Source organism: Erwinia sp. V90_4, from assembly GCF_029967685.1.
In the GTDB taxonomy this organism is placed as follows: Bacteria; Pseudomonadota; Gammaproteobacteria; order Enterobacterales; family Enterobacteriaceae; genus Erwinia; species Erwinia aphidicola.
The window spans coordinates 1-57,671 of the sequence record NZ_JASCAQ010000038.1 but is presented as its reverse complement, the minus strand read 5'-3'; the positions used below and the strand labels follow the sequence as shown (position 1 = coordinate 57,671).

Annotated in this window: 47 protein-coding genes (1 of these 47 running past the window's edge); 32 read left to right on the top strand and 15 right to left on the bottom strand. The window is 59.3% G+C overall.

The features are described 5' to 3' along the window. The 20 genes from QLG07_RS06155 to QLG07_RS06060 all read left to right on the top strand — a co-directional run. Positions 1-343, top strand: the 3' portion of a protein-coding gene (locus QLG07_RS06155; protein WP_099754210.1) for an Hcp family type VI secretion system effector. The gene continues 149 nt to the left of window position 1, outside the view; the window shows 343 of its 492 coding nt (coding positions 150-492); the start codon falls outside the window, past its left edge; the stop codon is at positions 341-343. Positions 344-530: 187 nt separating this feature from the next. Further along, entirely contained in the window at positions 531-3,185 is a 2,655-nt protein-coding gene (tssH, locus tag QLG07_RS06150) for a type VI secretion system ATPase TssH (protein ID WP_282468773.1), read from the top strand. Then, positions 3,182-5,560 (top strand): type VI secretion system Vgr family protein, encoded by a 2,379-nt coding sequence (vgrG, locus tag QLG07_RS06145; protein WP_282468772.1) that lies wholly within the window; start codon positions 3,182-3,184, stop codon positions 5,558-5,560. The genes tssH and vgrG overlap by 4 nt, the downstream gene beginning before the upstream one ends. A gap of 15 nt (positions 5,561-5,575) precedes the next feature. Then, complete coding sequence (locus QLG07_RS06140) at positions 5,576-5,842, top strand: PAAR domain-containing protein (protein ID WP_230048378.1); 267 nt, start codon at positions 5,576-5,578, stop codon at positions 5,840-5,842. A gap of 18 nt (positions 5,843-5,860) precedes the next feature. Beyond that, the gene (locus QLG07_RS06135) at positions 5,861-8,623 is read left to right on the top strand and encodes a T6SS effector BTH_I2691 family protein (RefSeq protein WP_282468771.1); all 2,763 of its coding nucleotides are present in this window, start codon (positions 5,861-5,863) and stop codon (positions 8,621-8,623) included. Next, complete coding sequence (locus QLG07_RS06130) at positions 8,620-9,591, top strand: putative type VI secretion system effector (protein WP_282468770.1); 972 nt, start codon at positions 8,620-8,622, stop codon at positions 9,589-9,591. The genes QLG07_RS06135 and QLG07_RS06130 overlap by 4 nt, the downstream gene beginning before the upstream one ends. Positions 9,592-9,701: 110 nt before the next feature. Continuing rightward, positions 9,702-10,637: a putative type VI secretion system effector gene (locus tag QLG07_RS06125; RefSeq protein WP_282468769.1), complete on the top strand. Its 936-nt coding sequence runs from the start codon at positions 9,702-9,704 to the stop codon at positions 10,635-10,637. Between the two features lie 96 nt (positions 10,638-10,733). Continuing rightward, positions 10,734-11,882: a T6SS effector BTH_I2691 family protein gene (locus QLG07_RS06120; protein WP_282468768.1), complete on the top strand. Its 1,149-nt coding sequence runs from the start codon at positions 10,734-10,736 to the stop codon at positions 11,880-11,882. Beyond that, positions 11,879-12,832 carry a putative type VI secretion system effector gene (locus QLG07_RS06115; RefSeq protein WP_282468767.1) on the top strand — a complete coding sequence of 318 codons (954 nt, stop codon included), beginning with the start codon at positions 11,879-11,881 and terminating at the stop codon, positions 12,830-12,832. Before QLG07_RS06120 ends, QLG07_RS06115 begins: the two co-directional genes overlap by 4 nt. Positions 12,833-13,067: 235 nt before the next feature. After that, a complete protein-coding gene (locus QLG07_RS06110; RefSeq protein WP_230048384.1) occupies positions 13,068-13,331 on the top strand; it encodes a hypothetical protein in 264 nt (87 codons plus the stop codon). Then, the gene (locus tag QLG07_RS06105) at positions 13,328-14,308 is read left to right on the top strand and encodes a putative type VI secretion system effector (protein ID WP_282468766.1); all 981 of its coding nucleotides are present in this window, start codon (positions 13,328-13,330) and stop codon (positions 14,306-14,308) included. Before QLG07_RS06110 ends, QLG07_RS06105 begins: the two co-directional genes overlap by 4 nt. Positions 14,309-14,661: 353 nt before the next feature. Continuing rightward, the gene (locus QLG07_RS06100; protein ID WP_282468765.1) at positions 14,662-15,585 is read left to right on the top strand and encodes a DUF4123 domain-containing protein; all 924 of its coding nucleotides are present in this window, start codon (positions 14,662-14,664) and stop codon (positions 15,583-15,585) included. A 41-nt stretch (positions 15,586-15,626) separates the two neighbouring features. Beyond that, complete coding sequence (locus QLG07_RS06095) at positions 15,627-16,808, top strand: hypothetical protein (protein WP_282468764.1); 1,182 nt, start codon at positions 15,627-15,629, stop codon at positions 16,806-16,808. Next, positions 16,805-20,191, top strand: a complete 3,387-nt coding sequence (locus QLG07_RS06090; protein ID WP_282468763.1) for an ImcF-related family protein — start codon at positions 16,805-16,807, stop codon at positions 20,189-20,191. Before QLG07_RS06095 ends, QLG07_RS06090 begins: the two co-directional genes overlap by 4 nt. Continuing rightward, the gene (gene tssA, locus QLG07_RS06085) at positions 20,188-21,783 is read left to right on the top strand and encodes a type VI secretion system protein TssA (RefSeq protein WP_282468762.1); all 1,596 of its coding nucleotides are present in this window, start codon (positions 20,188-20,190) and stop codon (positions 21,781-21,783) included. The genes QLG07_RS06090 and tssA overlap by 4 nt, the downstream gene beginning before the upstream one ends. Positions 21,784-21,820: 37 nt before the next feature. Further along, on the top strand, positions 21,821-23,575 hold the full coding sequence (gene tssF, locus QLG07_RS06080; protein ID WP_282468761.1) for a type VI secretion system baseplate subunit TssF: 1,755 nt from the start codon (positions 21,821-21,823) through the stop codon (positions 23,573-23,575). Continuing rightward, positions 23,539-24,621: a type VI secretion system baseplate subunit TssG gene (tssG, locus tag QLG07_RS06075; protein ID WP_282468760.1), complete on the top strand. Its 1,083-nt coding sequence runs from the start codon at positions 23,539-23,541 to the stop codon at positions 24,619-24,621. The genes tssF and tssG overlap by 37 nt, the downstream gene beginning before the upstream one ends. Next, positions 24,599-25,144, top strand: a complete 546-nt coding sequence (tssJ, locus tag QLG07_RS06070) for a type VI secretion system lipoprotein TssJ (protein ID WP_282468759.1) — start codon at positions 24,599-24,601, stop codon at positions 25,142-25,144. Before tssG ends, tssJ begins: the two co-directional genes overlap by 23 nt. Then, positions 25,144-25,599: a type VI secretion system baseplate subunit TssE gene (gene tssE / locus QLG07_RS06065; protein ID WP_282468758.1), complete on the top strand. Its 456-nt coding sequence runs from the start codon at positions 25,144-25,146 to the stop codon at positions 25,597-25,599. Before tssJ ends, tssE begins: the two co-directional genes overlap by 1 nt. Positions 25,600-25,637: 38 nt before the next feature. Beyond that, complete coding sequence (locus QLG07_RS06060) at positions 25,638-26,978, top strand: VasL domain-containing protein (RefSeq protein ID WP_282468757.1); 1,341 nt, start codon at positions 25,638-25,640, stop codon at positions 26,976-26,978. A gap of 36 nt (positions 26,979-27,014) precedes the next feature. Here the strand turns inward: QLG07_RS06060 and nth are convergent, their stop codons facing one another. From nth to ydgT, 9 genes are all read right to left on the bottom strand, one after another. Then, complete coding sequence (nth, locus tag QLG07_RS06055; RefSeq protein ID WP_282468756.1) at positions 27,015-27,650, bottom strand: endonuclease III; 636 nt, start codon at positions 27,648-27,650, stop codon at positions 27,015-27,017. Then, complete coding sequence (locus QLG07_RS06050) at positions 27,647-28,345, bottom strand: electron transport complex subunit E (protein WP_282468755.1); 699 nt, start codon at positions 28,343-28,345, stop codon at positions 27,647-27,649. Before QLG07_RS06050 ends, nth begins: the two co-directional genes overlap by 4 nt. Continuing rightward, positions 28,338-28,970: an electron transport complex subunit RsxG gene (rsxG, locus tag QLG07_RS06045; protein WP_282468754.1), complete on the bottom strand. Its 633-nt coding sequence runs from the start codon at positions 28,968-28,970 to the stop codon at positions 28,338-28,340. The genes QLG07_RS06050 and rsxG overlap by 8 nt, the downstream gene beginning before the upstream one ends. Beyond that, positions 28,970-30,031: an electron transport complex subunit RsxD gene (gene rsxD / locus QLG07_RS06040; protein WP_282468753.1), complete on the bottom strand. Its 1,062-nt coding sequence runs from the start codon at positions 30,029-30,031 to the stop codon at positions 28,970-28,972. The genes rsxG and rsxD overlap by 1 nt, the downstream gene beginning before the upstream one ends. Beyond that, on the bottom strand, positions 30,032-32,242 hold the full coding sequence (gene rsxC / locus QLG07_RS06035) for an electron transport complex subunit RsxC (protein WP_282468752.1): 2,211 nt from the start codon (positions 32,240-32,242) through the stop codon (positions 30,032-30,034). Next, positions 32,235-32,810 (bottom strand): electron transport complex subunit RsxB, encoded by a 576-nt coding sequence (gene rsxB / locus QLG07_RS06030; RefSeq protein ID WP_048916110.1) that lies wholly within the window; start codon positions 32,808-32,810, stop codon positions 32,235-32,237. The genes rsxC and rsxB overlap by 8 nt, the downstream gene beginning before the upstream one ends. Further along, the gene (gene rsxA, locus QLG07_RS06025) at positions 32,810-33,391 is read right to left on the bottom strand and encodes an electron transport complex subunit RsxA (protein ID WP_048916109.1); all 582 of its coding nucleotides are present in this window, start codon (positions 33,389-33,391) and stop codon (positions 32,810-32,812) included. The genes rsxB and rsxA overlap by 1 nt, the downstream gene beginning before the upstream one ends. Before the next feature lie 126 nt (positions 33,392-33,517). Further along, the gene (locus tag QLG07_RS06020; RefSeq protein ID WP_048916108.1) at positions 33,518-33,958 is read right to left on the bottom strand and encodes a DUF2569 domain-containing protein; all 441 of its coding nucleotides are present in this window, start codon (positions 33,956-33,958) and stop codon (positions 33,518-33,520) included. A gap of 131 nt (positions 33,959-34,089) precedes the next feature. Next, positions 34,090-34,305 carry a transcription modulator YdgT gene (gene ydgT / locus QLG07_RS06015; protein ID WP_048916113.1) on the bottom strand — a complete coding sequence of 72 codons (216 nt, stop codon included), beginning with the start codon at positions 34,303-34,305 and terminating at the stop codon, positions 34,090-34,092. 592 nt (positions 34,306-34,897) lie between these two features. Here ydgT and ytfQ point away from each other — a divergent pair. From ytfQ to yjfF, 4 genes are read left to right on the top strand one after another with little or no spacing between them, the layout of a single operon-like run. Beyond that, the gene (gene ytfQ, locus QLG07_RS06010; protein ID WP_048916107.1) at positions 34,898-35,854 is read left to right on the top strand and encodes a galactofuranose ABC transporter, galactofuranose-binding protein YtfQ; all 957 of its coding nucleotides are present in this window, start codon (positions 34,898-34,900) and stop codon (positions 35,852-35,854) included. Positions 35,855-35,904: 50 nt separating this feature from the next. Further along, the gene (gene ytfR, locus QLG07_RS06005) at positions 35,905-37,428 is read left to right on the top strand and encodes a galactofuranose ABC transporter, ATP-binding protein YtfR (RefSeq protein ID WP_282468751.1); all 1,524 of its coding nucleotides are present in this window, start codon (positions 35,905-35,907) and stop codon (positions 37,426-37,428) included. Beyond that, positions 37,421-38,440 (top strand): galactofuranose ABC transporter, ATP-binding protein YtfT, encoded by a 1,020-nt coding sequence (gene ytfT / locus QLG07_RS06000; protein ID WP_099753664.1) that lies wholly within the window; start codon positions 37,421-37,423, stop codon positions 38,438-38,440. The genes ytfR and ytfT overlap by 8 nt, the downstream gene beginning before the upstream one ends. Further along, positions 38,433-39,419, top strand: a complete 987-nt coding sequence (yjfF, locus tag QLG07_RS05995; RefSeq protein WP_048916104.1) for a galactofuranose ABC transporter, permease protein YjfF — start codon at positions 38,433-38,435, stop codon at positions 39,417-39,419. The genes ytfT and yjfF overlap by 8 nt, the downstream gene beginning before the upstream one ends. Positions 39,420-39,610: 191 nt before the next feature. On the opposite strand, the gene araA is transcribed toward yjfF, so the two are convergent. Then, positions 39,611-41,116 carry an L-arabinose isomerase gene (gene araA, locus QLG07_RS05990; protein ID WP_282468750.1) on the bottom strand — a complete coding sequence of 502 codons (1,506 nt, stop codon included), beginning with the start codon at positions 41,114-41,116 and terminating at the stop codon, positions 39,611-39,613. A gap of 11 nt (positions 41,117-41,127) precedes the next feature. Next, positions 41,128-42,816, bottom strand: coding sequence for a ribulokinase (locus tag QLG07_RS05985; RefSeq protein ID WP_282468749.1), 1,689 nt, complete (start codon positions 42,814-42,816; stop codon positions 41,128-41,130). Between the two features lie 371 nt (positions 42,817-43,187). Here QLG07_RS05985 and QLG07_RS05980 point away from each other — a divergent pair, with 371 nt between their 5' ends. The 5 genes from QLG07_RS05980 (at position 43,188) to QLG07_RS05960 (ending at position 48,919) form a co-directional block, all read left to right on the top strand. Further along, complete coding sequence (locus tag QLG07_RS05980; RefSeq protein ID WP_048916101.1) at positions 43,188-44,171, top strand: arabinose ABC transporter substrate-binding protein; 984 nt, start codon at positions 43,188-43,190, stop codon at positions 44,169-44,171. 178 nt (positions 44,172-44,349) lie between these two features. Then, on the top strand, positions 44,350-45,873 hold the full coding sequence (araG, locus tag QLG07_RS05975) for an L-arabinose ABC transporter ATP-binding protein AraG (protein WP_048916100.1): 1,524 nt from the start codon (positions 44,350-44,352) through the stop codon (positions 45,871-45,873). Between the two features lie 16 nt (positions 45,874-45,889). Continuing rightward, complete coding sequence (gene araH, locus QLG07_RS05970) at positions 45,890-46,873, top strand: L-arabinose ABC transporter permease AraH (protein WP_282468748.1); 984 nt, start codon at positions 45,890-45,892, stop codon at positions 46,871-46,873. 11 nt (positions 46,874-46,884) lie between these two features. Next, positions 46,885-47,802 (top strand): arabinose operon transcriptional regulator AraC, encoded by a 918-nt coding sequence (gene araC / locus QLG07_RS05965; RefSeq protein ID WP_048916099.1) that lies wholly within the window; start codon positions 46,885-46,887, stop codon positions 47,800-47,802. A 76-nt stretch (positions 47,803-47,878) separates the two neighbouring features. Beyond that, a complete protein-coding gene (locus tag QLG07_RS05960; RefSeq protein ID WP_048916098.1) occupies positions 47,879-48,919 on the top strand; it encodes an oxidoreductase in 1,041 nt (346 codons plus the stop codon). 213 nt (positions 48,920-49,132) lie between these two features. On the opposite strand, the gene add is transcribed toward QLG07_RS05960, so the two are convergent. Next, positions 49,133-50,131, bottom strand: a complete 999-nt coding sequence (add, locus tag QLG07_RS05955) for an adenosine deaminase (RefSeq protein WP_282468747.1) — start codon at positions 50,129-50,131, stop codon at positions 49,133-49,135. 243 nt (positions 50,132-50,374) lie between these two features. Between add and QLG07_RS05950 the strand changes: the two genes are divergently transcribed. Both QLG07_RS05950 and QLG07_RS05945 read left to right on the top strand, forming a co-directional pair. After that, positions 50,375-51,265, top strand: a complete 891-nt coding sequence (locus QLG07_RS05950) for a hypothetical protein (RefSeq protein ID WP_282468746.1) — start codon at positions 50,375-50,377, stop codon at positions 51,263-51,265. A 270-nt stretch (positions 51,266-51,535) separates the two neighbouring features. Next, on the top strand, positions 51,536-51,841 hold the full coding sequence (locus tag QLG07_RS05945; RefSeq protein ID WP_282468745.1) for a hypothetical protein: 306 nt from the start codon (positions 51,536-51,538) through the stop codon (positions 51,839-51,841). Positions 51,842-51,892: 51 nt separating this feature from the next. Here QLG07_RS05945 and QLG07_RS05940 read toward each other — a convergent pair whose 3' ends face one another. Continuing rightward, positions 51,893-53,401, bottom strand: coding sequence for a YdgA family protein (locus QLG07_RS05940; RefSeq protein ID WP_048916092.1), 1,509 nt, complete (start codon positions 53,399-53,401; stop codon positions 51,893-51,895). A 139-nt stretch (positions 53,402-53,540) separates the two neighbouring features. Next, positions 53,541-54,725 carry a mannose-6-phosphate isomerase gene (manA, locus tag QLG07_RS05935; RefSeq protein ID WP_282468744.1) on the bottom strand — a complete coding sequence of 395 codons (1,185 nt, stop codon included), beginning with the start codon at positions 54,723-54,725 and terminating at the stop codon, positions 53,541-53,543. A gap of 197 nt (positions 54,726-54,922) precedes the next feature. On the opposite strand from manA, the gene fumC reads away from it, so the two are divergent. Continuing rightward, complete coding sequence (gene fumC, locus QLG07_RS05930) at positions 54,923-56,320, top strand: class II fumarate hydratase (RefSeq protein WP_048916090.1); 1,398 nt, start codon at positions 54,923-54,925, stop codon at positions 56,318-56,320. Between the two features lie 152 nt (positions 56,321-56,472). Here fumC and tus read toward each other — a convergent pair whose 3' ends face one another. Continuing rightward, positions 56,473-57,402 (bottom strand): DNA replication terminus site-binding protein, encoded by a 930-nt coding sequence (tus, locus tag QLG07_RS05925; RefSeq protein ID WP_282468743.1) that lies wholly within the window; start codon positions 57,400-57,402, stop codon positions 56,473-56,475. Positions 57,403-57,671 lie beyond the last annotated feature (269 nt).

Genomic DNA, 57,671 nt, shown 5'->3' with positions numbered 1-57,671 from the left:
GACCGGTACCCGCGTGCACACGCCGTTCATGTTCACCAAGGAGATCGACTCTTCCAGCCCGTATCTCTACAAGGCGGTGACCACCGGTCAGACCCTGAAATCTGCCGAGTTCAAGTGGTACAAAATCAACGACGCCGGTCAGGAAGTGGAGTACTTCAACACCAAACTTGAGAACGTCAAGCTGGTGAAGGTCGCGCCGAAAATGCACGACATCAAGGATCCGTCCAAAGAGAAGCACAACCATCTGGAAGAGATTGAGCTGCGCTACGAAAAAATCACCTGGACCTACAAAGACGGCAACATTATTCATTCCGATTCGTGGAATGAACGCACCACCGCTTGATGACTCACGGCAGGCGGTTCGCCGCCTGCCGTTTTGTTTGCTGAGCCGCTACCCGCGTGGCGGCTCAGCAAACAACCCGACAACCTGCTGCCTTTTGACCTGATGCGCTTCGGGTTCCTGACTGAAAGGAACAGCGACGGGCGGTAGCGTGTCCGAACCTGATTAACTACGGAAGAGAGAACCCGATATGGAAAACCAGTCAGCCGTCCTGCTACGTCGCTTAAACCCGTTCTGCGCCCGCGCGCTGGAGGCCGCCGCCTCGCTGTGCCAGACCCGCGCCCACAGTGAAATCCGCATTGAGCACTGGCTACTCAAGCTGCTGGAGCAGGGTGAGGGCGACATCACCGTACTGGCGCGCCGCTACGAGTGGGACATGGACGGCATCTGGCAGGAGTTACTGTGCTGGCTGGACAACGTGCCGCGCTCGGTGCGCACCCGCCCGCAGCTCGCCGACTCCCTGCTGGCGCTGATTAAGCAGGCCTGGCTGATTGCCTCGCTGGAGGATGACGACGCCCACATCCGCAGCCATCACCTGCTGGCGGCACTGACCGACAAGCCGTCGCTGGTCGGCTGCGAAGGGCTGTGGCCACTGCTGAGCCTGACGCGCCCCCAGCTGGAGCGCCTGCGCCCGCTGCTGGACGCGCAGTCCGACGAGCGCCCGGAAGTGCAGCAGCAGGAGAGCCTGAGCCAGGCTCCATCAACCCTGGGCGAGGTGGATGCGCAGGTCACCCCGGCCGACGGCAGCGCGCTGAGCGAGGCGCTGCAGGCCGCACTGGACAAATTCACCCTCGACGTCACCGCCAAAGCGCAGGCGGGAAGCATCGACCCGGTGTTTGGCCGCGACAGCGAAATCCGCCAGATGGTCGATATCCTCTCGCGCCGCCGCAAGAATAACCCGATTCTGGTCGGCGAGCCGGGCGTCGGCAAAACCGCGCTGGTCGAGGGGCTGGCGCTGCGCATTGCGCAGGGTAACGTGCCGGACAGCCTGAAAACCGTTTCGCTACGCACCCTCGACCTCGGTCTTTTGCAGGCCGGGGCGGGCGTGAAGGGCGAATTCGAGCAGCGCCTGAAAAACGTGATTGAGGCGGTGCAGCAGTCGCCGACCCCGGTGCTGCTGTTTATCGACGAGGCGCACACCATTATCGGCGCGGGCAACCAGGCGGGCGGGGCCGACGCCGCCAACCTGCTGAAACCGGCGCTGGCGCGCGGCGAACTGCGCACCATCGCCGCCACCACCTGGAGCGAGTACAAGCAGTACTTCGAGAAGGACGCCGCGCTGGAGCGCCGCTTCCAGATGGTGAAAGTTGACGAGCCGGACGATGAGACTGCCTGCCTGATGCTGCGCGGCCTGAAGTCGCGCTACGCGCAGCACCACGGCGTACACATCAGCGACGACGCCGTAAAAGCGGCGGTGACCCTGTCGCGCCGCTACCTGACGGGCCGCCAGCTGCCGGATAAGGCGGTCGACCTGCTGGACACCGCCGCCGCGCGCGTGCGCATGAGCCTCGACACCGTGCCGGAGGCCATCACCCTGCTGAACGCGCGCGTTACCTCGCTGACGCTGGAGGAGCAAGCCCTGCGCGATGACATGGCCGCGGGCAGCGATAAGCACGACGAGCGTCTCGCCGCCATCGCCGCCACCCGCAGCGGGCTGGAAGGCCAGCGCGCGCAGCAGGAAGCGCATTTTGCCGCGCAGCAGGAAGTGGCGCAGCAGCTGATAAGCAGCCGCCAGAACCAGCAGCCGCAGGCGCAGATTGCCGCTGTTCAGCAGCAGCTTGCGGCGCTGCAGCAGCAGGACGCGCTGATTCAGGTCGACGTCGATGCCCGCACCGTTGCCAACGTGATTGCCGACTGGACCGGGGTGCCGCTCTCCTCGCTGATGAAGGACGAGCAGAGCGAGCTGCTGAGCCTTGAGGAAGAAATCGGCAGGCGCGTGGTCGGCCAGGACGCCTCGCTCAGCGCCATCGCCCGGCGCCTGCGCGCCGCCAAAACCGGCCTGACCTCTGAGAACGGGCCGCAGGGGGTGTTCCTGCTGGTCGGCCCGAGCGGCACCGGCAAAACCGAGAGCGCGCTGGCGCTGGCGGACGTGCTGTACGGCGGCGAGAAGTCGCTGATCACCATCAACCTCTCCGAATACCAGGAGGCGCACACCGTCTCGCAGCTGAAGGGCTCGCCGCCGGGCTACGTCGGCTACGGCCAGGGCGGCATCCTCACCGAGGCGGTGCGCAAGCGCCCTTACAGCGTGGTGCTGCTCGATGAGGTCGAGAAGGCGCACCGCGACGTGCTGAACCTGTTCTACCAGGTGTTTGACCGCGGTTTTATGCGCGACGGCGAGGGGCGCGAAATCGATTTTCGCAACACCGTGATCCTGATGACCTCCAACCTCGGCAGCGACGCCATCATGCAGCTGCTGGAGCAGCAGCCGCAAGCCACGGAAGCGGACCTGCAGGAATTGCTGCGCCCGACGCTGCGCGACCACTTCCAGCCCGCGCTGCTGGCGCGCTTCCAGACGGTGATTTACCGCCCGCTGACCGAAGAAGCGATGCGCACCATCGTTGGCATGAAGCTCAACCAGGTGAGCCAGCGCCTGGCGCGCCACTACGGCCTGAAAACCACCGTGGGCGATGGCCTGTCAGCGGCGCTGACCGCCGCCTGCCTGCTGCCGGACACAGGGGCGCGCAACGTCGACAGCCTGCTGAACCAGCAGATCCTGCCGGTGCTGAGCCAGCAGCTGCTGCTGCAGATGGCGGCAAAACAGAAGCCGCAGCGGCTGACGCTCGACTGGCACGACGAGGAAGGCATCGTGCTGGAATTTGCTAACACAGAGGAAAGTGAATCATGAGCAAAAACCCGATCTCTTTTTTCAGCCATAGTCACCACCTGCTGGCGGTGCGTGACTGTCAGTCCCGGCCCGACGTGCTGGCGTTTAAGGGGGAGGAGCGCCTGAGCGAGCCGTTCCGCTGGCGCATTGAGTTCACCAGCGCCGACCATGCCATCACCCGCGAGGCGATGCTGATGAAAGCGGCCTCGCTGACCCTGCAGGCCCCGGTTGACCAGAGCTGGGGCATTAAGATCCAGCAGCCGGTGCGCGTGGTGCAGGGCGTGGTGACCGGCTTTGAGCGCCTCAGCACCAGCGCCGACCAGACCCACTACGCCGTCACCCTGCAGCCGCGCCTGGCGCTGCTGTCGCGCAGCCGTCAGAACGCCATCTATCAGGATATGTCGGTGCCGCAGATTGTGGAAAAAATCCTGCGCGAGCGCCACGGGATGCGCGGGCAGGACTTTGTTTTCACCCTCAACAACGCGTACCCGCGCCGCGAGCAGGTGATGCAGTACGGCGAGGACGACCTGGCGTTTATTACCCGCCTGCTGGGCGAGGTCGGCATCTGGTTCCGCTTCACCACCGACACCCGCCTGCATATCGACGTGGTGGAGTTTTACGACGGCAGGCAGGGCCATGTGCAGGGGCTGACGCTGCCCGCCGTGCCGCCTTCCGGCATGCACGACGCGGCCAGCGACTCGGTGTGGGACCTCGCCAGCCGCTTTGCGGTGGTGGAGAAAAGCGTCAGCGGGCGCGACTACAACTACCGCAACGCCCTAGAAGATATGAACGTGCAGGCCGACGTCACCGGCGGCGACGACACCACCTACGGTGAGTCCTATCGCTGGGCGGACAACTACCTGACGCCGGGCGACGGCTACAGCCATAACCCGGCCCCGGAGAGCGGCGCGTTCTATGCCCGCCTGCGCCACGAACGCTACCTGAACGGCCAGACGCGGGTGGCGGCAGTGACCAGCTGCCCGGCGCTGGCCCCCGGCAGTGAGCTGAAGGTCAGCGGCGGGGAGGATGTCAGTGAGGTATTCCAGAGCGGCGTGCTGGTCACCGCCATCGTCAGCACCGCGCGGCGCGACCGCAGCTTTGAAACCGCCTTTGACGGCATCCCGCTCAACAGCCGCTACGGCTTCCGCCCGGTGCCGCTGCCGCACCCGGTGATGGCGGGAACCCTGCCGGCGCGCGTCACCAGTACCACGGTGAACGACGCCTACGGCCATATTGACCGCGACGGGCGCTATCGCGTCAACATGCTGTTTGACCGCGCGGGCTGGGAAACCGGCTTTGAAAGCCTGTGGGTACGCCAGGCGCGCCCCTATGCGGGCGACACCTACGGCCTGCACCTGCCGCTGCTGGCAGGTACTGAGGTGGCGATAGCCTTTGAGCATGGCAACCCGGACCGCCCGTACATTGCCGGGGTGCTGCACGACTCGGCGCACGGCGACCACGTCACCATCCGCAACTACAAGCGCAACGTGCTGCGCACGCCGAAAAACAATAAGCTGCGCCTCGACGATACGGCGGGCCAGGAGCATATCAAGCTCAGCACCGAGTACGGCGGCAAAAGCCAGCTTAATCTCGGCCACCTGGTGGACAGCGAGAAGCAGAAGCGCGGCGAAGGGTTTGAGCTGCGCAGCGACAGCTGGGGCACCCTCCGTGCGGAGAAAGGGCTGTTTATCACCGCCGACGGCCAGCAGAAGGCACAGGGCCAGCAGCTGGAGATGCAGGCAGCACTGCAGGAACTTAACGCTGCCCGGCAAACCACAGCAGGGTTGCTGCATGCGGCCGAAGCAGCAAAAGCCGAACTGGCCGATTTGAAAACGCAAACCACGCTGATGAGCGATGCTTTGGATGCTCTCAAACAGCAGGCAATACTCATGTCTGCACCCGGAGGTATTGCTCAGGTCACGCCTGCAAGTTTACAGCTGTCGGCAGGAGAAAATTTGATTGCCACAGCGGGCAAAAATGCCGATCTCAGCGTGGTGAAGCGCTTTTCGTTAGCCGCTGGAGAGGTCCTGAGCTTTTTCGCACATAAACTCGGGATCAAAATCTTCGCTGCAGAGGGCAAAGTAGACATTCAGGCCCAGTCGGATGCACTTAACTTGTTCGCCAGGCAGCAGTTGACTGTTTCCAGCGCAGAAGACCGCGTTGTTATCACGGCGCAGAAGGAAATTTTCCTTAACTGCGGCGGCTCTTACCTGAAATTAAGCGAAAAAGGCATTGAAATGGGAACAGGAAAAAATGTCACCCTCAAGTGCATCGCCGTACAGCAACAGCCATCTGCACAGCTCAACGCTGAACTGAACCTGGCCAAAGGTTGCCGGCCGGGTATCCTGACCGCAGCGCAGAATCAGTCGGTCGGGCTTCTGCTTGGGCCGTCGTGATAAAGGAGAATCTGAGTGACTAAAAAACTGGCGATGTCTGGTGACAACACGACCTTTGGAAAGGTCATCACGGCAACTTCCAATTATTACAGCGCAGGAAAGCCGGTTGCACAAAACAATGACCTGGCAAGCTGCTCCGAATGTAAGGGGAATTTCCCACTACAGGGCACGGCAAAGGGTGTTATCAGCGAAGGTACTCTTCTTGTTCAGGATCAGGACCGGGTACTTTGTCAGTGCCCGGATCATCGGGTTCTGGCAGGTTCATCTTTTTATAACGGCTAACCGGAAAAGGAATTCATCATGAGCTGCAACAATCAGTGTACCTCAGAGGGGCTTGCCATCCTGCCCCTGCGCTACGCGGTTGTGCCGGGAAGCTTCCCGGCGGCGTTGCCCGCCGGGGCGGATGACGCAAAAGTGACCGGCGTGAAGCTGGCGAACGGTGAGAAATACGTGCTGCGCGTGCTGCGCCAGGGCTACCTCTATCTCTTTAACGAAAAAGGCGCAGAGGGTGGCGGCTGGCAGTGCTACAGCGTGGCGGAGGACGGCTCGCTGTGGCTACAGTTTTCCCCGGCGCACCCGGAGGCTATCCGTGAGCCGGACTGCCGTTCGGGCGTGCACAATCCACTTAACGTCACATTCATCTGCATCCCTTCGCCCGAAAAGAGCGGCGACCTGTGGTTTGCCTTCAGCCAGTATCCGTGGGAGGAGCAGACCCTGGCGCGCTACGCCGGTGACGCGGATGCGCGCGGGGAACGCATGCAGCGGATAAGCCCGGGCGCGTGGCTGAAGGGGCTGCGCTCCGGCCCGGGGCTTCCCGCGACCGAAGCGGCGCTGGCTTGCGTACCGGAGTACCCGCTGCCGGGCGTGACCGGGCTGCTGCCCGGCCCGGACGGGCAGATACCGGAGGTGAGCCGTGCGCCGGCGCTGAGTGCAGTGCCGGGCGCGGATGACGGCTGGCGGATAAACAGTGAGGTAGTCCGTGCGCAGTCCACGCTCTACCCCTGGGCGTCTGGCCGCGGCGGTCAGGGGCGTGCGACGGTGGAGCGCATGCAGGCGCGCAGCGGCGACACTCCGGGCAGCGTGCCGATGCTGCTGCCGCTGTGGGATGCGGTGGGCATCGCGCACGAGCTGAACGGCTGGTGCATGGAGGCGCGGGGTCGGCAGGCGCAGTTTGAGCAGGAGCGGGAGCGGGAGCTGGGCACGCGGCTGAACCTGGAGATGCTGCAGACCACGCTGGGGAACATGATGCAGGCGCGCGGCGAGCGGGTGCTGGAGCGCAACGCCGAGGGCGGCGAGCTGCTGATTGCCGAACCGGCCCTGACCGCGCGGCAGCGCAGCCTGGAGCGGATTTACCAGGATAAGCCGGAGGTGCTGGCGCAAGTGCGCGAGGACACCCGGCTGCTGGCATCCTGGCGCGGGCAGAACGTCTCCTCAGAGCACGTGCGGGCGCTGCTGGACAGCCCGCCGGAGCCGCTGGCGGCGCACCGCCGCCGGGTGGCGGCGATATGCGCCGACGTGGAGCGGGAGCGTGCGGCGGTGCCGCAGAACCTGGCGGACAACTGCGCGCGCGACTGGGCGCCTTACAAACAGTACCTCAGCCAGGCGCGGCTGGATAACTTCAGCGCGTGCTGCGAGCGGCTGGGCCGGGAGGTGGAGGCACTGTACCAGGCGCGGGTGGTCAGCGTGGTGAACTGGCTGGAGGCACCGCTGCTGCTGGCCACGCTGGAGGACCTCTGCTGCGGCGTGCCGAGGGCGGGGATGTTCTACCAGTCTGCGGTGACGATGTGCCTGCACGGGATAGATCGGTCGGCGCAGGGCTCGTCGCTGCTGGGGCGCTGGCTGCGCGAGTACAGCACGCTGAGCCGCGGCAACCTGCTGTGGCGGCATATCGCGGCGGGTGACCCGGAAGTGATGGCGGGGCTGATGCCGCTGCTGGGTGCGGTGAAGGCGCGGCAGGACGAGGAGGTGAGCGCGGCGTCGTCGGACGAAACGGTGAGCTGGATAATGGCGCAGGCGGCGGTGCTGAAAAAGCTGACGGGGTATTACGGCAGCGCGACGAAGGCCCAGTCGAAGGCGCTGGAGGCGAACGCCAGCCTGCTGGAGCAGCGGCTGTACCGGGCAGACGCGTTTGTCGTGACGGTGGGTGACCGCATCACGCAGAGCCTGCGGGTGAGCGCGGTGGGCGAGACGCTGGCGACGACGGTGTTCAGGATGGTGCTGCACGTGCGGGCGGGCATTCCGCTGGAGGCGGTGGAGGCGATGGTGAAGAGCTACCTGCGCGGCGCGCCGGAGATGCGCGCGCGGGTGCTGACGGGTTTTGGCAGCGCGCGGCGGTTTATGACGCCGCAGGCGGAGGTGATGCGCAGCCGTCAGGCGATGCGCAGTGGTCTAGACGACTGGCTGCAGTCGGAGGAGGGGCGGTCGAAGCTGAAGGAGGCGCGTATCGGCGCGCTGCTGCTGGTGCTTAACGCGCTGGACTTTGTGTGGCTGTGCAGCGAGTTCAGGGATGACCGCAAGCCGCTGTCGGGGGTGGTGGCGAGCGGGCTGGCGGTGGTGTCGCAGACGCTGGCGCTGGTGACGCCGGCGGTGGAGGGCGGCCTGAAGGCGGGTGCGGTCACGGTAGCGACGGTGAAGGGGCTGGGAGCGGCGGCGGGGATGCTCTCCTCAGGCTGGTCGCTGTATACGGACTGGGATGCCATTGATGCAGAGAGGAAAAAGCAGCGTTATGCGCTGATGGGTGTCTATGGGCTCAAAACGTTGACCGACGGGCTGACGGCGGCGAAATATACCGGAACGCTGCTTGGGACACTTGGTGCAAAAAGTATTTCTCGGGGTGTTGATAAATTTTTAGCATATCCAATATTCGGGATCCGCATTCTTACCGTACTGATGACGTGGGAGGTGCAGGTGGCCATCGTGCTACTGCAGGTGGTGGTGACGCTGATTGAGGATAACGACCTGCAGGTGTGGTGCCGCCAGTGCGTGTTTGGTAATGAACCGTCGGATAAGAGCTGGAATGAACAGCGTAAAGCGCTCGATAGTGCCTTCAGGGAGATCTTATGAATACTTCGGATAGCAGTAATCGTTTTGGATGGAAATACAGAAGGTGGGGTTATCGTAAAGCAGATGAAAATCTACAGGAGCTGCGCACCGCTGAAGAAATTGCCCTGATGAATAAGCGGGAATGGACGCGCGCCCTGCCGCCACGACCGGTGCTGCCGCCTTACGGTCGGCTGGAAAAGGTCAGCGGTCGGCTGGAGTCGTTCAGCAGCGAGTGCTTCAGCGAGTATTTCGGGGTGCAGGCTTACCGCAACAATACGCTGCCGCGCGTTTCGGATGCGCAGCGCGGGGCCGGGGCGGCTGAGGCGGTGCTTGCGGGCAGCCCGGCGGCAGGGGCGCTGCTGGTAAGCGGCTCAATCACCGAGTCTGAAAAGGAATACGCTGAATATGTGCAGGGCAGCATTAACGGCAGGTCGTTCCGGGGCTGGGTGGGAATGACGCGCCTGCAGGCAGGCGACAGCGTGGAGATGGCGGCGGAGTGGCGGGATGACCACTACGAGGTGTACGCCATCGCGCTGCCGCAGGAGCGAATTGTCTCGGTCTGTCCGGGCTGCGACCGGGGCCATATTGCGGAGGGCTGGGTAAGGTTCAGAAATCTGTTTATTCTGACGGCTGTGCTGCTCAGTATGGTTGCCTTTGTGGCTGCTCTACACGCTTATAATAATGGACCAATGAAGCTGGATGATTATTTAATTATTGGGCAAATGTTTTTAGTCATGTCTTTAGGCCTGACAGGACTGATGGCGCTCTCAGCCTATAAAGCTTATGCTCCCACCGCCTGTCGGCTTGCTGAGGAAATATTCACCGTCCTTGGAATGGAAGATGTGGCACGCATCAATCTGCGGAAAACCACTCGCGCGCGCGAAAAAGAGCTTAAGAAAAAAGGGCTGTGGTATTCGCCATTATTTAATGACAGACCGCTATCCCCAACGAGGAAAACGTTCTTTGGTGAAAACTGGTACTACTACTGAACATAAATATAATGATGAAGTGGTTGAGTAAAAAATCTTTGGCCGTACATGGAAGAGCAGCGCAGGGTGCTGGATGAAGCATTTAAGGCGATTCTGCGAAGGAAGAAAATATGCTGAATACGGAAAAGCGATTTAAGCGCGCTGAGAACCTGCAGGACCTGCGCACCGCCGAAGAAATTGCCCTGATGAATAAGCGGGAATGGACGCGCGCCCTGCCGCCACGCCCGGTGCTGCCGCCTTACGGTCGGCTGGAGAAGGTCAGCGGTCGGCTGGAGTCGTTCAGCAGCGAGTGCTTCCGGGAGTACTTTGGGGTGGAGGCGTACCGCAACAATACGCTGCCGCGCGTTTCAGACGCGCAGCGCGGCGCCGGGGCGGCTGAGGCCGTTCTTACGGGCAGCCCGGCGGCAGGGACGCTGCTGGCGAGTGGCTCATTGACGGATTCAGATAAAAGTTACGGCGAGTACGTGCAGGGCAGCATTAACGGCAGGCCGTTCCGGGGCTGGGTGGGGATGACGCAGCTGCAGGTCGGGGATGAGGTGGATATGGTGGCGGAGTGGCGTGACGATCACTATGCGGTGTATGCCATCGCGCTGCCGCAGGAGCGGATAATTTCAGTCTGCCCAGGTTGTAGTCGGGGTCACATCTCTGAAGCTTGGATTCGTTTAAGAAATATGTTTATTTTAACAGCAATCATTATTGTTGGGATGGGCGCTGTTTTCGTTATTGGATATTTTAATGGTGATATATCGACCTTGAAATATATTATTTCTTCAGGATGGATGTTTTTATTTATAGCACTCTGTATTTCGGGGCTTATGTCTCTCTCTGCTTATAAAGGTTATGCACCTACAACCTGCCGGTTAGCTGAAGAAGTATTCAGTGTTATGGGTATGAAGGATGTAACCCGTATAAATCTGGGGAAAGTGACAAAGGCACGCGAAAAAGAGCTGAAGAAAAAAGGGCAGTGGTATTCACCTTGGCTCAAGGATAAGCCGCTGTGTCCCGCCAGCAAAACGTTCCGGATGGAAGGTTGGTATTACTACTGAATCAATCCTGAAAAGAGGGTTGCCTGTTTAACCTTGGCCGTAAACAGAGCCGGAGCGTGCGGCAGTGTCGCAGGGCCTGGCACGCCGAGGGCGGGGATGTTCTACCGGTTTGCGGTGAAGGCGCGGCAGGACGAGGAGGTGAGCGCGGCGTCGTCGGACGCGACGGTGAGCTGGATAATGGCGCAGGCGGCGGTGCTGAAAAAGCTGACGGGGTATTACGGCAGCGCGACGAAGGCCCAGTCGAAGGCGCTGGAGGCGAACGCCAGCCTGCTGGAGCAGCGGCTGTACCGGGCAGACGCGTTTGTCGTGACGGTGGGTGATCGCATCACCCAGAGCCTGCGGGTAAGCGCGGTGGGCGAGACGCTGGCGACGACGGTGTTCAGGATGGTGCTGCACGTGCGGGCGGGCATTCCGCTGGAGACGGTGGAGGCGATGGTGAAGAGCTACCTGCGCGGCGCGCCGGAGATGCGCGCGCGGGTGCTGGCGGGTTTTGGCAGCGCGCGGCGGTTTATGACGCCGCAGGCGGAGGTGATGCGCAGCCGTCAGGCGATGCGCAGCGGTCTTGACGACTGGCTGCAGTCGGAGGAGGGGCGGTCGAAGCTGAAGGAGGCGCGTATCGGCGCGCTGCTGCTGGTGCTGAACGCGCTGGACTTTGTGTGGCTGTGCAGCCAGTTGCGGGATGACCGCAAGCCGCTGTCGGGGGTGGTGGCGAGCGGGCTGGCGGTGGTATCGCAGACGCTGGCGCTGGTGACGCCGGCGGTGGAGGGCGGCCTGAAGGCGGGTGCGGTCACGGTAGCGACGGTGAAGGGGCTGGGAGCGGCGGCGGGGATGCTCTCCTCAGGCTGGTCGCTGTATACGGACGGTCTGGCCGTCAGCTCAGAGCTGGAGAAGCAGCGTTCAATGCTGGCAGGGATTATGTTTACGAAGGGAGTCTTGGATTTGCTTACTGGGGTTAAATATACCGGAACACTGCTGGAAGTATTTGATAATAAGTACGCTGTTAAAACAGCCGCAGCGATCACCAAAAGCCTGCAAGTGGAAATCTTCGGGATCCGCATTCTTGCCGTGCTGATGACGTGGGAGGTGCAGGTGGCCATCGTGCTGCTGCAAGTGGTGGTGACGCTGATTGAGGATAACGACCTGCAGGTGTGGTGCCGGCATTGCGTGTTTGGTATTGAACCGGCGGATAAGAGCTGGAATGAACAGAGAAAGGCGCTGGATGCGGCTTTTAAGGAGATTATATGACGGAACAAAAAGCGCCATCACCAAGCTATCGTTTTGCCAGGCCGGAAGTCATTTCGGACCTGCGAACCCAGAAGGAGATAGCCCTGATGAACGGTCGGGAATGGACGCGCGCCCTGCCGCCGCGCCCGGTGCTGCCGCCTTACGGGCGGCTGGAAAAGGTCAGCGGTCGGCTGGAGTCGTTCAGCAGCGAGTGCTTCAGCGAGTATTTCGGGGTGCAGGCTTACCGCAACAATACGCTGCCGCGCATTTCAGACGCGCAGCGGGGGGCCGGAGCCGCTGAGGCGGTGCTTGCGGGCAGCCCGGCGGCAGGGGGGCTGCTGGTGAGCAGCACCATTACCAGGTCGCAGAAAGAGTATGCCGAATACGTGCAAGGGAGCATTAACGGCAGGCCGTTCCGTGGCTGGGTGGGAATGACGCGGCTGCAGGCAGGTGACAGCGTGGAGATGGCGGCGGAGTGGCGGGACGATCACTACGAGGTGTATGCCATCGCGCTGCCGCAGGAGAGAATTGTCTCGGTCTGTCCGGGCTGCGACCGGGGCCATATTGCGGAGGGCTGGTTACGAGTCAGAAATATGCTCATTTTAACAGCGGTTATTGTTTTTGGTATGAGTGCTGTATTTGTAATTGGATATTTAAATGGTGATATATCGACATTAAAATATATAATTTCATCAGGATGGATGTTTTTATTCATATCTATGTTTATCTCCGGGTTGATTGCACTGTCCGCCTATAAAGCCTATGTGCCCACAACTTGCCGCCTGGCAGAGGAGATATTTACTCTGTTTGGCAGACATGATGTGGAGAGAGTTAACCTGAAAAAGTTCACGTCGAGACGAGAGCGTGAACTAAAAAAAACAGGACAATGGCATTCACCTGATGATAAAGAGCAGATCCCGGTACCCAGCCAGAAATTTATTTATTCCGATGAGAACTGGTTTTACTACTGAGTTTATTTACAACGTTAAGCAGAATAAAAGGGCAGCGGTATTCTACGTGGCTCAAGGATAAGCCGCTGTGTCCCGCCAGAAAAACGTTCCGGATGGGGGGCATTACCACTGAATCAATCCTGAAAAGAGGGTTGCCTATTAAACCCTGGCCGGAAACAGAACCGGAACAGTGCGTCGGTGTCGCAGGTCCTGGCGGGCAATTGCGAGGGCGGGGATGTTCACCTGATACTGGTCGATGTTTGCGGATGGCCTTGCGGCCACAGCCGCAGCAACCACCAAAAAACTGCAGATGGAAATTTTCGGGATCCGTATTCTTGCCGTGCTGATGACGTGGGAGGTGCAGGTGGCCATCGTACCGCTGCAGATGGTGGTGACGCTGATTGAGGGTAACGATCTGCAGGTGTGGTGCCGCCAGTGCGTGTTTGGTACTCAACCGCCGGACAAGCGCTGGAATGAACAGCGTAAGGCGCTGGAAAGCGCCATCAGGGAGGTATTATGAGCAGAATGCGAGACAAGCTTACCGGGGAGCAGTTTTCCCGAAAAGTGAGAGATTCAGGTTCGAGGAAAGTTGCAGAAAACCTGCAGGAGCTGCGTACCGCCGAAGAAATTGCCCTGATGAATAAACGGGAGTGGACGCGCGCCCTGCCACCGCGCCCGGTGCTGCCGCCTTACGGTCGGCTGGAGAAAATCAGCGGGCGGCTGGAGTCGTTCAGCAGCGAGTGCTTCCGGGAGTACTTCGGGGTGGAGGCGTACCGCAACCATACCCTGCCGCGCGTTTCGGGTGCGCAGCGCGGTGCCGGGGCGGCTGAGGCCATTCTGGCCGGTAGCCCCGCAGCCGGATTACTGCTGGCGGACGGTTCAATTACCAACTCGGATAAAAATACCGCCGAATACGTGCAGGGCAGCATTAACGGCAGGCCGTTCCGGGGCTGGGTGGGTATGACGCAGCTGCAGACCGGGGATGAGGTGGAAATGGTGGCGGAGTGGCGGGATGACCACTACGAGGTGTACGCCATCGCGCTGCCGCAGGAGCGGATTATTTCGGTCTGCCCTCGCTGCGACCGGGGCCATATTGCGGAGGGCTGGGTAAGGTTCAGAAATCTGTTTATTCTGACGGCAGTGCTGCTCAGTATGGTTGCCTTTGTGGCTGCTCTACACGCTTATAATAATGGACCAATGAAGCTGGATGATTATTTAATTATTGGGCTAATGTTTTTAGTCATGTCTTTAGGCCTGACAGGCCTGATGGCGCTCTCTGCCTATAAAGCCTATGCCCCCACCGCCTGTCGGCTTGCTGAGGAAATATTCACCGTCCTTGGAATGGAAGATGTGGCACGCATCAATCTGGCGAAAATCACTCGCGCGCGCGAAAAAGAGCTTAAGAAAAAAGGGCTGTGGTATTCGCCGTGGCATAAGGACAGGCCGTTTCTTCCGACGCGAAAAACCTTCTCCATTGAAAACTGGTACTACTACTGAACGAGTGATCTGATGTTAAAGATTAATAAATCGATTTAGTCATCATGGATGAACAGCGTAAAGCGCTCGATAGTGCCTTCAGGGAGATCTTATGAATACTTCGGATAGCAGTAGACGCGCGCCCTGCCGCCGCGCCCGGTGCTGCGGCCTCACGGGCGGCTGGAGAAAGTCAGCGGGCGGCTGGAGTCGTTCAGCAGCGAGTACTTCGGGGTGGAGGCATACCGCAACCAGACCCTGCCGCGGGTTATAGGGTACCAGATGATGCATTTAGAGGCATGCTTTCAAAAAATGAAAGATGATATTCCTAAAATACCTTCAAGGGCCGCAGGTAATAATTTCACTAAGGGACTAATATGATAACTAACTATGATTTCTCGGCGAAATCTGCATTAAAAAAACTAGAAGAAATAAATTGTTTGCTGAGTGAAAGGGTTGTAAATATTGGTGGGCTCTATCTTCTTATTGATTTTACAGTTAATCGTCGAGATGAAGAAAGTCCTTTTATCGAGCGAGTAGGTGGGGTTAATTCCCTTCGCGTGCAGTTCCCCCATCCGGATCTTGATGGTGTCGCAGAATTGTTACTGATTAAGATTAATCAGGATAGTATCGAAGATTTGGCTTTACTAAAGTTAAGTATCCAGCATTCTCTTGACGAGATCGTTCCGGAATCGCTTAAGGCTGGCAATGGAAGAAAGGTCTGCGCGTGGATCAACTCATGTTTGACAATTGAAGATTTAGGTAGAGAGATTTCTCACTCATCCATTCAGCAGATTAGTTGTGGCTCCAGTGCTATCTTCAGGTTTTACGACCCTGGGGTTTTTGGAAATATTGATAATTTTTTAGATTCATGGCAAACCAGACGATTGCTTAAAAATATCATCACCTGGTCTTATATTAATGGTGATGGTGAGTTCTGCACGAAATCAGGTGGTGGTGACGGCCTCCCTAAACTCGATTTTTCACTGGGTATGACCAGTGCCGAGTGGGAGAAAATGCATTATATCGCTCTTGTGAATAAAATATTACTTAATTACCGGGGTAATAAATTATTTTCTCGTGTTTCTGAAAAGCAAGCGTGGCAGTGGTTGTTTCCAGCTTTAAATTTCTATGTTGAGACGTTTTCCCTGAATGAAAATATTGTGAGCTTTGGTGTTGGTGTGTTGATGTTTTCACCGCGAGTTATCGAAGGGTGCAATGATGGTGATATTCTACAGGAGTTATCAGAAAAAAAAGAGCTGCAAACCTATTTTAGGAGCGTGGTTTTTTCTGCTCATTAGCTGGTTTTGCGAGAAAATAAAATTAATAATTGGAGTGGGTAATGAACTGGCCTGTTGGAGTTATCAATGAAGTTAATGAAGTAAAGAGGTTAAACTGGAAACGGTATTTGTTATTATTTTTATTTTTGTGTGTTTTGCTTGGGGTTTCGATATGTGGAGTGAATTATTTATATTCAGGATATGTTGATAATTTATCAAGTGCTGTGATTTTTTTATATGGGGTGTTGGTAATTGTATTTTTGATATTGCTATCATTTAAGGCTTATATTTATAGTGTTCAACTCACGGTCTATGAAGCCTGCAAGGCGGAGTCTGAGAAAATTAAGCAGCAATGGATCCGTTGGGCCAGCAAGCGGGCTTGCATTAATGGTTATCGTTTTTTCTCGCCGGAAGTAATTGATATACAATCTGTAATTAACAACTCTGCTTTCGATGTACATACATCTCAACTACTATCGTTACATCAAGGTGAGAGCGGAAGGTATAAAGAAATTGAAATATACATCGAATTATTGTCCTCTGTGCGCGCCGTGATTAAAGAGATTGATGACAGGTTATCTTTTAGAATAATTTTTATTAATAGTGCCAATCCTTTGAGTTTTTCATTTTTCAAGTCAGCCTGGTTAGAATGTGGCTTTCGTGAGGAAAAAATAGTTAGCCATGATTTCTACAGTTCAGGGTTGTGGGATTCATTTATTGAAACTATTGATGACGGTATTAATGATAAGATAACAATTGTGCTAAGTGTTAACTTGTCGGGTGTGGCAGTGTCAAGTAATAACTCTACTGAGTTTGCATCGCTTAATATTTTCTCAGTATTTAACTCTCCCAAAGCACAATCAGTTGTTTACAGGCCCATGTTTTGTACGCGCGGGGATTTAAAGCAGGGTTTGTTATTACTAGTAACATATCAACCTGACATATGCCTTGCGTCAGCTATTAATTTTTGTGGTGTGAGTGAGCAAGATATTGCCCTGATTACCAGTGAGTTAAAGAAGGCAGCTAATTCGTTGTCAAGGGAATGGGTTTTTTCTATAAAGGACTTGGGTATGATATTCGGAGTTCAAGATGATAAGCACGCCTGGCTATCTCTTTGTTATCTTTCAGATGTTTGTAAGGCATCAAACAGAAGTCAACTAATGGTTAGTAAAAATAGTGACGGATTTCTGTTTTCACTGATTGCCCCTCAGTCACCAGTCGATGTTGTGGGGGATCTACTATGAACTCTGCCACGAAAATAAGATTGCTCAGTCTGGCCTTGTTTATTATTTTGACCGGGGCGATTGTTTACGTTGCTTGTATTACCTACGGCCCTGAATTTGGCTGGGTGACGACCAAAGAAAAGTTAACTCTTTGGATGTCAGTAATGGCATTGCTGATTATCCTTTTGGGGTTACTGAGTTTTGGCATTTCCGCGCACCAAAAAACTCTCCATTTTTCCTCTCTGAAAGGAAAAAATATAAAAGCTGAACCAGGTGGTAAAAGCAAGTCGGGAGCTTTTTATTACGACCTAAACGCTTACCTCCGCACCCGCTACCACCTGCTCTGGCGCTACAAAGTGCGCCTGCTGCTGGTCGTTGGCGACGATGCCGCGCGCGCCGCGCTGGTCCCCGGGCTGCAGGAGCAGCAGTGGCTGGAAGGGCAGCGCACCGTGCTGATTGACGGCGGCAGCCTGAGCGCCGCGCCGGACGGTGAAAAACTCGCCGCGCTGCGCCAGCTGCGCCGCGGCCGCCCGCTGGACGGCATTGTCTGGGTGCTGGCAGACGGCCAGCTGATGGCCCCGCAGATGCAGGATAACGGCCTGCGCAGCCTGGAGAATATCTCACAGGCCCTGCGCTGGCAGCCCCCGGTCTGGCTGTGGCAGCTGCGCGGCAGCGAGTGGCCGCAGGATGGGCGCGAGCAGCAGACGGTCGGCGCGCTGTTTTCCGCGCGCGCGCGGCCGGAAGAGGTCAGCCAGCAGCTCGACAGCCTGGTTCCGCAGCTGCGTGAGCAGGGCATGGCGCAGATTGCGCAACACCTCTCCCATGACTTCCTGCTGCGGCTGGGCAGCGAGCTGGAGCAGGGCGAAAGCCTGCAGTGGCAGCAGCGCCTGAGCGGCTGGCTGACCACCCAGCAGGCGCGCATTCCGCTGCGCGGCCTGATGTTCAGCCAGCCGTCCTCCAGTGACGTTGCCACCCGCCACGACCATGCGCTGATCCTTTCTAACGGCTGGGGCGGCATTGTGGCGGCCTGCCGCCGTCAGTCCGGCCGCCGCGTCGGCCTGCCGTGGCAGCAGACGCTGGCCTGGGCGCTGATGGCCGTTATCGGCCTGTGGGGCGCGGGGCTACTGCTCTCCTTCGCGCTTAACCGTAGCCAGATTGTCAGCGTGGCGGAGAAGGCGCGCGCGCTGGTGCAGGCTCCGGCGGTGTCCGACCGCCAGCTTACCGCCCTGCATGCGCTGCGCAACGACGCCGGGCTGCTTAAACACCGCCACCAGGATGGCTCGCCGTGGTACCAGCGCTTCGGCCTCGACCACAATACGCCGCTGCTGGAGGCGATGATGCCGTGGTACGGCGTGGCAAATAACCGCCTGCTGCGCGACCCGGCCAGCGCCGCGCTGCAGCAGCAGCTGAGCGCGCTGGCCGACCTGCCGCCCAACAGCCCGCAGCGTGCAGAGCGCGCCCGGCCAGGCTATGACCAGCTGAAGGCGTGGCTGATGATGGCGCGCCCGGATAAGGTCGACGGCGCATTTTACGCGCAGGTGATGAACACGGTGCAGCCGACCCGCAACGGCATCTCGCCCGGCCTGTGGCAGAGCCTGGCGCCGGACCTTTGGGCGTTTTACATCAGTGAACTGCCGCACCAGCCGCAATGGAAAATCACCCCGGACCCGCAGCGGGTCAGCCAGACCCGCCAGGTGCTGCTGCAGCAGATAGGCCGCCGCAACGCCGAAAGCACGCTGTATGAAAACATGCTGAAATCAGTACGCCGCAACTTTGCCGACGTCACGCTGGAGGATATGACCAACGGTACCGACGCCCGCCGCCTGTTCACCACCGATGAGATCGTGCCGGGCATGTTTACCCGCCAGGCGTGGGAGGGCGGCGTGCAGCAGGCGATTGAGAGCGCGGCCAAATCACGCCGCGATGAGATTGACTGGGTGCTGAGCGACAGCCGCTCGCGCGTGACCGCCGACCTGTCGCCGGAAGCGCTGAAGGAGCGGCTGACCCGGCGCTACTTTACCGACTTTGCCGGCAGCTGGCTCAACTTCCTCAACGGCCTGCGCCTCAACCCGGCGGCCAACATCGCCGACGTTACCGACCAGCTGACGCTGATGAGCGACGTGCGCCAGTCGCCGCTGATTGCGCTGATGAACACCCTGGCGTGGCAGGGGCAGGCGGGGCAGAAGAGCGAGGCGCTGGCGGACTCGCTGATGAAATCGGCACAGGAGCTGGTGGGCAGCAGCAAAAAACCGGTGATTGACCAGGGCGCCGCCGGTCCCCAGGGGCCGCTTGACGAGACCTTCGGCCCGCTGCTGACGCTGATGGGCCGCAACAAAGCCGCAAATGCGCTGTCCGGCGACGACAGCCTGAGCCTGCAGACGTACCTGACGCGCATCACCCGCGTGCGCCTGCGCCTGCAGCAGGTGGCGGGCAGTTCGGACCCGCAGGAGATGATGCAGACGCTGGCGCAAACCGTGTTTCAGGGCAAAAGCGTTGACCTGACCGACACCCGCCAGTACGGCAGCCTGATTGCCGCCAGCCTTGGCGAGGAGTGGAGCGGCTTCGGCCAGACGATGTTCGTGCAGCCGCTGACCCAGGCGTGGGAGACGGTGCTGCAGCCGTCTGCCGCCAGCCTGAATGACAAATGGGCGCGCTCGGTGGTGGCGCTGTGGCACGGGGCCTTTGACGGGCGCTACCCGTTTGCCGCCAGTAATAACGACGCCTCGCTGCCGATGCTGGCCGAGTTTCTGCGCAAGGACAGCGGGCGCATTGAGCGCTTCCTCAGCGCGGAGCTGGGCGGCGTGCTGCACAAGGAGGGCAGCCAGTGGGTGGCGGACCGCACCAACAGCCAGGGGCTGACCTTTAACCCGGCGTTTATCAAAGCGCTCAACCAGCTCAGCCAGCTGTCGGACGTGCTGTTCACCGACGGCAGCCAGGGCATCAGCTTTGAGCTGCAGGCGCGCCCGGCGCCGGGGGTGGTGCAGACCCAGCTGACCATCGACGGCCAGCAGCAGAAGTACTTCAACCAGATGGCGCAGTGGCAGACCTTCCGCTGGCCGGGCGACACCTTCAAGCCCGGAACCCTGCTCACCTGGAGCACCGCCAGCGCGGGAGCCAGGCTGTTTGGCGACTACAGCGGCACCTGGGGGCTTATCCGCTGGCTGGAGCAGGGCAAACGCCGCCAGCTCGACCGTGGCGAGTGGATGATGAGCTTCAGCACGCCGGACGGCAGCACCCTGCAGTGGGTACTGCGCTCACAGCTCGGCAGCGGCCCGTTACAGCTGCTGCAGCTGCGTAATTTTACCCTGCCGCAGGAGATATTCAGCGTTGATGCCGCGCAGGCGGCCCAGGCGCTTGCGGGCAATGATGATGAGCCACCCGTCCCTGAGGGAGAATCTGAATGACAACCTTACAAAACTTAGTCACCGCCTGCCGCGCTGAAGAAGGCGCGCTGATCCAGCTGGCGCAGGCGCGGGCAGATGACTGGAACGCCTGGCTGCTGCCGCTGAGTGAGCCGCAGCCAACGGGAGACGAGCCCGGCTATGATGATGACTTTCAGCGCATACGCGAAGAGGTCAACAAGCTCTCAGGCATTGATACCGCGCTGATCTGCCAGCTGGCGGAGAAGCTGCTGACCACGGCCAGCAAGGATCTGCGCGTGGTGACCTTCTACATCTGGGCGCGTCTGCATCAGGACGGCGAGGCCGGGCTGGCGGAAGGGCTGGAGCTGCTGGCCGCGATGCTGCAGCGCTTCGGCGTGCAGCTGCACCCACAGCGCGAGCGCAGCCGCACGTCCGCACTGGAGTGGCTCGGCAGCGGGCGCGTGCTCGACAGCCTGTCGCTCTACCCGGAGGTGGATATGGCCGCCATGCAGCGTATCACCGGCGCGCTGCTGCTGGCGCAGCAGGCGATGCAGCCGTTTGCCGAAGAACACCGTCCGCAGCTCACCGGCCTGTGCGTGGCGCTGGAAAACCGCCTGGCGCAGAGCGGCGGGGCAGACAGCATGGTGCCGCAGACCAGCCGCGATGACGCTGCGCCCGTGGCTGCACCCTCTGCCGCCGCCCCGCTGATGACCGCCGTAAGTTCCGGCCGCGATCTGCTCGACCAGGCGAAAATGCTGGCGGGCTACCTGCGCGACCAGCCCGGCGGCTGGCTGGCCGGGCATCACCTGATGAAAAGCATTCGCTGGGATACGCTGACCGAGCTGCCGCCGCTTGATGCCAGCGGACGCACCCGCCTCGCACCGCCGAAGCCGGATCACCGTGCTCACCTCAAGCGCCTTTACCTGCAGCAGAGCTGGATGGAGCTGCTGGAGCAGGCCGACAGTCTGTATGCCCAGGGCGTCAACCACCTGTGGCTGGACTTACAGTGGTACACCTGGCAGGCGCTGGCGAAGCTGGATGCCGACAGCGCGCGTGCCGATATTCTCTGCCGCGATGTGCAAGGCCTGCTGTCGCGGCTACCGGGTCTGGAGGCGCTGGCGTTTAACGACGGTACGCCGTTTGCTGATGAAGTGACGCTGAACTGGATCAATCAGCAGGTGATGGATAACCCGGGCGGCTGGGGGGCGGAGGCGGTGACAGTGGCATCGCACAGTGATGAAGAGGTGCTGCTGCTGGAGCCGGAACTGCTGGCGCTGGCCGACAGCGACGGCATTGAAGCCGCGTTTGGCTGGCTACAGTCGCGCCCGGGCATGACTTCGCTGCGCGACCAGTGGCTGATGCGCCTGCTGATGGCGCGGGTGGCGGAGCAGTATGCCCGTCACGATCTGGCGTTCCACCTGCTCGGTGAACTGGACAGCAACGCGCAGACCCTGACGCTGCAGCACTGGTCGCCAGCCCTGTTGTTTGAGGTGCGGGCGCGGCGGTTAAAGCTGCTGCGCATCAAAGCCTCGCGCAGCGAAACGGACAAAACCCGCATTCAGCCGGAAATGGACGCGCTGCTGAGTGGCTTAATCAGCCTTGACCCGGCGCGTGCGGCGGTACTTTGCAGTTAATGACTTCCTCCGATACACCCCTTATTCAGGTTTTATTATGGACGACTTAACCCTGCGTTATTACGACGCTGAAATGCGCTACCTGCTTGAAGCCGGTGAAGAGTTTGCCCGCGCCCACCCGGACCGGGCGGCGCTGCTGAACCTGGACAAGTCCGGCGCGCGCGACCCTTACGTTGAGCGGCTGTTCGAAGGCTTCGCCTTTATGATGGGCCGCCTGCGCGAGAAGCTGGACGACGATCTCCCTGAGCTGACGGAAGGGCTGGTCACGCTGCTGTGGCCGCACTACCTGCGCACCATTCCGTCGATGTCGGTGGTGGAGTTCAGCCCCGACTGGCGCGAGATGAAAGAGAAAATGTCCATCGCGAAGGGCTTTGAGGTGCTGTCACGGCCGATCGGCGAGAAAGCGACCCGCTGCCGCTACACCACCACCCGTGAAATCAGCCTGCAGCCGCTGGCGCTGGAGCGGGCCGCGCTTTCCACCGACCCGGACGGTCGCTCGGTGGTGCGCCTGCGCTTTGCCTGCAGCAGCCTGGCCGACTGGAGCAGGGTTGACCTCAGCCTGATCCCGATATATCTCAATGCCGATGCGCCGCTGGCCTGCGCAATGCATCAAGCCTTTACCCTGAATAGCGCCAGCATCTGGCTACGCCTGCCGGGTGACCCGGAGCGCCGCTCGCTGGAGGCGCGTTTTACCGCGCTGGGATTTGGTGAAGATGACCGGCTGTGGCCAAAGGGCAACAGCAGCTTCAGCGGCTATCAGCTGCTGCTGGAGTACTTCACCTTCCGCGAGAAGTTTATGTTCACCGGCCTGCGCGGGCTGGAGCATATCGCGCTGCCTGCTGAGCTGCCCTGGTTCGAAATCGACGTGGTGCTGGCGCAGCGCTGGGAGCATGATTTTACCTTCAGCGAGAAGCACCTGCGGCTGCACTGTGCGCCGGTGATTAACCTCTTCCCGCTGGAGTCCGACCCGCTGACGCTCAACTCGCTGCAGACCGAATACCTGCTGCGCCCGATGCGCGTGCAGGACGGGCATACCGAAATTTATTCCGTCGACTCGGTTATGTCTTCCGGCCAACACACCTACGTGCCGTTCTCCAGCTTCCGCCACAAGGGCGGGATGATGCGCCACCAGGCGCCGGAATATTACTACCATTCCCGCGTGCGGCGCGGTGCTTCCGGGCTGCACAACACCTGGCTTATCCTCGGCGGTGAAGCCTTTGATAACCACAGCGTGCCCGGTGACGAAAGCCTGTCATTAACCCTGACCGGCACCAATGGCCAGCTGCCGCGCCGCGCCCTGCAGAGCACGGTGCTGGATACCGCTATCATCACCAGCTCGACCCGCGTCGAGGTGCGCAACCTCTGTGCGCCAACGCTGCCCTGTTATCCGCCGGATCGCGACCGCTTCCACTGGCGCGTGCTCAGCCACCTCGGCAGCAACTTCCTGTCGATGATGGACAATGCCGAGGTGCTGCGCGGCACGCTGGCGCTGTACGAGTGGACCGGCAGCGAGATGAACCGCCGCCGCCTGGAGGCGATCCTCGACGTTAGCCACAGCGAAACCGAGCGCTTCGAGCAGGGCTACCTGCTGCGCGGCGTACAGATTGACGTGACGCTCGACAGCAACGGTTTTGCCGGGCACGGCGACATCTGCCTGTTCGGCGAGATGCTCAGCCACTTTTTCGCGCTGTATACCGACATTTACCTGTTTAACCGCCTGGTTATTATCCTGCAACCCACCGGAGAGCGCCTGGAATGGCAAGAGAAACACAACCGCCGCATTCCCGGCTGAGCCCGCGTATGGAAGCTGACCTGACGCGGATGAACTTTTACCGCTTCTGTCAGCTGCTGGAAAAACAGCATCCGGACAGGCCGCCGCTCGGCAGCACCGCCTGTCCTCAGGATGATGCGGTGCGCTTCAGCCCGTGGCCGGGCATGGGCTTTCCCGCCAGCGAGCTGAAAAGCGTTGAATACAGTGAAGATGACGCGGCGGCACCCAAAGTGCGCACCACCTTTATGGGCGTCTACGGCGTAGACTCCCCGCTGCCGACAACCTACCTTGACGACATCAGCCAGCGGCGCGAAGGGCACGAGGCGCTGCAGGATTTCCTGGATATCTTCAGCCACCGCATCCTGACGCAGTTCTACCGCATCTGGCGCAAATACTCCTATCCCGCCACCTTCGAGCGCGGCGGGACGGACACGATTTCTCAGTCGCTGCTGGGCCTGGTGGGCTTAGGTATTCCCGGTACCGCCAGCCATATCGCCACCCCGGTTTCGCGCTTTCTGGCGCTGCTCGGCGTGCTGCGCCAGCCGGCAAAAACCCAGGAGGGCGTGCAGGCGCTGGTACAGCTGCTGGCGCCGGAGACGCAGGCGCGGGTCAGCCCGTACTGCCTGCGCCCGATTGAAATCAGCCAGCCGCTCGGCTTTTACGGCGAGCAGGATTTTTTGCTGGACGGCAACGCGCCGCTGGGCGATGAAGTGATGGACACCAGCAGCCAGCTGCTGATCGAGCTGTTCACCGACAGCGAGAGCGAAGCGCAGGGCTGGAAGCCGGACGGACAGCTGTATCAGGATTTCCTGGTGATGCTGCGCGTCTATCTCGGCTGGCGCTTTAAGGCGAAAATTCGCCTGACCGTCAGCACCGCGCTGCTGCCGGTGATGCCGCTTGGCGAGGCGCCGTTCTGGCTCGGCATGAGCGGCGTGCTGGGCGTTGAGGCGGGGAATATTCCCGACGACGTCCCGCAAACTTTTACCACCGAACTTGGCAGCTATCGCGGCCTGCAACCGACCCTACACGTACAAGGAAATAAGCGTGTTAATTACCAGTTTGACTAAATCTACCCGCTGGCTGGTGCCGGTACTGGCCATCAGCCTGAGCGGCTGCGGACTGACGCAGAGCGTCTCTGACGGCACCCGCTCGGCGGTATCGTCCATCTTCTATAAAAAGATTAAGGTGCTGCACCTCGATTTTATCGCGCGTGAGGCACTGAATACCGACGCGCGCGAAAACCATAGCAGCCCGCAGTCGGTGGTGATCCGCGTTTATCAGCTGAAAGATCGTAAAGCCTTCGACAAGCTGGTCTACCAGCAGTTAGCGACCGATGGCGACACGCTGCTGGGTGCCGATCTCCTCGCCAGCCGCGACCTGGTGCTGAGCCCTGGCGGCGCGGTTAACCTTAATATGCCGATGGAGCCGGAAGCGCAGTTTGTCGCGGTCGTCGGCCTGTTCCGCCAGCCGGACCTGGCGAAGAGTGGCTGGCAGCAGGTGCTGGAGCGCGAAGCGCTGGACCCGGATAATGCGCGCGTGCTTGAAGCGAGCGAAAACAGCCTGAGCCTGCTGCCTGTTAAGGAAAAATAATGCCGCACTCACACAACTCCCCCTCACTGTATGAAATGCTGTACGGCAACTTTGCCGGCGGGCTGGATCTGCACAACGTCAGTGAAGAGAACCAGGTGATCATCTCGGTGCTCGACAATATGCAGCGCATCCTCAACTGCCGCGCCGGGACGCTGGCGCATCTGCCCGATTACGGCCTGCCGGATATGACCAAAATTTTGCAGGGCATGCCCGGCACCGCGCACCAGCTGATGACCACGCTGTCCGGCGTGCTGCTGCGCTACGAGCCGCGCCTCAGCAGTATTAAGGTCGATATGCTGCCGCAGAGCATTCCCGGCGAGCTGCGCTACGCCATTGATGCCGAGCTGAAAGGTATCGGTCTGGTGCGCTACGGCACCGAATTTATGCCGGAAGGCAAAGTGCTGATCCGCCATATGAAACAGCAGCAGTACCTCGACGCCCGCGCCTCGCTGTAGTCAGCGGCGCCCCTCTCTGATAATCATCGAAACTTTTTATGAATATATCTGAACGTTACCTGAAAACCGGCGGCGACCCACGCACGCTGCCGGACTACGCGGCGCTGCGCGACGAGCTGGGCAAGCTGTCCCACCCGGCGCGCCCGGACGTGAACTGGCACTATGTGGAAAAACTCAGCCTCGCGCTGTTTGAACATAACGGCGTCGAGCTGCAAACGGTGGCCTGGTATACCCTGGCGCGCACCCAGCTGGGCGGCCTTGCTGGCCTGAACGAAGGTCTGGCTATCCTCGAAGCGTTAATCAGCCACCAGTGGGGCAACCTGTGGCCGCAGCAGGTGCATGCGCGCGTGGAGATCCTCAGCGGGCTCAGCCGCCGCGTGCAGCAGATGATGCGCACGCTGCCGATCGGCTACAGCGATCTCAGCCAGCTTTACCGCGCCGAGCAGCAGCTCACCCGGCTGAACGAGGTGTTGCAGCGGCTGGAGCTGCGCCATCTCAGCCAGTTTGACGCGCTGGCGGCGCTGATGCACAGCAGCGCTGTGCGGCTGGAGAACAGCGATCCGGCGGCAGGCAGCGCGACTGCCACCCCGTCAGGTGCGGTGCTGCCCGCCAGCGCCCAGCGCCCAGCCGACCCGGCTGTGGAGATGACGCCTTCAGCCGTAAAATGGGTCTATATCGCCCAGCCCCAGCCCGAGGCGAACATTGAGGTCATGACGCCGCCGCCGCCGACTAGCCGCTGGAAGCCGTTTGCCGCAGGGGTTGTGACCATGCTGGTGGTGGGCGCTGCGGGAATAGGGGGATGGCAGCTTGTGCAACGCCCCGATCCGCTGATAGATCATCTTGCCGCCACGCTTTCACCCCTGGCAATGCCGCTTACCGGGGAGCAGGTCGACAGCCTGAAGCGGCAAAACTATCAGCCGGAAAAAATCCGCGAGCACACCGAACAGCAGCTGGGGTGGCTGGCGGCGCTGTCACCCTGCTGGGCGCTTGATTATGGGCAGCGGCTGGTGCGCCAGGCCCAGGCGTTTAAACCGCAGGATGCTGCGGTCGGCAAAATGGCCGCCGAGTGGCAGCAGCAGCTTAAAGCCACGGCGCTTCCTGAGGAGGCAATGGGCGGCTGGCAGCAGGGGATGGAGCAGCTGCAGCAGCTGACGGACAGGCTGAATGCCCTTGACGGGCAGCGCGGTAAATATATCACCGTCAGCGAACTGAAATCGGTGGTGTACAACGCCACCCAGGCGTTTAGCCGTTCAACCCCGGCAGAAGAGCAGCTGCGTCTTTATTCGGTTAACCCGTCGGATATTCAGCGCCGCCAGGCCGAGATGGCGCTGGAGCAGTTAGAGAAGCGCTATTTTTTGCTAAAGCAGCAGCAGGAGTGAAGCAGAAACAAAAAACCCGCCAGCTGGCGGGTTTTTTTATCCTTCCGTTTTCTCGCGGAACTCGCATAAATCTTCAATCAGGCAGGAGCCGCAGCGCGGTTTACGCGCAATGCAGGTGTAGCGACCGTGCAGGATAAACCAGTGGTGGCAGTCGACCTTAAACTCCTTCGGTACCACCTTCAGCAGCTTCTCTTCCACCTGTTCCACGTTGTTACCCGGCGCAAAGCGCGTGCGGTTGCAGACGCGGAAAATATGGGTATCGACGGCGATGGTCGGCCAGCCAAAGGCGGTGTTCAGCACCACGTTAGCGGTTTTGCGCCCGACGCCCGGCAGCGCTTCCAGCGCCTCGCGGCTCTCCGGCACTTCTCCGCCGTGCTGCTCGACCAGAATGCGGCAGGTTTTGATCACGTTCTCGGCCTTGCTGTTAAACAGGCCGATGGTTTTGATGTACTCCTTCACCCCGTCTACGCCAAGTGCCAGAATCGCCGCAGGCGTATTAGCTACCGGGTAGAGTTTGGCCATCGCTTTGTTTACGCTGACGTCGGTGGCCTGCGCGGAGAGCAGCACCGCAATCAGTAGTTCAAACGGGGAAGTGAAGTTCAGTTCGGTGGTGGGGTGCGGGTTATTGTCCCGCAGCCGCACCAGAATCTCGTGACGCTTATCCTTGTTCACTGCGCAGTTTTTCCTTCCGGCATAGCAGCACTCTCCTGTTCTGCTTTCAGCGCGGCGCGCTGCTTCATCCTATTGTCGATGAGATATTTTGCCGCCAGCAGCATGCCGAGGCCGATAAACGCGCCCGGCGGCAGCATCGCCAGCAGCATTGGCGAGTCGAAATGTACCACTTCAATACGCATCGCCCTCGCCCACGGGCCAAGCAGCTGGTCTGCACCGTTAAAGATCGTGCCGTTGCCGATAATTTCACGGATAGAGCCCAGCACCACCATCACGCTGGTGGCGCCGAGGCCAATCGCCATACCGTCCAGCGCCGCCAGCCCGACATGGCTTTTGGACGCCACCGCTTCGGCGCGGCCCACCACGATACAGTTGGTGACGATCAGCGGGATGAAGATCCCCAGGGACTGATACAGGCCGTAGGCATAGGCATTGATCAGCATCTGCACGCAGCTGACCACGGCCGCAATAATCATCACGTAAATCGGAATACGGATTTCAGATGGCACCCAGCGGCGCGACAGGGAGATGCCGCTGTTGGTGCAGGTCAGCACCAGGGTAGTGGCCAGACCAAGGCCGAGGGCGTTGGTAGCGGTCGAAGTGACGGCCAGCAGCGGGCAGAGGCCCAGCAGCTGCACCAGCGCGGAGTTATTCTTCCACAGCCCGCCGACCAGCAGGGTTTTTGCTTCACTCATTGGCGTCTCCACAGGATGGCAACGAGGACAGTTGCCCCGGTAAGGTTTCAATATACAACGTTGTGCGCTTCACCGCATTGACCACCGCACGCGGCGTAATCGTTGCGCCAGTAAACTGGTCGAAGTCGCCACCGTCTTTCTTCACCGCGAAATGGCTGTCATCCGCGCCGGCCACTTTTTTGCCGTTAAAGCTCATGATCCAGTCAGAGATTCGCAGCTCGATTTTATCGCCAAGACCCGGTGTTTCATGATGTTCCACCACGCGGGTGCCGTACACCGTGCCGTCAAAGCTGGCGCCGACAATCAGCTGAATATTGCCAGAGTAGCCGTCAGGCGCGGTAGTTTCCACCGCCGCTGCCACGGGTTTATCACCCTTGCGCGCCAGATAAAGGTGGTGCGGGCTGCCGTTGCCCAGTGCCGGATTAGTGACAACGTAACATTCCTGCTGAATTTTATTATCATACAGCTCGGGCGGCACCACCTGGTCCAGCAGGATCTTCTGCTGTACGGCGGTCTGATGTTCAATAGTCGGCTTGGTTACCGCATTAATCACCGCCGTCAGGCCGGTGGTGATAGCGGCAAACACCGCCAGCGTTACGCCGTTTTTACGAATCGCGTCCAGCATCATTTACCCTTACGGTGTCCGTATACGCGCGGCTGCGTGTAGTAGTCAATCAGCGGCACGCAGATATTCGCCAGCAGCACGGCAAATGCCACGCCGTCCGGATAGCCGCCAAAGCTGCGGATCAGCCACACCAGCAGGCCAATCAGCACGCCGTACAGCAGGCGGCCTTTATTGGTGGTGGAGGCGGTCACCGGGTCGGTGGCGATAAAGAATGCGCCCAGCATGGTGGCCCCGGAGAACAGATGCACCAGCGGAGATACCAGGCTGTCCGGTGACAGCAGCCAGCCGAGCGTGGCGCAGAACGCCAGCGAGGCGATAAAGCTCACCGGGATATGCCAGCGGATGCTGCGCGTCCACAGCAGGAAAATGCCCCCGGCCAGGAACGCCACGTTGACCCACTGCCAGCCCAGGCCGGCCAGCACGCCGCCGTAAATCGGCATGGCGCGCACTTCTTCAGCCGAATGGCCGGCGCGCAACCCGGTTTTAAAGGTGTCGAGCGGCGTAGCCTGGCTGATGCCGTCGATCCCCACCTGCAGCTGCTGCATACTGTGGCCGTCAAGCGTATGGAAATGGAAGATCATACTCAGGGTGTCGCCAAAGGTCGGGCTGATGCCCTGCAGCACGTCCGGCGGTAGCCAGCTGGTCATCTGCACCGGGAAGGAGATCAGCAGCACCACGTAGCCAACCATCGCCGGGTTAAACGGGTTCTGGCCGAGGCCGCCGTAAAGATGCTTGGAGATAACCACCGCAAACAGCGTGCCGATAACAATCAGCCACCACGGCGCCAGCGGCGGGATGCTGATGCCGAGCAGCAGGGCGGTCAGCAGCGCGGAGTTATCCTTCAGCGTCTCCGCCAGCGGCAGCTTGCGCAACCGCAGGATAGCCGCTTCAGCCGCGATAGCGGCAGCCGCCGCGATCAGCACCTGGATCAGGTTACCCCAGCCAAAGTACCAGCACTGCACGGCCATGCCGGGTACGGCTGCCAGCAGCACCAGCAGCATAATGGTGCTGGTGCTGCGGCGGTTATGAGTATAGGGCGAGCTTGCAATACGAAATGCCATTTAATCCTCTTGCGTCGACGGCTGCTGCGATTTACGCGCTTTCACGCGTGCAATGGCCGCTGCCACCGCCGCTTTACGTGCATCCTCAGGGGAGGCGGCGGGCGCCTCTTCCTGACGGGGTTCGGGTTGTTCAGGGGTGACTTCTGGCAGAGCTTCGGCGGCCTGCGCGGCTTTTTTCGCTTTGGCACGGGCGATAGCGGCCTCAATTGCCGCCTTGCGCGGGTCGGCGGCGGGTGCCGGCTGTTCGGCCACGGCCGGTTGCGGTTCAGCAACGGCGGCCTGCGCGGCTTTCTTCGCTTTGGCACGGGCGATAGCGGCTTCGATGGCCGCCTTGCGCGGGTCAGCGGCGGGTGCCGGTTGTTCTGCCGCAGCCGGTTGCGGTTCAGCAACGGCGGCCTGCGCGGCTTTCTTCGCTTTGGCACGAGCGATAGCCGCTTCCACCGCCGCTTTACGCGGGTCAGCGGCTGGCGGCGTATCGGCGGTTACCGGCGGCTCAGCGATGGCCGCGCTGGCTTCGGCTTTCTTCGCTTTGGCGCGGGCAATCGCGGCTTCAACGGCGGCTTTGCGCGGATCGGCTGCCTGGCGCGTCACCGGTTCGCTGCTGGCCTGTTGCTCAGCCTGGCGCGCGCGGGCTTCCGCCTGGCGGGCTGCGCGCTGAGCTGCCGCCGCGTCGTCATCGAGCGGTGCGGCAGCAGCGGCCTGCTTCGCCTTCACGCGTTCGCGCGCGGCGTTAAGCGCATCGGCGTCGGTGATAGCCACGCTGCGTTTGGCCTGCTGGTGCTTCGCTTCACGCGCCGCTTTTTCCCGCTCCAGGCGCTGTTGACGCGCTTCAAAACGCGCCTTGGCCAGGGCAGTACGCTCGGCTTCCAGATCGATAGCCTGAATCTCGGCCTTCTCCTGGCGGTAATACTGCACCAGCGGGATATTACTCGGGCAGACATAAGCACAGGCGCCGCACTCAATGCAGTCTGCAATATTATGCTCGCGCGCTTTGTCGTGATCGCCGCCGCGGCTGTACCAGTAAAGCTGCTGCGGCAGCAGGGCGGCCGGGCAGGCGTCGGCACAGGCGCTGCAGCGGATGCAGCCCTGCTCCGGCTCGTTGTGGCCCATCTCAGAGGCGGCGGGTGCGAGAATACAGTTGGTGATTTTCACCACCGGCACATCCAGCGTCGGCAGGGTGAAGCCCATCAGCGGGCCACCCATGACCACCATCTGTTCGGCACCCGGCGCGAAATCGGCGTGATGCAGCAGATGGCTGATCGGCGTGCCGAGGCGGCCCCAGACGTTGCCAGGCTGGCGCACCGACTCACCGGTCAGGGTGATAACGCGTTCAGTGAGCGGCTCGCCGTCAATAATCGCGCGCTTAACGGCATAGGCGGTGCCGACATTCTGCATCAGCACGCCGATATCGGTAGAGCGCCCGCCGTGGGGCACCTCTTTACCGGTGAGAATTTTAGTCAGCTGTTTGGCACCACCGGAAGGATATTTGGTGGGGATGACGCGGATCTCCATATCGCGCGCGCTGCCCAGGGCGGCTTTCAGCGCGGCAATCGCTTCCGGTTTGTTATCTTCAATGCCGATCAGGGTGCGCTCCGCCTGCAGCGTCCACGCCAGAATGCGGCAGCCTTCCAGCACTTCTGCGGCGCAGTCCTGCATCAGGCGATCGTCGGCGGTGATATAAGGCTCGCACTCGGCGGCATTGATAATCAGGGTATTGACCCCGCGCAGCACGCCCTTCAGCTTGGTGGCGGTAGGGAAGCCCGCGCCGCCCAGCCCGGCAACGCCAGCCTGATGCACGCGGCGCACCACCTCCTGGCGGTCCAGGCTGCGATAGTCGCTCAGCGTCTGCTTATCAATCCAGCGGTCTTCGCCGTCCGGAGTGATAAAGATGCACATCTCCGCCAGCGCGGAGGGATGCGCAGTCATATGCGGGGCGATTTTGCTCACGGTACCGGAGCTTGGCGCGTGGATCGGCAGCATACGGCCATTGCCAAAGGTCAGCGCCTGGCCGCGCAGGACAGCGTCGCCGGGGCGCACGCAGATCTCGCCTTCGTTACCGATATGCTGTTTCAGCGGCAGTATAAACTGGGCGGGCAGCGGCAGCTGGCGCAGCGGCGTGCCGTTTGACTGGGTCTTCATCTCCGGTGGATGAATGCCACCTTCGAAGTCCCAGAGCCGATCTTTTTTAAAGTAGTTGAGCAGATTAAGCATGACTTTCTACAGTGATCACCCGCACCGGAATGGTTTGCAGGTCCCATTTCCAGTTGGCAGTAGTGGTAGCAACCGGACGCATTTCAATGCAGTCGGTCGGGCAGGGAGCAACGCACAGGTCGCAGCCGGTACAGACATCGCTCAGCACGGTGTGCATCGCGCGGGTGGCGCCGACAATCGCATCCACCGGGCAAGCCTGAATGCACTTGGTGCAGCCGATGCAGTTGGCTTCGTCAATCCACGCCACTTTACGCTCTGGCTCCAAAGCGGCCTCTTCACCCAGCGGCTGCGGGTCGACGTTAAGCAGCGCCGCCAGTTTCAGCATGGTCTGCTCGCCGCCGGGCGCGCATTTGTTGATCAGTTCGCCGTTATTACCCACCGCGTCGGCATAGGGGCGGCAGCCGGGATAACCGCACTGCCCGCACTGGCTCTGCGGCAAAATAGCGTCAATCTGTTCGACAATCGGGTCTTCTTCCACTTCGAAGCGGCGCGAGGCGTAGCCCAGCAGCCCCCCCAACACCAGGCTAAGTGCGCTAAGAACCAGCACAGCAATCCAAATCGCACTCATCAGAACTTCACCAGTCCGGTAAAGCCCATAAACGCCAGCGCCATCAGGCCGGCGGTGACCAGTGCAATCGATGAACCCTTAAACGGCGCGGGCACATCGGCCAGCACCAGGCGCTCGCGGATGCCGGCGAACAGCACCATCACCAGCGAGAAGCCGATAGAGGCGCTAAAGCCGAACAGCGCGGCCTGCAGGAAAGTGTGATTGAGGTTGACGCTAAGCAGCGGCACGCCAAGCACCGCACAGTTGGTGGTGATCAGCGGCAGGAAGATACCCAGCAGGCGGTAGAGGTCAGGGCTGGTTTTACGCACCACCATTTCGGTGAACTGCACGACCACGGCAATCACCAGGATATAGGCCATGGTGCGCAGGTAGACCAGATCGAGCGGCAGCAGGATCAGGTGATTGACCAGCCATGCACAGATAGAGGCCAGGGTAATAACAAAGGTGGTGGCGAGTCCCATGCCAATTGCCGTTTCCAGTTTTTTGGAAACGCCCATGAAGGGACAAAGGCCGAGAAACTTCACCAGGACGAAGTTATTCACCAGCACTGTGCCAATAAAGAGAAGCAGGTATTCGGTCATTATTACGCCTGAAGAAAAGTCAAAAGCAGCACATTATCGGATATTGGCTACGCCATCACAACCGTTGCGCGGCGGGTGTCCGACGCCAGCGCACTCAGGATTAAATTCTTGACGTTTATTTCACCATCACGGTTCGATGAAAGTGTTCTTAACGCGTTGAGAACGCTTGAAATAAGGCACCAGTACCGCTGCCGCCAGCAGGGCGATCAGTAAAGTCCGAATTGCCGCACCATCGGCCACCGGAGAGAAGGCAAAAGTCTTCACCGCCAGCAGCACGGTGAGTAGCAGCCACAAAATGTAGTGGCGCGGCAGCCGACGCGAGCGTTGACAGAAAATCCACGTCACCCAGGCACTGTAGCACCAGACTACGGTAGAGGTCAGCAGCGAGGCTCCCCACTGCCATAATGCGTTGCTTTCATGGCTGAACAGCGCGTTACGCATCGCCGGGTCGAGCAGGGCGCTTAAATACATTGCCATCACCAGCGCGCTGGTCAGCAAGGTCATGATCAGCCATGCCAGCGGCACCAGCAGCCAGCCTGCCAGGCGCGGTTTAGTATCAACAGCCACTTATTCATCCTTATCCAGTCAGCAAACTCTGCCATCAAGGCAAAAGGTGCACCGTCAGGATACACCTCATATCAGAAAAGGATTATACGGAACTTCATGCGCCAGGTCATTAACCAGAGCGAACTGGAACCTTAAACGACGTAGCGCCAGACGGTTTTTGGCACGCGTCCAAGGTCAAACAGGCGACCGCCGGAAACCAGCTCTGCGCGACGGTGATCGGCAGCGCGGTACATCTGAATAATTTCACCATCATCGTTAAGGGAATAGTTGAGATGGTCGAAGAGTTTTTCCAGCGTTTCCAGGGAATTAACTTTGCGAAATTTTAACAAATAGTCTTGAGCGGTCATATTGGCCATTTGCGAACGGAATAGTGAGTGATAAGTATATTATTTGGCAAAAAAGAGTCCAGAAAGTTCGCGATGAAATAGGTAAATTCAGACTAATGATGAAGATATTCGGGGCTGAAATAGATTTTTTAAGAGTTTTCTAGGAATTTTTATACCGCTTATTGATTTAGCGCTATTTAGGTTCATTTTATTGCGCGCCGCTATCCACATCCTGTCTTCGACTCACATCGCCCGGCTGCAGGCCAGCGTTTTGCCGGAATTTCGCAAACTGTGTAACAGCTCACAAATCCACACTTTACCCGACGTCGCAACCGCGCCGCACGGCGGCGACAGAACTGCACGCGGTATTGTAATCGCTTCCAAATGATTGCGGCGCAAACGCTTCTGTTTATTACAGTTATTTAACCTCAATTTGGCGCCCACTGCGTGATTTTTCCATATCGACCCGCTAAGGCCTGGGGCGCGGGGTTGGCGTAAGCCATTTGTTTTGTTGCGTTTTGTGAGCATTGTCGAAAATGTTTTTTGGTGAATAGTACAGGCTTAAGTGGCTCTTAACCCTATTCGATAAAATCCCATCAGAGGAAAAATGATCATGTGGAAGCGTTTACTCTTATCCACCCTCATCAGTGCCAGCCTGGCGGCTCCGGCGCTGGCTGAATCCATGACTGTTGGTTTCTCTCAGGTTGGCTCGGAATCGGGCTGGCGAGCCGCAGAGACCAGCGTGGCGAAAAGTGAAGCGCAAAAGCGCGGTATCACGCTGAAAATCGCCGACGGGCAGCAAAAACAGGAGAACCAGATCAAGGCAGTGCGTTCGTTTATTGCCCAGGGCGTGGATGCCATCTTCATTGCTCCGGTAGTCCAGACCGGCTGGGAGCCGGTGCTTGAAGAAGCGAAAGACGCCAAAATCCCGGTATTCCTGCTGGACCGCGCTATCGTGGTCAAAGATAAATCGCTGTATCAGGCGGTCGTCACCGCCGACAACGTCTATGAAGGTAAGCTAATCGGTGACTGGCTGGTGAAACAGCAGGCGGGCAAGCCGTGTAACGTGGTTGAGCTACAGGGTACCGTCGGCGCCAGCGTGGCGATTGACCGTAAGAAGGGCTTCGCTGAAGCGATTGCCAACACGCCAAATATTAAAGTGATCCGTTCGCAGTCCGGCGATTTTACCCGCAGCAAGGGTAAAGAGGTGATGGAGAGTTTCATCAAGGCAGAGAACAACGGTAAAAACATCTGCATGGTTTACGCCCATAACGATGATATGGCTATCGGTGCCATTCAGGCGATTAAAGAGGCCGGTCTGAAACCGGGTAAAGATATTCTCACCGGCTCCATTGACGGCGTGCCGGATATTTATAAAGCGATGCTGGCAGGTGAAGCCAATGCCAACGTCGAGCTGACGCCAAATATGGCCGGCCCGGCTTTCGACGCGCTGGAAAAACTTAAAAAAGACGGCACGATGCCGCCGAAGATCATCAAAACCGAATCGAAACTTTTCCTTCCTGCTGATGCCCAGGCCCAGCTGGATAAGAAAAAAGGTATGGGTTACTGATCCCCGGGCCGCCCTTGAGGGCGGCTTTTTTCATGGCGTGAGGCACGCGTATGACCATCGACTCCTCTCCACCGCCGCTGCTTGCCATTAGCGGCGTCAGTAAGTCCTTTCCCGGCGTGCGGGCGCTGGATAATGTCTCTTTCGACCTGCGTCCCGGTGAAATCATGGCGCTGCTGGGGGAAAACGGGGCCGGAAAATCGACCCTGATTAAAGTGCTGACCGGCGTTTATCAGCGCGATGCTGGCACCATTACCCTCTCCGGCAACCCGATCAATCCGCGCAATACCGCCGAGGCACAGCAGCTGGGCATCGGCACGGTGTATCAGGAAGTGAACCTGCTGCCGAATATGTCGGTTGCCGATAATCTGTTTATCGGGCGTGAACCGAAACGTTTTGGCCTGATAGACCGTAAAACGCTAAACCAGCGCGCGGTGAAATTACTCAACGACTACGGTTTCGAGCTGGATGTCACCCGCCCGCTGGGCCAGTACTCGGTGGCAATGCAGCAGATCATTGCTATCTGCCGCGCCGTGGATCTCTCCGCTCAGGTGCTGATCCTCGATGAACCCACCGCCAGCCTGGACGCCAGCGAAGTCGAGATGCTGTTCACGCTGATGAGACAGCTGAAGGCAAAGGGGATGAGCCTGGTATTTGTCACCCACTTTCTCGACCAGGTTTACCGCGTCACCGACCGTATTACGGTGCTGCGCAACGGGCAGTTTATTGCCACGCGCGATACCCATTCCCTGCCGCAGATTGAGCTGATCAAACTGATGCTCGGCCGTGAGCTGCTGGAAACCGCGCTGCAGCGCGCGGGCAGCACGCTGAAAAGTCATCAGCCGGTGGTGGAATTTAAAAATTACGGCAAGAAAGGCACCATCGAGCCGTTCAGCCTGAGCGTGCGCCCGGGCGAAGCGGTCGGGCTGGCTGGCCTGCTGGGATCCGGGCGTACCGAAACCGCCGAGCTGCTGTTCGGCATTAAGCGTGCCGACAGCGGCAGCGCCTTTATCAAGGGTAAAGCCAAAACCATTCGCTCCCCGGCGCAGGCGTCTCGCCTCGGCATGGGCTTCTGCCCGGAAGACCGCAAAACCGACGGTATTATCGGTGCCGCTTCGGTGCGGGAAAATATCATTCTGGCTCTGCAGGCGCAGCGCGGCTGGCTGCGGCCCATCCCACGCCGCGAACAGCAGCAGGTGGCCGACCGCTATATCAAGAGCCTTGGCATTCGCACTCCGGACGCCGATCAGCCGGTTGAGCTGCTCTCCGGCGGCAATCAGCAGAAAGTACTGCTGTCGCGCTGGCTGGTGACCAAACCACAGTTTCTGATCCTTGATGAACCGACGCGCGGCATTGATGTTGGCGCCCACGCCGAAATCATCCGCCTGATTGAGACCCTGTGTGCCGACGGCCTGGCGCTGCTGGTGATCTCCTCCGAGCTGGAAGAGCTGGTGGGCTATGCCGACCGCGTGCTGATCCTGCGCGATCGCCAGCAGGTGGCGGAGATTCCGCTGGAGCAGCTCTCCGTTGCCTCCATTGTTAACGCCATTGCGGCGGGAGGGGAGCAACATGCCTGATTCCCACTTATTGACGGGGAAACCGCCGATGCAGAAACGTAAACTGCCGCCGGGCCTGCCGCAGATTGGCGCGCTGCTGCTGGTGCTGCTGATCGACAGCCTGGTGGCCAATAACTTCTTTGCTATTCACGTGCAGGATGGTCGGCTGTTCGGCAGCCCGATAGATATCCTTAACCGCGCTGCGCCGGTGGCGATTCTGGCGATAGGAATGACGCTGGTGATCGCCACCGGCGGGATAGATCTGTCGGTCGGGGCGGTGATGGCGATAGCCGGAGCCACGGCGGCGACGCTGACCGTGGCCGGGCACAGCCTGCCGGTGATTATTCTGGTGACGCTGGGCAGCGGCCTGCTATGCGGCCTGTGGAACGGCGTGCTGGTGGCGCTGCTGAAGATCCAGCCGTTTGTCGCCACGCTGATCCTGATGGTGGCGGGGCGCGGCATCGCGCAGCTGATCACCCAGGGGCAGATAGTCACTTTTAACAGCGACTCGCTGGCGCAGCTTGGCAGCGGCACGCTGCTGCTGTTCCCGGTGCCGATGTGGATCACCCTGGCGCTGGCGCTGCTGGTCTGGCTGCTGACGCGCAAAACCGCGCTGGGGATGTTTATCGAGGCCGTCGGCATCAACCTGCGCGCCGCGCGCAATGCCGGGGTGAACGGCTGGCTGGTCGTGATGAGTACCTATCTGCTGAGCGGCCTGTGCGCGGCAGTGGCCGGGCTGATCGTCGCGGCGGATATTCGCGGTGCCGATGCCAACAACGCCGGGCTGTGGCTGGAGCTGGATGCGATTCTGGCGGTGGTAATTGGCGGGGCGTCGCTGATGGGCGGCCGCTTTAACCTGCTGCTGTCGCTGATTGGCGCGCTGATTATACAGGCGATGAACACCGGGATTTTGCTCTCCGGCTTCCCGCCGGAGCTGAACCAGGTGGTCAAAGCGGTGGTGGTGATGGTGGTGCTGCTGCTGCAGTCGCCGCGCTTTATTCAACTGTTTAAACGAGGGCGCCGCCGTGATTAAACGTCATCTGCCGTTAATGATTACCCTGCTGGTATTTGTAGCGGGCTACCTGTTCTGCCTCAGTCAGTTTCCCGGCTTCGCCTCAACGCGGGTGATCGCCAATATCCTTACCGATAACGCCTTCCTCGGCATTATTGCGGTTGGGATGACGTTTGTGATCCTCTCCGGCGGTATCGATCTGTCGGTTGGCGCGGTGATCGCCTTTACCGGGGTGTTTCTCGCCCGCGCGATTGGTGATTTCCACCTCGATCCGTGGCTGGCGTTTGCGCTGGTGATGGTGATGGGCTCGGCGTTTGGCGCCTTTATGGGCTGGCTGATCGACGCGCTGAAAATCCCGGCGTTTATTATCACCCTGGCGGGGATGTTCTTCCTGCGCGGCAGCAGCTATCTGGTGGCGGAAAGTTCGCTGCCGATCGACCATCCGCTTTATGCCACGCTGTCGTCGATGGCGTGGAAAATTCCCGGCGGCGGGCGGCTCAGCCTGCTGGCGGTGATCATGCTGGTGGTGGTGGCCTTTGGCATCCTGCTGGCGCACCGCAGCCGCTTTGGTAATCAGGTATATGCCATTGGCGGCAACGCCACCTCGGCGCAGCTGATGGGCATTTCGACGCGCAGCACCACGGTGCGCATTTATATGCTCTCATCCGGCCTGGCGACGCTGGCGGGCATCGTCTTTTCAATCTACACCTCGGCGGGCTATGCGCTGGCGGGGATGGGCGTGGAGCTGGATGCCATTGCCTCGGTGGTGATTGGCGGCACGCTGCTCTCCGGCGGCGTTGGCACCGTGCTGGGGACGCTGTTCGGCGTGCTGATTCAGGGGCTGATCCAGACATGGATTAACTTCGATGGTACGCTCAGCTCGTGGTGGACCAAGATCGCCATCGGCATCCTGCTGTTCGCCTTTATTGCCCTGCAACGCCTGCTCACCGTGATGTGGGATCGCCAGCAGAATGCGCCGGTGAAGCGGTTGATATCGTGAGAAAAAAAGGGTCGACCGAAAAAGAGGGTCGACCCCTACAGACCCTGTAGCGGCTGACCCACCCGGACATTGTAGCGGCTGACCTACCCGGACCCTGTAGCGGCTGACCCTCTCTTCCGGTCAGCCGGAAGGCAAAATAAAAGGGCGGCACCTGTTTATGGGGCCGCCCTTGTTGTTTCCTGCCTGCAGGATTACCGCTGATTCAGGCGGTAATACGCCTCGTTCCAGCGCAGTGCATCGCGGAAGCCGTGCAGCGTGGTCTCTTCGTCAATCACCAGCACCTCGATGCCATTCAGCTCGGCATACAGGCGCATATCCTCCACCGTCAGCGCCTGGCTGAACACCGTGTGGTGCGCGCCGCCGCCGAGGATCCACGCCTCTGACGCGGTGGCCAGCGACGGCTGCGCACGCCACAGCGCGCGCGCCACCGGCAGCTTAGGCAGCGCCTGCGGCTGTTCAATGGTATCCACCACGTTGACCAGCAGGCGGAAGCGGTCGCCCATATCAATCACGCTGGCATTTACCGCTCGCCCGGCAGGTGCCGAGAAGATCAGGCGCGCCGGGTCAGCCTTGCCGCCGATGCCCAGCGGCTGCACGTCGAGCAGCGGTTTAGCTTCACGCGCGATGGTCGGGCACACTTCCAGCATATGTGAACCGAGCACCAGGTCGTTACCCGGCGCGAAGTGGTAGGTGTAATCCTCCATAAAGGACGTCCCGCCCGGCTGGCTGCCCGCCATGACTTTGAAGATGTGCAGCAGGGCGGCGGTTTTCCAGTCGCCTTCTCCGGCGAAGCCGTATCCCTGCTGCATCAGGCGCTGCACCGCCAGCCCCGGCAGCTGCGTCATGCCGTGCAGCGTCTGGAAGTTAGTGGTGAAGGCGCGGCAGCCCTCGGCGTCGAGGAAGCGCTTGATCCCCAGCTCAATACGCGCCGCATCCAGCACGTTTTGCCGCTTATCGCCGCCGATCGCCGCCGCAGCGGAAAATTCATACTGGCTCTCGTATTCGTCAATCAGCGTGCTGACGTCGCCGTCGCTCACCTGGTTGATCACCTCGACCAAATCGCCAACGCCCCAGCCATTTACCGCGTAGCCAAACTGGATCTGCGCCGCGACTTTATCACCCTCGGTTACCGCCACTTCGCGCATATTGTCGCCAAAGCGCGCCACCTTCAGCTGCTGGCTGGCCTGCAGCGCGGCGGCACCGCGCATCCACTGGCCGATACGCTGCTGGGTGGTTCGATCCTGCCAGTGGCCGGTCACCACCTGATGCGGCAGGCGCATGCGCGCGCCGATAAAACCGAACTCGCGGCCGCCGTGCGCGGTCTGGTTCAGGTTCATAAAGTCCATATCCATGCTGTCCCACGGGATTTCCGCGTTGAACTGGGTATGCAGCTGCAGCAGTGGCTTGTTCAGCACGCTCAGCCCGCCAATCCACATCTTGGCCGGGGAGAAGGTGTGCAGCCAGGTAACGATCCCTAAGCAGCCAAGATCGTGATTGGCCTCGCGGCACAGGGCCAGCGCTTCATCGGGGGTTTTTACCAGCGGCTTGAGCTGGAGTGTAAAGGGCAGAATCCCGGCACGATTCAGGTCCTCGACCACCTGCTGGCCGTGCTGCTCCACCTGGCGCAGGGTTTCCGCACCGTACAGATGCTGCGTACCAATCACAAACCATACGCTCTGGGCGTTTAACTGTGTCATAAAACGGTTCCTTAACAAGCTGACGAAGAGGTTGATGGGGCAAACTGCGGCTCAGCGCATTCACACCACTGAAGGTAACGCTGATAAAGCTGCTGGAAGCGGGCCACGCGCTGCGGATCGGGCTGCAGGGTCTGCGCCAGCGGGCTGGCCATCTGGGCCTGCGCGCTCGGAATATCGGGATAAACGCCGGCGGCGACGGCGGCAAAAATCGCCGCGCCGAGCGCACAGCACTCGTCGGAGGCGACGATATCCAGCGGGCGGTTCATCACATCGCAGCACACCTGCATGATGACCGGCGATTTGCGCGCAATGCCGCCCAGTGCCAGCACCTGCTGCACCGGGATATCCTGCTGTTCGAAGCACTCCATAATGGCGCGGGCGCCAAAGGCGGTGGCGGCGATAAAGCCGCCGAACAGCGTGGGCGCATCGGTGCCGAGATTCAGGTCGGTAATCACCCCTTTCAGACGCTGGTTGGCGAACGGCGTGCGGCGGCCGTTAAACCAGTCAAGCACCACCGGCAGATGGTCAAGCTGCGGGTCGGCGGCCCAGGCGGCGGTAAGCTGCTGCAGCAGATCGTTTTGCATCGCTTCCAGCTGCGGTCTGAGTTCAGGCTGTTGCTGAGCGGCCTGCACCAGCGGCCAGCTCAACAGGCGGCTGAACCAGGCATACATATCGCCAAACGCCGACTGCCCGGCCTCCAGCCCGATCATTCCCGGCATCACGCTGCCGTCGACCTGGCCGCAGATGCCTTTGATTGCCCGGTCGGCGACGCGCTCAGCATCGGCGATCAGGATGTCGCAGGTCGAGGTGCCGATCACTTTCACCAGCGTGTAGGGCTGCGCCCCGGCCCCAACCGCGCCCATATGGCAGTCAAACGCACCGCCGGAAATAGTGACACTGCCAGGCAGGCCGAGCCGTTCGGCCCATTCAGCGCTCAGCACGCCCACGGGGAGCTCGGCAGTGAAGGTATCGTGAAACAGCGGGTGATCGAGGTCGCGGGTCAGCAGCGGGTCGAGCGCGTTAAGAAACTGCGCGTCCGGTAAACCCTGCCATAGCGGGTGCCACAGCGATTTATGCCCGGCGGCGCAGCGCCCGCGCTTCAGCTCTGCCGGGGCAGTGGTGCCGCTCAGCAACGCCGGTACCCAGTCGCACAGCTCCACCCAGGAGACTGCCGCCTCACGCACCGCCGCATCGCTGCGGCTGACGTGCAGGATTTTGGCCCAGAACCATTCAGAGGAGTAAATGCCGCCGATAAAGCGTGAATAGTCCTGATATTCGCCGCTGTGGCACAGCCGGGTAATCGCCTCGGCCTCTTCAATGGCGGTGTGGTCCTTCCACAGCACGAACATTGCATTAGGGTTATCAGCAAACTCCGGGCGCAGCGCCAGCACCCGGCCTTCGCGATCGATTGGCGCGGGGGTGGAGCCGGTAGAATCGACGCCGATGCCCACCACATTCTGGCGCTGCTCGGGCGTCATCTGTGTGACAACGTCACGTATAGCCTGCTCCAGCGCGTCGATATAGTCCTGTGGGTGATGGCGGAACTGGTTGCGCGCCGGCATACAGTAGTGCCCGGCCTTCCAGCGTGGGTAGGCCACGACCTGCTTAAACAGCTCGCGCCCGCTGGCGCACTCCACTGCCAGTGCCCGCACCGAATCGCTGCCAAAATCCAGACCGAGGGTAATCGCACCCTTATGCATAGTTGTTCTCCGTTATTTTCAGAACAGGCTTTTTTCATGTCCCTCTATCCTGGAAAGCTCGCGGCAATCACGTTAGGTGCGGCTGGCTGCAAATATGCACTTTTCTGCCATCAGCGGGGGTTATGTGATGGGCTTCAAATGTTGCGTAACGGTTAAACTGGCTGAATAGATGGACAAAACGACTGTAATTTCAGGGTGTGATAGCGCTCTACAAATTTTCCCTTGCATGCGGGTAAAACTAGCGCACTACCGTCACTGTTACGCCGTCAGTGCTCAGGTAAGGTATTGAATAGCAGCTTTTAATTTATGAACATCCGATTGTTACCGTTTACACAAACCCGCGTAAAGCGGGCACTGAGCCGGAGAGCCTCATGCACAAATTCACTCAAGCGCTGGCCGCGATTGGCCTCGCCGCCGTTATGTCACAATCCGCTATGGCGGAGACCATGAAACTCGGTTTTCTGGTGAAGCAGCCGGAAGAGCCGTGGTTCCAGACTGAATGGAAATTCGCCGATAAGGCCGGTAAAGAGATGGGCTTTGAGGTGATTAAAATCGCCGTGCCGGACGGTGAGAAAACCCTGAACGCCATCGACAGCCTGGCCGCCAGCGGCGCGAAGGGGTTCGTTATCTGTACGCCGGACCCAAAACTGGGCTCCGCCATTGTCGCGAAAGCGCGCAGCTATGACCTGAAGGTGATCGCCGTTGATGACCAGTTCGTCACCGCCAAAGGCAAACCGATGGATAGCGTGCCGCTGGTGATGATGGCCGCTACCAAAATCGGCGAGCGCCAGGGGCAGGAGCTGTACAAAGAGATGCAAAAACGCGGCTGGGATGCGAAAGAGACTGCGGTAATGGCGATCACCGCCAACGAGCTGGATACCGCCCGTCGCCGCACCGGCGGGTCGATGGATGCGCTGAAGGCTGCTGGATTCCCGGAAAAACAGATTTATCAGATCCCAACCAAATCCAACGATATTCCCGGCGCGTTTGATGCCGGTAACTCCCTGCTGGTGCAGCATCCGGAGGTGAAGCACTGGCTAATCGTTGGTATGAACGACAACACCGTGCTGGGCGGCGTGCGCGCCACCGAAGGTCAGGGCTTTAAGGCGGCCGACGTTATTGGCATCGGGATTAACGGCGTGGATGCGGTAAGCGAACTGTCGAAAGGTGCCGCGACCGGCTTCTACGGCTCTCTGCTGCCAAGCCCGGACGTGCACGGCTACCGCAGTATCAAGATGCTGCATGACTGGGTGACCAACGGCACCGAGCCTGCCAAGTTCACCGAAGTGACCGACGTGGTACTGATTACCCGCGATAACTTCAAAGCCGAACTGGCGAAGAAAGGGCTGATGTAACTGTACAGAGGGCCGATCGAAACAAAGGATCGGCCCCTACAATTCAACGCTGGTGATGGGGCGAACCGCGGGCCGATCGAAACCAAAAGTTCGGCTTCAGCGGCTCAGAATGCTGTAGGGGCGGACCCTCTTTTTCGGTCCGCCCGCTGCAAACGCTCAACGTGCAGGAGGAGACACTATGACCACGCAACCCGCTTATCTGAGCTTTCACGGCATAGGCAAAACCTTTCCCGGCGTAAAAGCGCTGCAGGATATCAGTTTTGACTGCTATGCCGGGGAAGTGCATGCCCTGATGGGCGAGAACGGCGCGGGCAAATCGACGCTGTTGAAGATCCTCAGCGGCAGCTATCAGGCCAGCAGTGGAGAGATCCGCATTCAAGGCCAGCCGGCTAACTTCCAGCACACCACCGATGCGCTGAATGCCGGGGTAGCGATTATCTATCAGGAACTGCATCTGGTGCCGGAAATGTCGGTGGCAGAAAACATCTTCTTAGGCCAGCTGCCGCAGCGCGGCGGGCTGGTTAACCGGGCGAAGCTGCGTGCCGAAGCCGCGCGCCAGCTAAAAACGCTCGGCATGGATATCGACCCGGATCTGCCGCTGAAATACCTGTCGCTCGGCCAGTGGCAGATGGTGGAAATTGCCAAAGCGCTGGCGCGCAACGCCAAAGTGATCGCCTTTGACGAACCGACCAGCTCACTGTCTGCACGGGAAATCGACCAGCTGTTCCGCGTCATCCGCCAGCTGCGCGCCGATGGCAAAGTGGTGCTGTACGTCTCGCACCGCATGGAGGAGATTTTCGCCCTTAGCGATGCAATCACCGTATTTAAAGATGGCCGCTACGTGCGCACCTTCACCGATATGCAAACCACCACCAACGACCTGCTGGTGCAGGCGATGGTCGGGCGTGAAATCGGCGATATCTACGGCTACCGCCCGCGTGCGCACGGTGCAGTGCGCCTGCAGCTCGACAATGTCCAGGCCAAAGGCGTGCGCAGCGCGGTGTCGTTCAGCGTGCGAGCCGGGGAGATCGTCGGGCTGTTCGGCCTGGTCGGCGCCGGGCGCAGCGAACTGATGAAAGGGCTGTTCGGCGCCACGCGTCTAATCAGCGGCGAGCTGCGCCTCGATGGCGAGGTGCTCAATCTGCGTGAGCCGATTGAGGCCATTCGTGCCGGGATCATGCTCTGCCCGGAAGACCGCAAGGCCGACGGCATCATCCCGGTGCATTCGGTGCGCGACAACATCAACATCAGCGCCCGGCGCAACAACCTTACCGCCGGCTGCCTGATCAACAAAGGTTGGGAAGCGAAAAACGCCGGGGCGCATATTCGCTCACTGAATATCAAAACCCCGTCGGCTGACCAGCTGATTATGAACCTGTCGGGTGGCAATCAGCAGAAGGCCATCCTTGGCCGCTGGCTGTCGGAAGAGATGAAAGTGATCCTGCTCGACGAGCCAACGCGCGGCATTGATGTCGGAGCAAAAAATGAGATCTATCAGCTGATTTACGCGCTGGCCGAGCAGGGGATTGCGGTGCTGTTTGCCTCCAGCGATCTGCCGGAAGTGATGGGGCTGGCCGACCGGATCCTGGTGATGCGCGAAGGCGAAATCGCCGGGGAGCTGGACCACAACGACGCAACGGAAGCGCTGACCTTAAGTCTGGCGATGCCAAAAACCGCTAAACCTGCCACCCAGGTGGCCTGAAATGCAGGAGAAACCGATGTCTACGACAACCTCAACCGGGACGCCAGCCGCCCCATCACGCTTCAGCTTTTGGCGCATCTGGGACAACTTCGGCATGCTGGTGGTGTTTGCCGCGCTGTTTATCGCCTGCACGGTGTTTGTGCCGAACTTCGGCAGCCTGATCAATATGAAAGGCCTCGGCCTGGCAATGTCGATGTCCGGTATGGTGGCCTGCGGCATGCTGTTCTGCCTCGCGTCCGGTGATTTTGACCTGTCGGTCGCCTCGGTGATTGCCTGTGCTGGGGTGGTGTGCGCGGTGGTGATCAATATGACCGAAAGTCTGTGGATCGGCGTGGCGGCGGGGCTACTGCTCGGCGTCGCCTGCGGCCTGATCAATGGCTTTGTCATTGCTAAACTGAAAATTAACGCCCTGATCACCACGCTGGCGACCATGCAGATTGTGCGCGGGCTGGCGTATATCTTCTCCGACGGTAAGGCGGTCGGTATCGAAGACGAGCGCTTCTTCGCGCTCGGCTACGCCAGCTGGCTGGGCATTCCTGCGCCAGTGTGGCTGACGATAGTCACTCTGGTGCTGTTCGGTTTCCTGCTGAACAAAACCACCTTTGGCCGCAATACGCTGGCGATTGGCGGTAATGAAGAGGCGGCAAGGCTGGCCGGGGTGCCGGTGGTGCGCACGCGCATTATCATCTTTATCCTCTCCGGGCTGGTGTCGGCGGCGGCGGGCATTATCCTCGCCTCGCGCATGACCAGCGGCCAGCCAATGACCTCGCTCGGCTATGAGCTGATTGTGATTTCTGCCTGCGTGCTCGGTGGCGTGTCGCTGAAGGGGGGGATTGGTAAGATTTCCTATGTGGTTGCCGGGGTGTTAATCCTCGGAACGGTTGAGAATGCGATGAATTTACTCAATATCTCGCCTTTCTCACAGTACGTGGTGCGCGGTCTGATATTGTTAGCGGCGGTGATTTTTGACCGTTACAAACAAAAAGCCAAAGCGGCCTGACAGGAGGGGTTATGTATCATCGTCTGGCGCCGGTGGCGCAATCCAACCCGCTGCTTCCGGGGTATCCGTTTAGCGCCTGGCTGGTGGCCGGGCTGACCCCCATCAACGCCGACGGGCCGCTCGATTTCTTTATCGATCGCCCGCACGGCATGAAGGGCTACATTCTCAACCTGACGATTAAAGGGCGTGGCCGGGTGTGTGACGGCGAGGCGGCGTTTGACTGCGAACCGGGCGACCTGCTGCTGTTTCAGCCGAAAACTCCGCACTATTACGGCCGTTCGCCTGACAGCGACAGCTGGTATCACCGCTGGGTCTATTTCCGCCCGCGTGCCTACTGGAGCGACTGGCTGGAGTGGCAGGATGAAGCGCAGGGCGTGGGGCGCCTGCGCCTGCCGGAGTCGCTGCGCGGCGAGTTTGACCGCCTGTTCGCCAATATCGAACACACCCACAACTCCGGGCGGCGCTTTGCCGAGGAGCTGGCGATGAATCTGCTGGAGCGCCTGCTGCTGCGGGCGGTGCAGGAAGATCCGCGCAGCCATCAGCAGATCCGCGATGCGCGCGTGGTCGAAGCCTGCCAGTACGTCACCAACAATCTGGCGGCGGAGGTGAAAATTGAAGAGGTGGCGAAGCATGTCTGCCTGTCACCGTCGCGGCTGGCGCACCTGTTCCGCGAGCAGATGGGGGTCAACCTGCTGCGCTGGCGAGAGGATCAGCGGGTGATCCGCGCCAAGCTGCTGCTGCAAACTACCCAGGAACCGATCGCCAGCATCGGGCGCGAAGTGGGCTATGACGATCAACTCTACTTTTCCCGCGTGTTCCGCAAGCGCGCGGGCGTCAGCCCCAGCGATTTCCGCCGTCGCAGCCTGGATGCACACGATGCGCTGGTCGCCCAGGAGACCTGGCACTTACCGCGCCGTGCCAATGAATAGCTTTTAGGGTAAATCCTTCTTGTGGTTGCCCCGTCGATCGACTTAAATCAACGGAGTAACTACGAGAGGGATTCTAATGAGTGATAAAATTCGTGTTGGTCTGGTGGGCTACGGCTTCGCCAGCAAAACCTTCCATGCACCCCTAATCTCAGGCACTGCTGAGATGGAGCTGGCCGCCGTTTCCAGCAGCGATGCCGGCAAAGTTCATGCGGACTGGCCTTCGGTGCAGGTGGTGTCCGACCCTCAGGCACTGTTTGACGACCCAACCCTGCAGCTGATTGTCATTCCCACCCCAAACGATACCCACTTCCCGCTGGCCAAAGCCGCGCTGAACGCCGGGAAACATGTGGTTGTCGACAAACCGTTTACCGTGACACTGTCACAGGCGCGCGAGCTGGATGCGCTGGCAAAAGCCAAAGGGCTGCTGCTGTCGGTGTTCCATAACCGCCGCTGGGACAGTGATTTCCTCACCCTTAAAGCGCTGCTGGCTGACGGCACGCTGGGCGATGTACGCTACTTTGAGTCGCACTTTGACCGCTTCCGCCCAACCGTGCAGCAGCGCTGGCGCGAGCAGAAAGGCGCGGGCAGCGGAATCTGGTACGATCTGGGGCCACACGTGATTGACCAGGCGCTGCAGCTGTTTGGCTCCCCGGTGGCGATTACTCTCGATGCCGCCGAGTTGCGCCCGGGGGCGCAAACCACCGACTACTTCCACTGCACGCTGACCTATCCTCAACGCCGCGTGGTGCTGCACGCCAGCATGCTGGTGGCCGCCCAATCGGCGCGCTATCAGGTACACGGTACCAAAGGCAGCTTTGTGAAGTTTGGCCTTGATCCGCAGGAGGATGCGCTGAAAGCCGGGGCGCGCCCGCCGCAGGAAGACTGGGGCTACGATATGCGCGACGGCGTGCTGACGCTGGCCGAAGGTGATGCAATGGTCGAGAAGAGCCTGCTGACTATTCCTGGCAACTATCCGGCTTACTATGCGGGCATTCGCGATGCGATTAACGGCGTGGGTGAAAACCCGGTGCAGGCGGAAGAGGCGATTCAGGTGATGGAGCTGATCGAGCTGGGCTTACAGTCCGCCGAGAAGCGCCAGACCCTGTCGTTGAAATAGGATTACGCCGTGAAAAGGGCCGACCGAAAAAGAAGGTCGGCCCCTACTGTAGGGGTCGACCATTTTTTCCGGTCGACCCGTGTTAAGGATTTGCATAGGCCGTGATAGAGAAGGTCGGCGCCACATTTACCGTAGGGGTCGACCTTCTTTTTCGGTCGACCCGTGTTGGGGATTTGCACCGGCCGTGATACAGACGTCGACCCGCGTCATTAATTACGCTGCGGCACGCGCCCGCACTGCGGCTTTCTCGGCATCGCTGAGGAACGCAATCTTCAGGCCATTCTCCTGCGCCACGCGCATCTGCTCCCTGCTCAAACCTGCTGCCGGGGCGGCAATTTCGTATTCGTGACCGATCTCAATCCCCTGAACCGCCGGATCGTCGGTATTGATGGTGGCGAGGATACCGTGGTCAAGGAAGGCCTTCAGCGGATGCTGTGCCAGCGAGGCCACGGTGCTGGTCTGGATATTGGAGGTCAGGCACGACTCAATGCCAATCCCGTGCTGCGCGAGGAAATCCATCAGCGCCGGATCCTGCACCGCTTTTACTCCGTGACCAATACGCTCCGCGCCCAGCTCGCGGATCGCCTGCCAGATGCTTTCCGGCCCGGCGGCCTCACCGGCATGCACGGTAATGCGCAGCCCAGCGTCACGCGCGCGGTTAAAGTGGCTGAGGAACTGGCTGCCCGGGAAGCCCAGCTCATCACCCGCCAGGTCGAGTGCGGTAATGCTGTCACGGTGCGCCAGCAGGCCGTCAAGCTCGCGCAGGCAGGCTTCCTCACCGAAGGTGCGGCTCATAATGCCAATCAGGCGCACGTCAATATTGTGCTTGCCGCAGCCCGCCTTAATGCCGTCGATCACCGCTTCCACCACGCCCGCCACCGGCAGGTTGTGGGTCATCGCCATATAGCCCGGCGAGAAGCGCAGCTCAGCATAGTGGATCCCGGCGCGCGCCGCGTCCTCGACGTTTTCCAGCGCCACGCGACGGCAGGCATCGAGCGAGCCCAGCACTTTTACGCCCCAGTCGAGCTTGTTGAGGAAGCTCACCAGGTCCGGCTCCGCTTCAATCACCTGCACGTGCGGGCGCAGAAGCTCCAGAGTGGTGGCAGGGAGAGTAAGATTAAACTCGCGGCCTAAATCGAGAATGGTTTGGGCGCGAATATTGCCGTCAAGATGGCGATGGATATCGGTGAGGGGAAGCTGGGAATCGATCATGTCGGCACTCTCTGTTGTTATCGTAAAGTGCAGAGCATTATAAAAACTCTTTGCGCAACAACGCCAGCAAAATGCGCAACGGCGCTGCTGGTCGTTGCTTATCTGCGCAAAGAGGGCGGCTAAGCGCGCGTTTTCAATAGCGGGAGATTACCGAGTGTACCTTCTGATACCGGTGATTCGCGGGTTGCCATAGTTTATCGAACAGGTGATTATGAAGGTTACTGGACCTAAAGGGATTGAATAATGGAAAATAAAAACGAGATGGAAAGGCATCTTGAGGTTACGCGGGCAATTATCTATCACTCATTTATGTTTAGGGGACCACGCCATGACCCCCTTTACTCCAAACAAGAGGGCGCCACCACATGTAATTACTTTCTTCATTGTGTAGGTTCTTTTGCATGGGACCGTACTCTGGAAAACAGTTATGCTATGTTAGTGGTTTTTCCTGTTTTTTTTGACTATCTGGACACTTTTGTAGATGTCAAGTTTGGATGCGTAGATAAAACTTTTGCGGTGAAAAAAGAGATCATTAAAAGAAATATTAATAAAGATTTCTTTGATGATGTGTTTTTGTATTACCTTTATGACTTTTGCGTGTTAATTAGAAATAAGATGCTGCACCATAAGATCTCTTATCAGAGTGATAAATTTATTTATCATAACAGAGAGTTAAAGATAAGTGAGTTCAGGCTCATCAATGAAGTAATCTATCAGTTTGTCAAGTTTGGCACTTTGAATAAATCACTCTATGAGAGAAATGCACTGTATTCAGGATTGTTAGCACTGGTTGGGAAAGAGAGTGGGTTTGCAGAGGAGATTAGTCAACTGGATGATTTTCTCTATATCAAGCCATTGAACAACAGAGGACGGCACTGTTTACACAGTAGGCCGTTCACATCGGATAGCCTGATTCTTGACTATATTGCTCATCCTGCAGGCTCACTTGCTTATGACAACGAAGACTTTGCCGCCAGACATCCCGATCCTGATGAAAAGATAATCTTTAGTAATAGTTATTACTTTTACGAATATTCTGAGGAGTTTTATTTAATTCCAGCAGAGTTGATTGCGAGTAACAGAGAGTTACGTTTTTGTGATATTAAACAGTGGCGGTTCCCTACCAGTGATTAGCACTCGCTGTAAGAGAAAACAGCGCGGGATCTGCGTGCCTGGAGGATCACATCGACTCCGTGCTGTCGGATACTCAGCGCCTGCTGCAAAAGATGGCCGACCCAACCAGTGCAGTCCAGCATATCATCCTGCCGCCGCTGCTGATTGAGCGTGGATCGGCTTAAATTTCCTGCAGCGCTGTGACGGGCTTTGCAAATAAAGGGGGCGGCGGGGTGCGCAGAGGAATGCTGGTTATAATCACATTATCTGGGATAAAAAGGATGGTGGTTTATGCTCTGGCTGGAACAAGGTTTATATCTGAGAGTAAAGGAATTGGATAATGGTCCGCGCCCACTGCCCCTGCAAAGCGGTTTCACTCTGGATACCGCTTATCGCGCATTAGGCTGTTACAACCCCTCTGAAACTTCTGATGCCTACTATCTGCTGTCGAACAATCGCGATGAGATCTGGTTTATTTGTAACCGCCACTTACGCACCGTCTGCCTTGAGCGCGACGCGACGGCGTTCAGGATCCCCCTGACCAGCGGGCAGCAGCTGCTGGGAGAAACCAGCGATATTAGGATCCAGCACAGCTAGTCAGGCAAAAAAAAGCCACCTTCAGAAAGGTGGCTGTTTAATTTCAGAACATTACTGCGGCATGCCTTCCGGTGCGACCATGCCAGCGCCACCCAGCATATAGCGGGACAGGAACTGCTCCAGCGGCATCTTCTCACCGTTCATGGTGATCTGACCGGTGCCGTACTGCAGGCTGGTGGTAATGTTGTTATCTTTCTGCGTGGTCAGCTTGAACATCTGGCCCATAGCAGCCACGCCTTTCACCTGCTGGTCCGCCAGTTTTACCGCTTCTTCCTGGCTGTAGCCTTCTGCCATCGCCACATGCGTCATCATCTCGGTCGCCATATCCATCGAGATAGTCAGTTTGGTATCCAGAGTTTTCAGTACGTTATCCACCTGCTGGCCCAGATTCTGCGCCGCAGCGGTGGCGGTGGCCGGGTCCTTGAACTGGGCGTTAAGGTTAAAGCTGCTCTCGCCCTTATCATTTTTCCAGCTAAATGGCGCGATGCTGACTGACGGATCGCCTTTCAGCAGCAGCGGCAGGTTACTGGTGAGGATTTCACTGGTGCGCTGCTGATATAGCTCAGGGTTAGCCTGCACAGCCGGATCGCTGTTCAACGCCTGCATCTGGCGGTTGTAGCTTTCGGAGAAGGCTTTCATCGCCTTGCCATCAAAGCCAGCCAGCTTAACTGCCAGCTTGCCCTGGCCGAAGTTCTGGCCCTGAAGCTTCAGGCTGTCAAGGGTGTAGTCGATCTGGCCGGACACGCTGCCCTTGTCGGAATCGAAGGTCGATTTACCGTTCAGGCCTTCGGCGATCAGCGCCTCTTTGCCATCCACTGCCGCACTCAGTTTTTTTAGCGCGATAGTCTGGTCGCCAATGCGCATCCCTTCCGGGCTAAGGTTGGTATTAGCATCCAGCTTCAGGCCGTTAACGGTGAACAGCACCGGCATCCCCAGCTCGTTTTTGCTGGTCAGCACCAGGCTGTCGATATCGCCGTTAAACGCCACTTTATCGCCTTTATCATCCGCACTGACTTTCAGCGTGCCGCCGTTGAAGGCAAAACGTTCACCGGTCTGGGCATTGCTGTAGTCGGCAGGTAACAGTTTGATGTCTGAATCGGTGCTGCCGCCGTAGCCCACGCGGGTTTCCGCCTGCACAATCGACTTGCCTTTGGTGATTTCAAACAGCTTTTTCACCGCGTCGGTGTTTTCCAGCTCGCTGTGTACCGAAGCCATGCTTGGGATCAGGTTGAATTTTTTCAGCTGTGCCAGCGGGAAAGGACCATGATCGATAGTCTCTTTAAACACGATGCTCTGGCCTGGCTTCAGCATGGCGTTATCTTCCGTCTGCGAGCTGCTCTGCAGCACGAAACGTGCGCTGCTGCTAAATACGCCGCGCTGGAAATCCTGATAGCTCAGCTGCAGACGGCTTTCCGGAGCGCTGTTCTGGATCTGGGCGTTAGCCTGCTGTACCAGCTGATCCATATTTTTTTCCAGCTGCTTGCCGGTAAACCAGGCGCCAGCAGTCCAGACTACGCCAAGGGCAACCACTACACCCACAGCAATCTTGGTTTTATTCATCAGTTGTGTCGTCCTTTTTCCGTTCGCGAATGCCGGTTAGCCCGTGCAGATCCTGCGGGTAACCCTCTGGCGATAAAAAACGCCAATGCGGCGTTTTTGTTTAATACACTAAATAGCTTAGCAATTATGACCGCTGGCGTCAGCCGCATTTAAGATGTTGATTAAAAACCCTGGCAACGCGGCCATTGCCTGAGAGCGACAGCGTCGGCTCGCTGGCGGCAATAAAAGCAGATTCACCTGCATTAAGTGACAATGACTGACCGCCACAGTTCAGTTCGGCGTGGCCTTCAATGCAGAAAACAATCGCGGCGCTCTCCTGATCCACCGCGAGCGGCTGGCTGCTCAGCGCGTGTATGGCAAAGGCAAAGTCATCCACCGGGATGGGGAAATCGAGCGTGGCGCCATGCTGTTGCGGTGTGGTCAGCAGGGTATCGGCCGCGCGCGAGGTGAATTTCAGGTTGGCCAGCAGCTCAGGAACATCAATGTATTTGGGCGTCAGGCCGGCGCGCAGCACGTTATCGGAGTTCGCCATGACTTCCAGCGCCACGCCGTGGAGGTAGGCGTGTGGGGTTTCCGCAAACAGGAACATCGCTTCGCCCGGCTGCAGGGTAACCACGTTCAGCAGCAGGGGGGAGAACAGGCCGCAGTCGTCCGGGTAAACCTCGGCAATTTCAGCAATGGTCTGCCACGGCTCACCGTGCTGGCCAGGCAGCGTCGTGCGCAGAATGTCCAGCGCCAGCGACTTCTCCTGCTCTTTCATCGACAGCAGGCTGGCAAACAGCTGGGCCAGACGGGTTTCATCGGCGGCATTGAGGAAATGGGCAATGGCCGGGTGCGCGCCCGCTACCGGCTGCAGCAGGGACTGGATTTCGCGCAGCGGGCGGAAGCCGTTAATCGCCTTGAACGGCGTCAGCGCATAGACCAGCTCTGGCTTATGGTTAGCATCTTTATAGTTACGCTCGGCGGCGTCGACCGGCACGCCAGCGGCATTTTCACGCGCATAGCCCGCTTCGGCAGCCGGTTTGCTCGGGTGAACCTGAATCGACAGCGGCTGTTCTGCGCACAGCACTTTAAACAGGAACGGCAGCTCGCCAAAACGCTGTGCGACGGCGGGGCCAAGCAGGGAAGCTTTATCGGCATCAATTAGCGCGCGCAGCGACTGCGGCTCGCCGTTGATCAGCACTTTTGACGGGCTTTTTGGATGCGCGCCCATCCACAGTTCCGCCATCGGCTGCTGGGAAGGGTTGGCAATACCATATAAATCAGTGAGGGCGTGCTTGCTGCCCCATGCATAATTTTGCAGCGAATTGATTAACTTTTGCATCATTTCTCCCTGGTCATTCACTGGTTACTGGCGCTATTAAAGCAGAAAAATGGCGCAGAGAGATAATCAACGTGCGATAAACGCGAATGAGTCGCATACTCGTAAACTATACTGTGTCAGACTTATCACTCATGTGCGCGTTTTTGACCTATCGCAAAGTTAAAAGCGCCAAAAAAGTTGTGCTAAAGGAGAGAGGAATGGCTGCCAACCGCGTTGAAAAAGACTCAATGGGACCGATCGATGTCCCTGCCGATAAACTCTGGGGTGCGCAAACACAGCGCTCGCTGGAGCACTTCCGCATTTCGACGGAAAAAATGCCGACCGAGCTGGTGTATGCGCTGGCGCTGACCAAGCGCGCTGCGGCCAAAGTGAACAGCGACCTGAAGCTGTTACCGGATGAGCGTGCCGAGGCGATCATCAAAGCGGCGGACGAAGTGCTGGCGGACAAGCATCACGGGGAGTTCCCGCTGGCTATCTGGCAAACCGGCTCCGGCACGCAAACCAATATGAATATGAACGAGGTGCTGGCAAACCGCGCCAGCGAGATCCTCGGCGGCGAGCGCGGCATGTCGCGCCTGGTTCACCCCAATGATGATGTTAATAAGAGCCAGAGCTCTAACGACGTGTTCCCAACTGCCATGCACGTCGCGGCGGTGGTGGCGGTGCAGCAGCACCTGATCCCCCAGCTGAAAGTGTTGCAGAAAACGCTGAGCGAGAAGGCAGAAGCGTTTAAAGACATCGTCAAAATTGGCCGTACCCATTTACAGGACGCGACGCCGCTGACGCTCGGCCAGGAGATCTCCGGCTGGGTGGCGATGCTGAGCCACAACCTCAAGCATATTGAACAGAGCATTCCGCATGTGGCGGAGCTGGCGCTGGGCGGCACGGCGGTGGGCACCGGGCTGAACACCCACCCGGAATACGCGGTACGCGTGGCCAAAGAGCTGGCAGAGCTGACTCAGCAGCCATTTGTTACCGCACCGAATAAATTTGAAGCGCTGGCGACCTGCGATGCGCTGGTGCACGCGCACGGTTCGCTAAAGGGGCTGGCGGCTTCGCTGATGAAAATTGCCAACGACGTGCGCTGGCTGTCGTCCGGCCCGCGCTGCGGCATCGGCGAACTTTCCATCCCGGAAAACGAGCCGGGCAGTTCAATTATGCCGGGTAAGGTCAACCCGACGCAGTGTGAAGCGATGACCATGCTGTGCTGCCAGGTGATGGGCAATGATGTGGCGGTGAATATGGGCGGCGCGTCCGGTAACTTCGAGCTGAACGTTTATCGCCCGATGGTGATCCACAACTTCCTGCAGTCGGTGCGCCTGCTGGCCGACGGAATGGACAGCTTTAACCACCACTGCGCCGTGGGCATCGAGCCAAATCGTGACCGCATCACCCAGCTGCTGAACGAGTCGCTGATGCTGGTGACCGCGCTTAATACCCATATCGGCTACGATAAAGCGGCAGAAATTGCGAAAAAAGCGCATAAAGAGGGGCTGACGCTGAAAGGCTCAGCGCTGAAGCTGGGTTACCTGACCGAAGAGGAGTTCGACGCCTGGGTGCGCCCGGAAGAGATGGTCGGCAGCATGAAGGTGTAACGCCCGCAGCAAATTCATGCTCGCAGTAGGAATCAGTTTTTGTAGGGGCCGACCTTTTTTCCGGTCGGCCCGCAGCAGACTCATGCACGCCAATAAGAATCCGGTTTTGCAGGGGCCGACCTTTTTTCCGGTCGGCCCGCAGCAATCGTCATTCAAACTAACCGATCGCTATACAAATGCAGCCGCGGGATCAGCAGATACAGCGGTTGCGCCTCCGGCTTATAGCGATGCGTGACTTTCCCGGCATCATAATTCAGCAGCTCACCCAGCTTCGGCACGCTGTTCGCATCCGGGCACATCACCAGCAGCGGTGAAGGGCAGGCCAGCTGCGTCTGCTTCTGCTGTTGGCTATCCCACACGCGCGCAATGGGCTGCACTTTCACCGGGCGTTTAATCTTCAGCGCGGCATGAGCCGGCAGCGACTTAATCGCTTCAATCTCATCCGCCACGCGTTCTGCCCACTGCTCACGCGTCCACGGGGCCACCGCGCGCCCGGCCTGCAGGCTTTTATTCAGCTTCTCAAGCATCTCTTCACGGCTGACGTTCTTGATAATGTGCTTATTTGCCCAGCCAAAGCGCACTGAATCCGGCGCGTCGAGCAGGGCGATCGAACGGTAGGCATTCAGCGTGATCAGGCCGCGCAGGTGAGTATGCACAAACTCGAAGCGCTCCTCGGGCGGCAGGCCCGACTCTACGGTGATAATCTGCTCCAGCTGCTGTTTGAGCTGATTGATAGTGGTGACCTGCTGTTGTAACAGGGCACTCTGCTCAGCGTCCGTTTCCACGCAGATAGCGCCCGGCAGGCGTACCGCGGCCTTGGTGCTGATTTTTTCTGACTGATGCTGCATAAACAGGCGGCAGAAGTGGCTGAGGGCCCGCTGCAGGGCGGGCTGACCGACCAGCTGCTCCACCGCAATCTCAGTCAGCGGATCGTGCTCCTTGCCTTTTTCCACGGCGGGCAGTTCAAAAACCCTGGCCGCCAACAGGCGCAAATCCAGCAGTTGATGCTGCAAGGTATCCAGCTCCTGCTCCAGCTGCGCGACACAGCGGTGTAGCCTATCAACGGCATCATAACGGCTCATAACCTTCTCCATTAGTTACAACATACCTACGGAATATAGCAGACAATAACGGAGATGAACATCGGCAAAGGTGCCAATGTCGTCTGTAGGGTCGGGCATGCCCGACCCCTACGTTCATGGCGAGTAGGGGCGATGGCATGCCTCGCCCGTCAGATGTTGTCGTAGGGACGATGGCATGCCTCGCCCGTCAGATGTTGTCGTAGGGGCGACGGCATGCCTCGCCCGTCAGATGTTGTCGTAGGGGCGACGGCATGCCTCGCCCGTCAGAT

Coding starts and splice junctions, on each gene's coding strand:
- tssH (WP_282468773.1), top strand. CDS start 531: ATGGAAAACCAGTCAGCCGTCCTGCTACGTCGCTTAAACCCGTTCTGC.
- vgrG (WP_282468772.1), top strand. CDS start 3,182: ATGAGCAAAAACCCGATCTCTTTTTTCAGCCATAGTCACCACCTGCTG.
- QLG07_RS06135 (WP_282468771.1), top strand. CDS start 5,861: ATGAGCTGCAACAATCAGTGTACCTCAGAGGGGCTTGCCATCCTGCCC.
- QLG07_RS06130 (WP_282468770.1), top strand. CDS start 8,620: ATGAATACTTCGGATAGCAGTAATCGTTTTGGATGGAAATACAGAAGG.
- QLG07_RS06125 (WP_282468769.1), top strand. CDS start 9,702: ATGCTGAATACGGAAAAGCGATTTAAGCGCGCTGAGAACCTGCAGGAC.
- QLG07_RS06120 (WP_282468768.1), top strand. CDS start 10,734: ATGTTCTACCGGTTTGCGGTGAAGGCGCGGCAGGACGAGGAGGTGAGC.
- QLG07_RS06115 (WP_282468767.1), top strand. CDS start 11,879: ATGACGGAACAAAAAGCGCCATCACCAAGCTATCGTTTTGCCAGGCCG.
- QLG07_RS06110 (WP_230048384.1), top strand. CDS start 13,068: ATGTTTGCGGATGGCCTTGCGGCCACAGCCGCAGCAACCACCAAAAAA.
- QLG07_RS06105 (WP_282468766.1), top strand. CDS start 13,328: ATGAGCAGAATGCGAGACAAGCTTACCGGGGAGCAGTTTTCCCGAAAA.
- QLG07_RS06100 (WP_282468765.1), top strand. CDS start 14,662: ATGATAACTAACTATGATTTCTCGGCGAAATCTGCATTAAAAAAACTA.
- QLG07_RS06095 (WP_282468764.1), top strand. CDS start 15,627: ATGAACTGGCCTGTTGGAGTTATCAATGAAGTTAATGAAGTAAAGAGG.
- QLG07_RS06090 (WP_282468763.1), top strand. CDS start 16,805: ATGAACTCTGCCACGAAAATAAGATTGCTCAGTCTGGCCTTGTTTATT.
- tssA (WP_282468762.1), top strand. CDS start 20,188: ATGACAACCTTACAAAACTTAGTCACCGCCTGCCGCGCTGAAGAAGGC.
- tssF (WP_282468761.1), top strand. CDS start 21,821: ATGGACGACTTAACCCTGCGTTATTACGACGCTGAAATGCGCTACCTG.
- tssG (WP_282468760.1), top strand. CDS start 23,539: ATGGCAAGAGAAACACAACCGCCGCATTCCCGGCTGAGCCCGCGTATG.
- tssE (WP_282468758.1), top strand. CDS start 25,144: ATGCCGCACTCACACAACTCCCCCTCACTGTATGAAATGCTGTACGGC.
- QLG07_RS06060 (WP_282468757.1), top strand. CDS start 25,638: ATGAATATATCTGAACGTTACCTGAAAACCGGCGGCGACCCACGCACG.
- QLG07_RS06050 (WP_282468755.1), bottom strand. CDS start 28,345: ATGAGTGAAGCAAAAACCCTGCTGGTCGGCGGGCTGTGGAAGAATAAC.
- rsxG (WP_282468754.1), bottom strand. CDS start 28,970: ATGCTGGACGCGATTCGTAAAAACGGCGTAACGCTGGCGGTGTTTGCC.
- rsxD (WP_282468753.1), bottom strand. CDS start 30,031: ATGGCATTTCGTATTGCAAGCTCGCCCTATACTCATAACCGCCGCAGC.
- rsxC (WP_282468752.1), bottom strand. CDS start 32,242: ATGCTTAATCTGCTCAACTACTTTAAAAAAGATCGGCTCTGGGACTTC.
- rsxB (WP_048916110.1), bottom strand. CDS start 32,810: ATGAGTGCGATTTGGATTGCTGTGCTGGTTCTTAGCGCACTTAGCCTG.
- rsxA (WP_048916109.1), bottom strand. CDS start 33,391: ATGACCGAATACCTGCTTCTCTTTATTGGCACAGTGCTGGTGAATAAC.
- ydgT (WP_048916113.1), bottom strand. CDS start 34,305: ATGACCGCTCAAGACTATTTGTTAAAATTTCGCAAAGTTAATTCCCTG.
- ytfQ (WP_048916107.1), top strand. CDS start 34,898: ATGTGGAAGCGTTTACTCTTATCCACCCTCATCAGTGCCAGCCTGGCG.
- ytfR (WP_282468751.1), top strand. CDS start 35,905: ATGACCATCGACTCCTCTCCACCGCCGCTGCTTGCCATTAGCGGCGTC.
- ytfT (WP_099753664.1), top strand. CDS start 37,421: ATGCCTGATTCCCACTTATTGACGGGGAAACCGCCGATGCAGAAACGT.
- araA (WP_282468750.1), bottom strand. CDS start 41,116: ATGACACAGTTAAACGCCCAGAGCGTATGGTTTGTGATTGGTACGCAG.
- QLG07_RS05985 (WP_282468749.1), bottom strand. CDS start 42,816: ATGCATAAGGGTGCGATTACCCTCGGTCTGGATTTTGGCAGCGATTCG.
- QLG07_RS05980 (WP_048916101.1), top strand. CDS start 43,188: ATGCACAAATTCACTCAAGCGCTGGCCGCGATTGGCCTCGCCGCCGTT.
- araG (WP_048916100.1), top strand. CDS start 44,350: ATGACCACGCAACCCGCTTATCTGAGCTTTCACGGCATAGGCAAAACC.
- araH (WP_282468748.1), top strand. CDS start 45,890: ATGTCTACGACAACCTCAACCGGGACGCCAGCCGCCCCATCACGCTTC.
- araC (WP_048916099.1), top strand. CDS start 46,885: ATGTATCATCGTCTGGCGCCGGTGGCGCAATCCAACCCGCTGCTTCCG.
- QLG07_RS05960 (WP_048916098.1), top strand. CDS start 47,879: ATGAGTGATAAAATTCGTGTTGGTCTGGTGGGCTACGGCTTCGCCAGC.
- add (WP_282468747.1), bottom strand. CDS start 50,131: ATGATCGATTCCCAGCTTCCCCTCACCGATATCCATCGCCATCTTGAC.
- QLG07_RS05950 (WP_282468746.1), top strand. CDS start 50,375: ATGGAAAATAAAAACGAGATGGAAAGGCATCTTGAGGTTACGCGGGCA.
- QLG07_RS05945 (WP_282468745.1), top strand. CDS start 51,536: ATGCTCTGGCTGGAACAAGGTTTATATCTGAGAGTAAAGGAATTGGAT.
- QLG07_RS05940 (WP_048916092.1), bottom strand. CDS start 53,401: ATGAATAAAACCAAGATTGCTGTGGGTGTAGTGGTTGCCCTTGGCGTA.
- manA (WP_282468744.1), bottom strand. CDS start 54,725: ATGCAAAAGTTAATCAATTCGCTGCAAAATTATGCATGGGGCAGCAAG.
- fumC (WP_048916090.1), top strand. CDS start 54,923: ATGGCTGCCAACCGCGTTGAAAAAGACTCAATGGGACCGATCGATGTC.
- tus (WP_282468743.1), bottom strand. CDS start 57,402: ATGAGCCGTTATGATGCCGTTGATAGGCTACACCGCTGTGTCGCGCAG.